This is a genomic window from Streptomyces sp. NPDC054783 (assembly GCF_053611725.1).
The window spans coordinates 172,185-227,578 of sequence record NZ_JBSHAY010000006.1 but is presented as its reverse complement, the minus strand read 5'-3'; the positions used below and the strand labels follow the sequence as shown (position 1 = coordinate 227,578).

Here is a 55,394-nt window from a genome sequence, read left to right as displayed (position 1 = left end):
CAAGGTCGACTTGGGCAAGACGTACACGACCGAGTTCGTCAACGCTGCCAAGTAGACCCTGTCGAGCAGAGACTCCGCTCAGCCGCGGGTCGCCCACACGTAACGGTGTTCCGGGCGGCCCGCGTCGCCGTACTTGAGGGTCAGCCGCGCCCGTCCCGTGCGCTCCAGGAGCTTCAGATACCGCTGGGCCGTCTGCCGACTCACCCCCGTCCGCTCGGCGATCTCCTGGGCGGACAGCGGGCCTTCGGCGTTCATCAGTGACTGGCGTACCAGCTCGGCCGTCGTCGGGGAGTGCCCCTTGGGCAGCCCCGGCTCCGACGGCGCGGAGAGGGCGCCGAAAATGCGGTCCACCTCCGCCTGCTCGGCCTCGCCGCCGCCGTCCAGCGTGCGCCGCAGCTGCGCGTACGCCTCCAGCTTGGCGCGCAGACCGGCGAAGGCGAACGGTTTCACCAGGTACTGCAGCGCCCCCTGCCGCATCGCGGCCTGGACGGTCGACACGTCCCGCGCCGCCGTCACCATGATCACGTCGGCCTGGTGGCCGCGCCGGCGCATCTCCCGGACGACCGCGAGACCGGTGTCGTCGGGCAGGTAGTGGTCCATGAGGACGAGGTCCAGCCGCGGCAGCGTCTCCACCTGCCGCAGCGCCTCGGCGGCGCTGTGCGCCTCGCCGGCCACGTGGAATCCCGGCACCTTCGCCACGTAGGCGGCGTTGACCGGGGCGACGCGCGTGTCGTCGTCCACGACCAGGACCTCGATCATCGGGTCACCTCCTCGGTGACGGCAGCGGGCTCGAGGGACTTCTCGCGCACCGCCGGTTCCAGCTCCGGCTCGGTCAGCGCCTCCGGCAGGACCACGGTGAACTCCGCGCCGCCGCCGTCCGCCGCGTCCACCGTCGCGCTGCCGCCCTGCCGTTCGGCGAGCCGGCGCACCAGCGAGAGCCCGAGGCCCCGTTTGCCGTGCGCGGGCGGCTTCTTGGTGGACCAGCCCTCCGTGAAGACCAGCTCCCGCTGGCCGGCCGGGATTCCGGGGCCCGTGTCGCGCACCCTGAGGACGACCGTACGGCCCTCCGTGCGCAACTCGACCTCCACGCGCGCGTGCGGCGTGCCGGCCACAGCGTCGAGGGCGTTGTCCACCAGGTTGCCCACGACCGTGACCAGACCCCGCGGATCGATCAGCCGGTCGGGCAGCCGTGTGTGCTCCGACACCCACAGCGCGACGCCCCGCTCGGCCGCCACGGTCGCCTTGCCGACCAGCAGCGCCGCGAGCAGGGGATCCTGGATCTTCTCGGTGACCTGCTCGGCGGTGACCCGGTGGTCGCCGACCACCTCGCCGACGAACTCCACGGCGTCGTCGTACATGTCCAGCTCCAGCAGCCCGAGCAGGGTGTGCATGCGGTTGGCGTGCTCGTGGTCCTGGGCGCGCAGGGCGTCGATCAGCCCGCGCGTGGAGTCGAGTTCGCGCCCCAGCTGCTCCAGTTCGGTGCGGTCCCGCAGGGTCGCGACGGCGCCGCCGTCGTCGGTCGGCATACGGTTGGCGACCAGCACGCGCTGGCCGCGCACGGTGAGCAGATCGGTGCCGGTCACCCGGCCGGCCAGGACGTCCGTCGTACGGCCCGCGCCGAGCGCGTCGTCCGGGGTCTGCCCGACCGCCTCGTCGCCGATGCCGAGCAGCCGCCGCGCCTCGTCGTTGAGCAGGCGGATACGACCGGCGCGGTCGAGCGCGACCACGCCCTCACGGATGCCGTGCAGCATCGCCTCGCGCTCCGCGAGCAGCGCCGAGATGTCGGAGAAGGCCAGGTCCCGGGTCTGCCGCTGGACCCGCCGGGAGATCAGCCAGGCGGCCAGCGCGCCCACCGCCAGAGCGCCTCCGGCGTACGCGAACAGACCCGGGATCGCGCTGATCAGCCGCGCCCGCACGCTGTCGTAGGCGATCCCGACCGAGACCGCCCCGATGATGCGGTCGTGCGCGTCGTACAGCGGCACCTTGCCGCGCGCGGAGCGGCCCAGGGTGCCGTTGTCGATCTCCATGACCTCATGACCGGCCAGGGCCTGCCTGGGGTCGGTGGAGACGTGCCCGCCGATCTCCGAGCGGGTGGTGTGCGACCAGCGCATGCCCCGCCGGTCCATCACCACGATGTACTCCGCGTGCGTGGCCCGTCGGATCCGCTCGGCCTCCTTCTGCACCGGACCGTTCGCGGTCGGCGGGGTGGTCAGGACGCCCTCGGCGATCTGCGGGTCCTGGGCCGTCGTCTGCGCGATGGCCAGCGCGCGGCGCTCCGCCTCCTGGTCCAGCTGCCTGCTCAGCGGCGCGAGGAACAGCCCGGTCGCGAGCACCGCGACGCCCGCGGCGATCGCCACCTGCATCAGCAGCACCTGGGAGAACACCCGCCGCGGCAGACCCAGGCGCAGACGGCGTGCGGGGGGAGTGGGGCTCATACCCACGACGGTACGTGGGGTGGCCCGACGCGCCCCAGAGGGTGTGGTGGGGATCTCTTGACCAGTTCTTGAAGGAAGCGGTCGCTGCGGGAGGGCTGTCGCTCAGCTCGCCAGCGCCGTCGGCCTCAGCTCGCGCACGGTCACGACATCCATCCGGGCCGGTGTGCCGAGCACCGACGCGCCGCAGCTCTCCGGGCGGGGCGGCAGCGACGCCCCCTGCGCCACGGTCACTCGCCAGCGGCGGCCGTCGGCGTGCCCGACGGTGACCTCCCAGCGCGGAGCCGCGCCCTCGGTCCGTACGACGCTCAGCAGCCCCGCCCGGTACTCGCCCGCCACCGACCGGACGGCCAGCTCGGCCGCCTGACCGGGCCGTTCCCAGGCGGAGCAGCCGCGGCACCCCTCGGCCACCACGCGCCCCTCCTGCGCGCCGTGCAGCGCCTCCTTGATGGTGTGCGCCTCTGCGCGGCCGTAGGAGTAGCCGTACGGCAGGACGAGCACGGTCGGCGAGAAGCGATGTCCACCCAGATGGGTGACCTCCCAGACGCCGCGCACCCCTGAGGCGGACAGTTCGGTGGCGAGGGGACGGCCCAGGAGGGCGCAGCAGCGGTCGCGTTTGCCGTTGGTGCACACGAACGCGAGCGGGTCGCCGCGATGCGGCCGCCCGCCGAGCGCGGCGCCGAAGGAACGGTGGTCCCCCGCTCCCAGGGCCGCGAAGTCCAGGCCGAGCAGGCGGCGCGGATCGCGGGTCGTGGCGCTGTGCAGCCATACGCGGCCCGGCACGGTGTGCGCGGCGTACACCTGCCGGACGGCGGGCCGGCCGGGGTCGGCGTGACGTCCGGGGCGCCGGATGAGCGCGACGCGTACGCCGGTTCCGTCGGCGGCCGGCTCCAGCGCCCGTCCGACAGCTGGGTCCAGGTGGCTCGACGTGAGCGCCTTGACGCCCCACGGGCCGGGCTGTTCCAGCAGCAGCCACGTCGTCGCCGTGGCCGCCGTACCGGAAACGGGCTCGTCGAGGCTCCGGGAGACGGTCGCGCACCTACTCACAGAGGTGAGCCTAACCTGACTCTCCCTGGGGCGACTTCCGGCCGCGGTTGTGTCCTACTCCGGGAGGGTTTCGGGGCCGAGCTGTTCCGGCAGTGGCTGCGGGGGCCGCGGACCGACGTACTGGCCCACCGGGCGCATGCGCAGCGGGCGCTCGCCGTACTCCTCCAAGGCGTGGGCGATCCAGCCCGCCGTCCGGGCGACGGCGAAGATCGTCTCGCCGGCCGTGGCGGGCATGCCGCTGGACGCGGTGAACACCGCGAGGGCGAGGTCGACGTTGGCGTGCAGCGGGGTGTGCCGGGCGGTGGTGGCGACGATGTCCCGGGCGGCGAGCAGGGCGGACTCCGCGCGCGGGACCTGCTCCAGGAGGCCGAACAGCACGCTCGCGCGCGGATCCTCGCCGGCGTAGAGACGGTGGCCGAGCCCCGGGACCCGGCGTCCCGCGCGCAGTTCGCCGGCGATCACCGGGACCGCCGTGCCCTGGTCGAGCACATCGAGGAGCATGCGGTGGGCGTCGCCGCTCGCGGCGCCGTGCAGCGGGCCCTCCAGGACGCCGAGCCCGGCCGAGACGGCCGCGTAGGCGTGCGCGCGGGCCGAGGCGGCGACGCGGACCGCGAGCGTGGAGGCGGCCAGATCGTGGTCCGCGAGCAGGGCGAGAGCGGTGTCCAGGACCCGCAGGGACGCCTCGTCGGCGGGACGGCCGGTCAGCCGGGCCCAGAGCCGGTGGGCGAGCGGAGCGTCGTCCTCGTGGCCGCGCCGGGCCGGTGGCAGCGCGGCGACGAGCGTGGGGATCAGGATCCGCGCGGTGTTCAGCACGGCGTCCTCGGACAGGTCGAAGCGCAGCGGGTCCTCTGCTGCCGCGGCGATGGCCGCCACGCGCAGCCGGTCGGTGGGGGAGGCGTGCTCGGACAGCGCGTTCACCGCGCGGCGCGCGATCTCGACGGTGGGGGCGGGGGCGGAGAAGGTCACGCCCGGGGTGAGCCGGCCCGTCCACAGCCACTCCGCGATCTCCTCGTAGGAGTGACGGAGCGCCAGCTCGACGGCGTCCACGCCCCGGAAGTAGTACCGGTCCTGCTCGATCAGTGTGATGCGGGTCCGGACGGACAGGTCGCCGCCGGAACCCGGGGTCCCGGCCGCCTCCCGGCGGTGACGCCGGGCGAGGGCCTCGACCTCCTTCGCCTCGAAGGTGCTGGCACGGCCGCCGGGCTCGCGCCTGCTGCTGAGCAGGCCGCGGCTCACGTACGCGTACACCGTCTCCGGCTTCACGCCGAGCAGTTCCGCGGTCTCCTTGGTGGTCAGGCTGCGCCCGGGACGGCCGGGAGCGGGTTCGTGATCGCGCATGGGGGTCACCGTAGCCGCCTCTGCACATGTTGATTGGAATGCATTGATTAAATCAATATTGACAAGGAATTAGTCAAGCATGGACAGTCGGATCAAGTCCAGGGAGGAGAACCATGGCCATCAACAGGACCGCGACCCCGCTCATCGAGGCACCGCGCGGACTCGCCGGCGTCGTCGTCACCGAGACCGGGATCGGTGACGTCCGGGGGCGCGAGGGCTTTTATCACTACCGCCAGTACTCAGCCGTCGAACTCGCGCGGACCCGCGGCTTCGAGGACGTCTGGCACCTTCTGGTCCACGGCACGCTCCCGGACGCGGAGCGCCGCGCCGCCTTCGCCGCCGAGACCGCGGCGCTGCGGCGGCTGCCCGAGGAGGTCCGCGCGGCACTGCCGGCGATCGCCGCGGCGAGCCGTGTCTCCGGGCCGCTGTCCGGGCTGCGCACGGCCCTGTCCCTGCTGGGTTCGGCGCGGGGCCTGCGTCCGGTGTACGACATCGACGCCGACCGGCGCCGCGCCGACACCCTGGTCGTCTGCGCCGCCGTACCCACCCTGCTCACCGCGCTGTACCGGCTGGGGCAGGGCCTGGAGCCGGTCGAGCCGCGCGACGAGCTCCCGTACGCGGCCAACTACCTGTACATGCTCACGGGTGAGGAGCCCGGGCCGCGCCAGGCACGTGCGGTCGAGCAATATCTGATCTCAACCATTGATCATGGGTTCAATGCATCAACTTTCACGGCCCGCGTCATCGCCTCCACCGGAGCCGACGTGGCCGCCTGCCTGACCGGAGCGGTGGGTGCCCTGTCCGGGCCGTTGCACGGAGGCGCTCCCAGCCGGGCCCTGGACACCCTGGACGCCATCGGCACGCCGGACCGGATCGACCCGTGGATCCGCGAGCGGGTGCTCGCCGGCGACCGGATCATGGGCTTCGGGCACGCCATCTACCGTACGGAGGACCCCCGTTCGCGGATGCTGCGGGAGATCGCCCTCGGCTTCGGCGGTCCGCGCGTCGACTTCGCGGTGGAGGTCGAGCGCCGCGTCGAGGCGATCCTCGCCGAGCTGAAGCCCGGCCGTGAACTCCACACCAACGTGGAGTTCTACGCCGGCGTGGTCATGGAGCTCTGCGGACTTCCCCGCGAGATGTTCACCCCCACCTTCGCGGCGGCACGCGTGGTCGGCTGGAGCGCCAACATTCTGGAACAGGCGGCCGATTCGAAGATCATCCGTCCGGTGGCGCGGTATGTGGGGCCGACGCCGCCGGTCGCGGTACCGGCCGCGCTCTGACCCGGCCGGCCGACGCCGACGCCCTCTTATCCTGGTCCGGCAGCCGGTCCACGGAAGAGAGGTCACCCGTTGGGGAACAGCAGCGGTCCGCAGATCCCGGTCGTCGTGCTCGCCGGATTCCTGGGCTCCGGGAAGACCACGCTCCTCAACCACCTCCTGCACCGCAGCGGAGGCAGCCGGATCGGGGCGATCGTCAACGACTTCGGGGCCATCGAGATCGACGCGATGGCAGTCGCGGGCGCCCTCGGCGACTCGACCGTCTCGCTCGGCAACGGCTGCCTGTGCTGTGCCGTCGACGCCGGCGAACTCGACCTCTACCTGGAGCGACTCGCCGACCCGGGCACCGGCATCGACGTGATCGTCATCGAGGCCAGCGGGCTCGCCGAGCCGCAGGAACTGGTGCGGATGGTGCTGGCCGGCGAGCATCCGAGGGTCGTCTACGGCGGTCTGGTCGAGGTCGTGGACGCTGCCGAGTTCGACGACACACGTGCGAGGCATCCGGAGATCGACCGGCATCTGGCCCTCGCCGACCTGGTCGTGGTCAACAAGCTCGACCGGGCCGCCGACGGTGACCGGGTGCTCGGTCTGGTGCGCTCCCTCGCCGACCGCGCCGCCGTGGTCCCCGCCACCTACGGCCGGATCGACCCGGAGTTCCTCTTCGACTGCAGGCCGAGCGAGGAGCGGATCGGGCAGCTGTCCTTCGACGACCTGCACGAGCACACCGAGGGCGACGGGCACCAGGAGCACGCCGGTCATCTGCACACCGGCTACGACAGCCTCTCCTTCACCTCCGAGGCGCCCCTGGAACCCCGCCGGCTCATGCGGTTCCTGGACAGCCGGCCCGAGGGGCTGTACCGGATCAAGGGGTACGTCGGCTTCGGGCCGCACGACCCCCTCAACCGGTATGCCGTGCACGCCGTCGGCCGGTTCCTGCGCTTCTACCCGGAGCCCTGGGGCGCTGCCGGCGACCGCCTCACCCAGCTCGTGCTGATCGGTTCCGGCATCGACACCGAGGCCCTCGGCCAGGAGCTCAAGGGGTGCGAGAACGACGCCCCACACGCCGACGAACACGGCATGTGGGGCGTCCTGCGCTATGTCCAGGGCTCCGAGGAGGAGCCCGGCGCGCAGCCCTACGAGGCCTCGTACGAGGCCTAGAGCACCGGTCCCGCGACCACCGCCACCGTCTTCGGCAGCGACGTGCCCGAGCCGTCCCGGCGCGGGTCCAGCTCCGGCAGCTCCACCGGGGTGCCGTTCTTCTGCGCCGCGTGCGCAGGAGTCGGGCCCGCCCAGGCCAGCGACAGGCAGTCCTCGCCCTTCAGGAACCGCTGGCAGCGCACGCCGCCCGTGGCCCGGCCCTTGCGCGGGTACTGGTCGAACGGGGTCAGCTTGGCCGTTGTCTGCACCGAGTCGTCCAGCGTGCCGCGCGAGCCCGCCACCGTGAACACCACCGCGTCCACCGCCGGGTCGACCGCGGTGAACGAGATCACCTTGGCGCCCTCGGTGAGCTTGATGCCCGCCATACCGCCCGCGGGACGGCCCTGCGGACGCACGATGGCCGCCTGGAAGCGCAGCAGCTGCGCGTCGTCCGTGATGAAGACCAGGTCCTCCTCGCCGGTGCGCAGCTCCACCGCGCCGACGATCCGGTCACCGTCCTTCAGCGTGATGACCTCCAACTCGTCCCTGCTGGACGGGTAGTCGGGCACCACACGCTTGACGACACCCTGCTCGGTGCCGAGCGCCAGGCCCGGGGACGACTCGTCCAGCGTGGTCAGGCAGACCACCGTCTCGTCGTCCTCCAGGGAGACGAACTCCGCCAGCGGCGCCCCACCGGAGAGATTCGGCGCGGTCGCCGTCTCCGGCAGCTGAGGCAGGTCGACGACGTTGATCCGCAGCAGCCGGCCCGCCGAGGTCACCGCGCCGACCTCGCCGCGCGCGGTCGCCGGCACCGCCGAGACGATCACGTCGTGCTTGGCGCGCCTGGCGCCGGCCTGCTCCGGGAACGGCTCGGCGGTCGCCGTACGGGCCAGCAGACCCGTCGACGACAGCAGCACCCGGCACGGGGCGTCGGCGACCTGCAGCGGCACCGTGGCCACCGGGGCGCCCGCGGACTCCAGCAGGACCGTACGCCGGTCGGTACCGAACTGCTTGGCCACGGCGGCCAGTTCGGCCGAGACCAGCTTGCGCAGCTCCGCGTCGGAGTCCAGGATCCGGGTCAGCTCCGCGATCTCCGCGGTGAGCTTGTCCTTCTCCGCCTCCAGCTCGATGCGGTCGTACTTGGTGAGCCGGCGCAGCGGCGTGTCGAGGATGTACTGCGTCTGCACCTCGCTCAGCGAGAATCGCTGCATCAGGCGCTCCTTGGCCTGCGCGGAGTTGTCGCTGGACCGGATCAGCCGGATGACCTCGTCGATGTCGACCAGCGCGGTCAGCAGACCCTCGACCAAGTGCAGCCGGTCGCGCTTCTTGCCGCGGCGGAACTCGCTGCGGCGCCGGACCACGTCGAAGCGGTGGTCGAGATAGACCTCCAGCAGCTCCTTCAGGCCCAGCGTGAGCGGCTGGCCGTCCACCAGTGCGACGTTGTTGATGCCGAAGGACTCCTCCATCGGGGTCAGCTTGTACAGCTGCTCCAGGATCGCCTCCGGCACGAAGCCGTTCTTGATCTCGATGACCAGGCGCAGGCCGTGCTCACGGTCGGTGAGATCCTTGACGTCGGCGATGCCCTGGACCTTCTTGGCGTTGACCAGGTCCTTGATCTTCGCGATGACCTTCTCGGGGCCGACCGTGAAGGGCAGTTCGGTGACCACCAGGCCCTTGCGGCGCGCCGTCACCGTCTCGATCGAGACCGTCGCGCGCATCTTGAAGGTGCCACGGCCCGTCGCGTACGCGTCACGGATGCCGTCCAGGCCGACGATCCGTCCGCCGGTGGGCAGGTCCGGGCCCGGGACGTGCTTCATCAGCGCGTCCAGGTCCGCGTTCGGGTGCTTGATCAGATGACGGGCGGCCGCGATGACCTCGCGCAGGTTGTGCGGCGCCATGTTCGTCGCCATGCCGACCGCGATGCCCGAGGAGCCGTTGACCAGCAGGTTCGGGAAGGCGGCGGGCAGTGCCACCGGCTCGCGCTCCTGGCCGTCGTAGTTCGGCGCGAAGTCGACCGTGTCCTCGTCGATCGACTCCGTCATCAGGCTCGTCGCCTCGGCCTGGCGGCACTCGGTGTACCGCATGGCGGCCGGCGGGTCGTCGTTGCCCAGCGAGCCGAAGTTGCCGTGGCCGTCGACCAGCGGCACCCGCATGGAGAAGGGCTGGGCCATGCGCACCAGCGCGTCGTAGATCGACGCGTCGCCGTGCGGGTGCAGCTTGCCCATGACCTCGCCGACGACGCGCGCGCACTTCACATAGCCGCGGTCGGGGCGCAGGCCCATCTCATTCATCTGGTAGACGATCCGGCGGTGCACCGGCTTGAGGCCGTCACGGGCGTCCGGCAGGGCGCGCGAGTAGATGACCGAGTAGGCGTACTCGAGGTAGGAGCCACGCATCTCGTCCACGACGTCGATGTCGAGGATCCTCTCCTCGAACGAGTCGTCGGGCGGCGGGGTCTTCGTGCTGCGGCGGGCCATCGCTGCCGGCTCCTTGCTGAAGCGATTGACTGATCTGACGCGGACCATTGTGGACCGCGGCACTGACAACCCGTGCCACGACCCCGGTCCCCGGAGGTTTCCCAGCATCCCCGGGCGGGTCCGGAGCGGGCCGCGGGATCCGCTGTGGGCGTACGTCCCGCCGGAACTTCGCCGAGGTCCCGCACGGTTTGCATACAGTGGCAGGAACGGCAGGAAAACCGCGGTTTCCACAACCGCCTCCGCTCGCGAAGGGATGTACATGCCCATGGGTCACACGACCACAGCCGAGGCAGGCTCCGGGGGCCTGACAGCGACCGAGCATCGCCTGGCCAACGGTCTGCGCGTGGTGCTCTCCGAGGACCACCTGACCCCGGTCGCGGCGGTCTGCCTCTGGTACGACGTCGGCTCCCGCCACGAAGTCAAGGGCCGTACCGGCCTGGCTCACCTTTTCGAGCACCTGATGTTCCAGGGCTCGGCGCAGGTCCAGGGCAACGGTCACTTCGAGCTCGTCCAGGGCGCCGGCGGCTCGCTGAACGGCACCACCAGCTTCGAGCGCACCAACTACTTCGAGACCATGCCCGCCCACCAGCTGGAGCTCGCCCTCTGGCTGGAGGCCGACCGCATGGGCTCGCTGCTCGCCGCCCTGGACGACGAGTCCATGGAGAACCAGCGGGACGTCGTCAAGAACGAGCGCCGCCAGCGCTACGACAACGTGCCCTACGGCACCGCCTTCGAGAAGCTGACCGGCCTGTCCTACCCGGAGGGCCACCCCTACCACCACACGCCGATCGGCTCGATGGCGGACCTGGACGCGGCCACCCTGGAGGACGCCCGCCAGTTCTTCCGTACCTACTACGCGCCGAACAACGCGGTACTCTCCGTGGTCGGCGACATCGATCCTCACCAGACCCTCGCCTGGATCGAGAAATACTTCGGGTCGATCCTGTCCCACGACGGCAAGCCCGCCCCCCGCGACGGTTCCCTGCCGGAGGTCATCGGCGAGCAGAAGCGCGAGGTTGTCGTCGAGGAGGTCCCGGCGCGCGCCCTGATGGCCGCCTACCGCCTCCCGCACGACGGCACGCGCGCGTGCGACGCCGCCGACATCGCCCTGACCGTCCTCGGCGGCGGCGAGTCCTCCCGCCTCTACAACCGGCTGGTGCGACGCGACCGCACGGCCGTCGCGGCCGGATTCGGCCTGCTGCGGCTCGCCGGCGCGCCCTCCATGGGCTGGCTGGACGTGAAGACCTCCGGTGACGTCGAGGTGCCGGTCATCGAGACCGCCATCGACGAGGAGCTGGCCCGGTTCGCCGAGGAGGGCCCCACGCCCGAGGAAATGGAGCGCGCCCAGGCCCAGTTGGAGCGCGAGTGGCTGGACCGGCTGGGCACGGTCGCAGGGCGTGCCGACGAACTGTGCCGGTTCGCCGTCCTGTTCGGCGATCCGCAGCTCGCCCTCACCGCCGTCAAGCGCGTCCTGGAGGTGACCCCCGAGGAGGTCCGGGAGGTCGCCAAGGCCCGCCTGCGGCCCGACAACCGAGCGGTCCTCGTCTACGAGCCGCTGTCCGCCGATTCCGCCGAGCACACCGAGGAAGCGGGGCGCGGTGAGGACCCGGAGCAGGAAGCGACCGTAGAGGCCGGTAACGAGAACGAGGAGACGGCCAAGTGACCGAGCTCGCCACCATGGACTTCCACCCCCAGCCGCAGCCCGGCGAGGCCAAGCCGTGGGCGTTCCCGGCCCCCGAGCGGGGCACGCTCGACAACGGCCTGACCGTGCTGCGCTGCCACCGCCCCGGCCAGCAGGTCGTCGCCGTCGAGGTGCTGCTGGACGCGCCCCTGGACGCCGAGCCGGCCGGCCTGGACGGCGTCGCCACGATCATGGCGCGGGCCTTCTCCGAGGGCACCGACAAGCACTCCGCCGAGGAGTTCGCCGCCGAACTGGAGCGCGCGGGCGCCACGCTGGACTCGCACGCCGACCACCCCGGCGTCCGGATCAGCCTGGAGGTGCCGGCCTCCCGCCTGGCCAAGGGGCTCGGTCTGCTCGCCGACGCGCTGCGCGCGCCCGCGTTCGCCGACAGCGAGGTGGAGCGGCTGGTCCGCAACCGCCTGGACGAGATCCCGCACGAGCTGGCCAACCCCTCGCGCCGGGCCGCGAAGGAGCTCTCCAAGGAGCTGTTCCCGGTGGCCTCGCGCATGTCGCGCCCGCGCCAGGGCACCGAGGAGACGGTCGAGAAGATCGACGCCGCCGCCGTACGCGCCTTCTACAGCCGGCACGTACGCCCCGCCACGGCCACCGCGGTCGTCGTCGGCGACCTCACCGGCGTCGACCTGGACGCGCTGCTCGGCGACACCCTGGGCGCCTGGACGGGCACCCCGGGCGAGCCGCGGCCCGTGCCGTCGGTGACCGCGGACGACACCGGACGCGTGGTCATCGTGGACCGGCCCGGCGCCGTCCAGACGCAGTTGCTCATCGGCCGCGTCGGCCCCGACCGGCACGACCGCGTGTGGCCCGCACAGGTGCTCGGCACCTACTGCCTCGGCGGCACCCTCACCTCCCGCCTGGACCGCGTCCTGCGCGAGGAGAAGGGCTACACCTACGGTGTGCGCGCGTTCGGCCAGGTCCTTCGTTCCGCGCCGGACGGTACGGGCGCGTCGATGCTCGCCATCAGCGGCTCCGTGGACACCCCCAACACCGGCCCGGCGCTGGAGGACCTGTGGAAGGTGCTGCGCACCCTCGCCGCGGACGGCCTGACCGACGTCGAGCGGGACGTGGCCGTGCAGAACCTCGTCGGGGTGGCGCCGCTGAAGTACGAGACCGCGGCCGCCGTCGCGAGCACGCTGGCCGACCAGGTCGAGCAGCACCTGCCCGACGACTTCCAGGCGACGCTCTATCAGCAGCTCGCGGCGACGGGCACGGTGGAGGCCACGGCGGCCGCCGTGAACGCCTTCCCGGTGGACCGCCTGGTGACCGTCCTCGTCGGTGACGCCGCTCAGATCAAGGCGCCGGTGGAGGCGCTCGGCATCGGTGAAGTGACCGTGGTGGCGGCCGAGTAGTGCCCGCATGGACGGCTGAGTGACGGCACACGCGCGTGGGGCCCTGACGACCAACTCGTCGTCAGGGCCCCCGGTGTTCCACTCCCTTCCCCAGATGCCCGATTTGAGGCGGAGGTTGCCTGTCTGCCCTGTGGGATGCGCTACAAAAGCCCGGATCGGTTTGGGGTTCGAAAGCAGGCTTTCGTAGCGTCGTCCGGGCTGTTCGTCAGTAGGCAGTGCGCCGCACCCGCGGCACCGGACAGCCATCGCCGAGTCCCCGTACGGCGCGAGCCAGGGGAGCCGGGGACCCACGCAGTCCCTGGGGTGAATCGGGCGCCCGCGCGAGCGCGAGGGAGTCCGTAGGAGACCTTCCTGCTCCGAACCCGTCAGCTAACCCGGTAGGCGAGAGGGAAGGAAAGGACCAGCCACTTCATGGCGTTCATGTGCGCCACCGGGAAGCACCGCAAGCCCGGCCGGGTCAAGCGCACCACCGCTCAGGCGGCAGGCGTCGCGGCCCTCACCACCACCGGTGTCATCGGCACCCTCGCCGCCTCTCCGGCACTCGCCGCCGAGAACACGGTGGAGCAGACCGGGCTCACGCCGGTCCTCGCCGTGAGCGACGGCGTCGCCGAGCACATCGACGCACAGGCCGACGCGCAGCAGCAGGCCGCGGAGCAGAAGGCGGCCGAGGAGGCCGCGGCCAGGAAGGCGAAGGAGGAGCGCGAGGCCAGGGCCCGTGCCGCCCGGGAGGCCGAGCGCAAGCGCCTGAACGCCTTCGTCGCCCCGATAACCGACTCCTACGTCTCCACCGGCTACCAGGCCAGCAGTTCCCTGTGGTCCTCCGGCCACCACACGGGCATCGACTTCCACGCCGCCAGCGGCACCCCCGTCCACGCGGTCGGCTCCGGCACGGTCGTCTCCACCGGCTGGGGCGGCGCGTACGGCAACCAGATCGTGATCCGGATGGCCGACGGCATGTACACCCAGTACGGCCACCTGTCGTCCATCGGCGTCTCGGTCGGTCAGCAGGTCAGCTCCGGGCAGCAGATCGGCCTGGCCGGCGCGACCGGCAACACCACCGGCCCGCACCTGCACTTCGAGGCCCGTACGACCCCCGACTACGGCTCGGACGTCGACCCCGTCGCCTACCTCCGCAAGCACGGCGTGAACGTCTGACGCCCCGTCGCGCGGCACGCGAAGCCCCGGCTCACGAGCCGGGGCTTTCGCCGTTTTTCACGGGCCCCTCCCGACCCGCTGACCAAAAAATATCCATGGATTCCGGACCGCCGTCGGAAATTCCGGCTCATTGGAATAGAGTCACGGAACACGCGTCCATCGTCGACGTTTCACGGGGATTAAGGCGGAGGTCGGTCATGCGTATTCCGGCGCACTCTGTGTGCACGGCCATCCGGGACGACATCGTCGCGGGTGTCTACGAGCGCGGCGGCCGGCTGACCGAGGAAGTCCTGGCCCGCCGCTACGGCGTCTCGCGCGTCCCTGTCCGCGAGGCCCTGCGCACCCTGGAGGCCGAGGGCTTCGTGGTGACCCGCCGGCACGCGGGCGCGTGCGTGGCCGAGCCGACCGAGCAGGAGGCCGCCGACCTGCTGGAGATGCGCCTGCTGCTGGAGCCGCTCGGGGCGGCCCGGGCCGCCCAGCGGCGCACCGAGGCCCATCTGAAGGTGCTGCGCGGCCTCGTCAGGCTGGGCCAGGAGCGGGCCCGCAGTGGCAACAGCGGCGATCTGCGCTCGCTGGGCGGCTGGTTCCACGAGACGCTCGCCCAGGCCTCGGGCAGCTCCTCGCTGACCACGATGCTCGGCCAGCTGCGGCACAAGATCGCCTGGATGTACGCGGTGGAGGCGCCGTCGAGTCCGGTGGATCACTGGGCCGAGCACGGCGCCATCGTCGACGCGGTGGCGCGCGGCGACGGCGAGCGCGCGCGGGCCGTCACGGCGCTGCACACCGAGCGCGCGACGGCCGCGCACCGGCTGCGTTTTTCCGGAAGCCCCGAACGTGTGAGGACTTCGCAACACGCCGTAAACATGTCGGGCCTTCGGCATTAACACGGGCGCCGTATACAAAGAAGAGGTATTCGGCCGCGGACTATTTCCGCGCCCCAATTCCGGTGTGCGCGCAATGAGCCCGGAAACAGCGGAGCCGCGCCGCCCGAAAAGGGCGACGCGGCTCCGCCGTATCAATGCGCTGGTGTTCAGACCGTCTCGGGCAGTTCCTCGAGGCCCTCGGAGACCAGCTTGGCCAGACGGTCCAGGGCGGCGTCGGCGCCCTCGGCGTCGGAGGCGAGGACGATCTCCTCGCCGCCCTGGGCGCCCAGGCCCAGGACAGCCAGCATGGAGGCCGCGTTGACGGGGTTGCCGTCAGCCTTGGCGATCGTCACCGGGACGCCTGCGGCCGTGGCGGCTCGGACGAAGATGGAGGCGGGGCGGGCGTGGAGGCCCTCGGCCCAGCCGACGTTGACGCGGCGCTCAGCCATGTGTTGCTGCCCTTCAGTCTTCAGGGTTGTCTAGACCAGTTTCCCATATCGCGAAGCATGCCCGGAGCGGACCTTCGTCCGCTCCGGCGTGGCGTCGGAACCGCGGCCTCGGTTCCGGCTTCCGTCCTCCACAGACTGCCCCGCGCCGTTGTCGGACGCGAGCCGTACTCTGGGGCCCATGCAGACCTCGGCGGACCGGCAGGACCGGCACCAATACCCCGCCCACTGGGAGGCGGACGTGGTGCTGCGCGACGGGGGTACCGCGCGCATCAGGCCCATCACCGTTGATGACGCCGACCGCCTGGTCAGCTTCTACGAGCAGGTCTCGGACGAGTCGAAGTACTACCGCTTCTTCGCGCCGTACCCCAGGCTCTCCGCCAAGGACGTCCACCGCTTCACGCACCACGACTTTGTGGACCGGGTGGGACTCGCGGCCACCATCGGCGGCGAGTTCATCGCCACCGTACGCTATGACCGCATCGGCCCGGACGGCATGCCCGCGTCCGTACCCGCCGACGAGGCCGAGGTGGCCTTCCTGGTGCAGGACGCCCACCAGGGCCGCGGGGTCGCCTCCGCCCTGCTGGAGCACATCGCGGCGGTCGCCCGCGAGCGCGGCATCCGCCGCTTCGCCGCCGAGGTGCTGCCCGCCAACACCAAGATGATCAAGGTGTTCACGGACGCCGGCTACACCCAGCAGCGCAGCTTCGAGGACGGCGTCGTCCGCCTGGAGTTCGACCTCGAACCCACCGACCGCTCCCTCGCCGTGCAGCGCGCGCGGGAACAGCGCGCCGAGGCCCGCTCGGTACGGCGGCTGCTGATGCCCGGCTCGGTCGCGGTCGTCGGCGTCGGCCGCGCCCCCGGCGGCGTCGGCCGCAGCGTCCTCGGCAACATCCGGGACGCCGGCTACGGCGGCCGACTGCACGCGGTGAACAAGGCCTTCCCCGAGGACCTGCAGGAGGTCGACGGGGTGCCGGCACACCGGCGCGTGCGGGACATCGGCGGCCCGGTGGACCTCGCCGTGGTCGCCGTGCCGGCCGAGTACGTGCCTGCCGTGGTCGCCGAGTGCGGTGAACACGGGGTGCAGGGGCTCGTCGTACTCTCCGCCGGGTACGCCGAGAGCGGGCCCGAGGGGCGCGAGCGGCAGCGGGCTCTCGTCCAGCAGGCACGCGCGTACGGCATGCGGCTCATCGGCCCGAACGCCTTCGGGATCATCAACACCGCGCCGGACGTGCGCCTCAACGCCTCCCTCGCCCCGGAGATGCCCCGCCCCGGCCGCATCGGCATGTTCGCCCAGTCCGGCGCCATCGGCATCGCCCTGCTGTCCCGACTGCACCGGCGCGGGGGAGGGGTCACCGGGGTCACCGGCGTGTCCACCTTCGTGTCCGCCGGCAACCGCGCGGACGTCTCCGGCAACGACGTCCTCCAGTACTGGTACGACGACCCCGAGACCGACGTCGTCCTCATGTACCTGGAGTCCATCGGCAACCCGCGCAAGTTCACGCGCCTCGCGCGCCGGACGGCGGCGGCCAAGCCGCTGGTCGTGGTGCAGGGGGTCGGCTCCGCGCCGCAGGGGCACGCGGTCCGGGCCACCCGGCTGCCGCACGCCACCGTCTCCGCACTGCTGCGGCAGGCCGGGGTGATCCGGGTCGACACGATCACCGAGCTGGTCGACGCGGGGCTGCTGCTCGCCCGGCAGCCGCTGCCGGCGGGGCCGAGGGTGGCGATCCTGGGGAACTCCGAGTCGCTGGGGGTGCTGACGTACGACCGGTGTGTGGCGGAGGGCCTGCGGCCCTCGCGCCCGCTGGACCTGACGACAGGAGCCACGGCGGAGGACTTCCACCGGGCGCTGGGTGCCGCGCTGGCCGACGAGACGTGCGACTCCGTCGTGGTGACGGCGATCCCGGCGATCGGGGAAGCCTCCCCGGGGGATGCGGAGCTGGCCGAGGCGTTGCGCTCGGCTGCGGCTGCCGTTCCGGGGAAGCCGGTGCTGGTGGTGCATGTGGAGCTCGGGGGGCTTGCGGAGGCGTTGTCCGCTGCGGCGAGCACTGCACCACAGGCCGTTTCCGGGGCGGCCGGTACCGAGGCCGGTGCCCACCCTCCCCCGCTCTCGGCTTCGCTCGAGCGGGGGGACCCCCATCGCCTTGTGGAACGGCCGCCCGCCGCGATGGCGGAGACCGGCGCGCCCACCGCGGTAGCGGATGCGACCAGTCCGCCGGAAGGCATGCACCTCATCCCCGCCTACCCCGCCGCCGAGCGCGCCGTGCGGGCGTTGGCCGAAGCCGTCAGGTACGGGCAGTGGCGGAGGGAGGCGATGGATCCGGGGAAGGTGCCCGAGTACGAGGACATCGACGAGAAGGGGGCCGCGCGGCTGATCGGTGAGCTGCTCGCGCGCGGGGAAGGCCTCACCATCTCCGAAAGGGAGACCTGCGAGCTGCTCGGCCAGTACGGCATCCCCGTGCGGCGCGCGCTGCCCGCGCCCACCCCGGACGCCGCCGCCGAAGCCGCCCGCGCCCTCGGCTACCCGGTCGCCCTCAAGGCCACCGCCCCGCATCTGCGGCACCGCGCCGACCTGGGCGGCGTACGCCTCGACCTGGCGGACGAGGAGCAACTGCGCCGGGCGTACGCCGAGTTGACCGAGCTGTTCGGCAAGCCGGAGGAGCTGCGGCCGGTGGTGCAGGGCATGGCACCGCGCGGCGTCGACACCGTCGTACGGGCCGTGATCGACCCGGCGGCCGGGGCCGTGCTGTCGTTCGGGCTGGCCGGGGCCGCCTCCCAGCTGCTCGGGGACATGGCCCACCGGCTGGTCCCGGTCACCGACCGGGAGGCGACCTCGCTGGTGCGGTCGATCCGTACGGCACCGCTGCTGTTCGGCTGGCGCGGCTCCACACCCGTCGACACCCCGGCGCTGGAGGCGCTGCTGCTGCGGGTGTCCCGGCTGGTCGACGACCATCCCGAGGTGGTCGCCGTCACCCTGGAACCGGTCGTCGTCGCCCCGCACGGCGTGAGCGTCCTCGGCGCCACGGTACGGCTCGCACCCCCGCCCGTCCGGGACGACCTCGGCCCGCGCACGATGCCGGCCTACTGATCAGGGAGGGGGCGGGGGCCGCATGGAGATCGCCGGGCCCGGCGGTTGCCCGAAGGCGGCTGCGCGTGTCGGCTCGGGCTTCCGGTGCGTGCGCGGGTGCGGGAACGTGAGGGTTCTCGCACCCACGTGGCGGAGCCCATATCGAGCGCGGCCGCGTGCCCCTGAGGCCGGCGGCCTCCGCCTCGGCTCCCAGTGGCCGCGGCCCGCCCCCGGTCTCCGCGACTGGCCCGGACCCCCCGTGCCCACGGATTAGGATGGACGCCATGGCCAAGACCAGTACGACGACCCAGGGGCTGCGCGCGGCGATCGAGCGCAGCGGCTACTACCCGGCCCTCGTGGCCGAGGCGGTGGAGGCCGCTCTGGGCGGCGAGCCCATCCGGTCGTACCTGGTCCACCAGGAGACCACCTTCGACCAGAACGAGGTACGGCGGCATGTGACCGTGCTCGTTCTCACCGGCAACCGCTTCATCGTCAGCCACACCGACGAGCAGGCCGCCGACAGCACCTCCCCGACGCCGTACGCCACCACCTCCACCGAGTCCGTGAAGCTCGGCCGGATCTCGTCGGTCGTGGTCAGCCGGGTGGTCGCCAATCCCGAGCAGTACGCGCCGGGCACCCTGCCCCGCGAGGTCGTGCTGACCATCGGCTGGGGCGCGGTCAGCCGCATCGACCTGGAGCCCGCGGCCTGCGGCGACCCCAACTGCGACGCCGACCACGGCTACACCGGCAGCTCCACGGCGGACGACCTCAGCCTGCGCGTCAGCGAGGCCGGGGACGGCCCGGATACGGTGCGGCAGGCACTCGCCTTCGCACAGGCCATCTCGGAGGCGACCGCGGACATCGCCCGCTGATGTCCCAGCTCTCCGCCTGGGACCACCCGGAACCCCTCGCCCTGGACACCGCGCCGCTGCCCGAGTACGGCGCCGGCTCCCTCGCCGACCTGCTGCCCACCCTGGCCGCCGGCATGGGCGTCCCCGGCATGACCGCCACGATCCGGGAACTGACCGCGGCCGACCGGGTCTGCGTCCTCCTGATCGACGGGCTCGGCTGGGAGCAGCTGCTGGCCCACCGGGACGAGGCGCCCTTCCTGAACTCGCTGCTCGGCACCTCGCGCGGTGGCACCGGCCGACCGCTCACCGCCGGCTACCCGGCGACCACCGCCGTCTCCCTCGCCTCCGTCGGCACCGGCCTGCCGCCCGGCGTGCACGGCCTGCCCGGCTACACCGTGCGCAACCCGGCGACCGGCGAGCTGATGAACCAGCTCCGCTGGCAGCCGTACACCGATCCGCGCGCCTGGCAGCCGTACCCCACCGTCTTCCAGCTGGCGCAGGACGCAGGGGTGCACGCCGCCCAGGTGACCTCGCCCGTCTTCGAGCACACCCCGCTCACCAGGATCGCGCTCAGCGGCGGCAGCTTCCACGGCCGGCTGAGCGGCGAGGAGCGCATGGACCTCGCGGCCGAGCAACTGGCCGCCGGGGACCGCTCGCTGGTCTACACGTACTACTCCGAGCTGGACGGCGCCGGACACCGCTACGGTGTCGCCTCCGACACCTGGCGCGGCCAGCTGATGTACGTCGACCGGCTCGCCCAGCGCCTCGCCGAGCAACTGCCGCCGCGCAGCGCGCTCTACGTCACCGCCGACCACGGCATGGTCGACGTCCCGTTCGACGACGAGCACCGCATCGACTTCGACACGGACTGGGAACTGCGCGCCGGGGTGGCCCTGCTGGGCGGCGAGGGCCGGGCGCGGCACGTGTACGCGGTGCCGGGCGCCGAGAACGACGTACTGACCGTCTGGCGCGAGGTGCTCGGCGAGCAGTTCTGGGTGGCCTCGCGGGACGAGGCGATCGCGGCGGGCTGGTTCGGGCCGCACATCGACGAGCGGGTGTACCCACGGCTCGGGGACGTGGTCGCGGCCGCGCACGACGACGTGCTGATCATCGCGTCCGAGCGCGAGCCGAAGGAGTCGGCGCTGGTCGGCAACCACGGTTCGATGACGTCCGCCGAGCAGCTGGTCCCCCTGCTCGAAGTACGCTCCTGACGCTCGACTCCCTGTGACTACTCGTGTGACTACTCGCCGAAAGGTGCTCAACTCCTCATGCCCGAGCTGGTGTTCTTCTCCGGAACGATGGACTGCGGGAAGTCGACCCTGGCTCTGCAGATCGAGCACAACCGCTCCGCGCGCGGTCTCGTCGGCATGATCTTCACCCGGAACGACCGCGCGGGCGAGGGCAAGCTGTCCTCCCGGCTCGGCCTGGTCACCGACGCGGTGGAGGTCGCCGCCGACCAGGACCTGTACGCCTCTCTCGTGGAGCACCTCTCGCAGGGTCGCCGGGCCGACTACGTGATCGCGGACGAGGCACAGTTCCTCGCGCCCGAGCAGATCGACCAGCTCGCGCGCGTGGTGGACGATCTCGGCCTTGACGTGTACGCCTTCGGGATCACCACCGACTTCCGCTCCAAGCTCTTCCCCGGCTCGCAGCGGCTGGTGGAGCTGGCCGACCGCATCGAGGTGCTCCAGGTGGAGGCGCTGTGCTGGTGCGGCGCCCGCGCCACGCACAACGCCCGCACGATAGGCGGCGAGATGGTGGTCGAGGGCGCCCAGGTGGTCGTCGGCGACGTCAACCAGGCGGCCGACGAGGTCGGCTACGAGGTGCTGTGCCGCCGTCACCACCGCCGTCGGATGACCGCGGCGACGGCACGGGCGGCCGCCCTCTCCCCGGACGTCCTGCCGGTCTCGTCCGGCTGAATCAGACGCGGGGGACCGACTGGTCCCACCCCGGGTGCTCAGTGCGGGTTCTGGATCACCGAGAACTCCGCGCCCTCCGGGTCCGCCACCGTCGCCACCCGGCCGTGCGGGCTGTCGTGCGGCTGTCTGATGACACGGCCGCCGAGGTCCGCCACGTGCCGCACCGTCGCGTCGGCGTCGGCGACCTCGAAGTACGTCTGCCAGTGCGGTCCGCGATCCCGGGGCAGCGCGTGGCCGACTCCGTGCAGCCCGGCCACCGGGCGGCCGGCGAGATGAAGGGTCACGTAGTCGAAGTCGGCGGAGATCATCGGCTCCCGCTCGTAACCGAACACGGTCGCGTAGAACTTGGAGACGCTCTCCGTCTCGAAGGTCACCAGTTCGTTCCACGCGGGCGTGCCGGGCACCCCGGTGATCGCGGAGCCGAGGTGCGCGACGCCCTGCCAGATGCCGAAGACGGCCCCGGAGGGATCCGCGGCGATGGCGATCCGCCCGGCCTCGGCGGCGTCCAGCGGTCCGACCGCCACGGTGCCGCCGCACTCCCGTACCGTGTCGGCCGTCTGGTCCACGTCCTGCGAGGCGAGGTACGGCGTCCAGGCGATCGGCAGCCGGCGGTCCGGCGGCAGCTGGCCCATGCCGGCCACCTCGTGCCCGTCCAGCAGCGCCCGCACATACGGGCCGAGCTGCTGCGGGCCCGGCCGGAACTCCCAGCCGAACAGCTCACCGTAGAACTCCTCGGTGGCGGCCAGCCCGTGTGCCATCAGGCTCACCCAGCAGGGCGTGCCGGGCGAACGCCGCGCGTGCGGGCCGGCCGGCTCCCGTGCCTCGGTCATCGATCACTCTCTCCCCGGCCCCTCGCGGTGGCCGTGTCGCTTCCGCTCCCCGGAAGGGGTGTCCACGCCGGCGGCGGGTACGCCCGCGCCGGTGCCCGCATCCTCCACGCCGCGACGGGACTTACCGCGCCGACGCTCGGCTGTACCTCCGGGAGGATGCCCGGTCTGCCGTCTTTCGCCGCTTCCTGACGATGGCCGGCGGGTGTCCGCCGGTTGTACAACACGTGCTCGACCCCGTACGCCCGGTGATCGAGCCTGTCCGGCCGAGCAGAGTAGCCGGACCTGGACGCCGCGGCCACCCCTGGCGTATGCATGGCGGCATGACAGCCATCATCACCGCATCCGATCTCGCACACGAGCTGACCGGAGACCGCCCTCCGGTGCTGCTGGACGTGCGCTGGCAGCTGAGCGTGGCGAAGGCGGCAGGCGCGCCGGCCTTCGACGGGCGGGCCGAGTACGCGGCCGGGCACATCCCCGGCGCAGCCTTCGTCGACCTGGACCGGGAACTGGCCGGAGAGCCCGGGGAGAACGGCCGGCATCCGCTGCCGGACCTCGCGGAGTTCGGCGCCGCGATGCGCCGCGCGGGCGTGTCGGCCGGCCGGCCGGTCGTCGTGTACGACGGGGGCCAGGGCTGGGCGGCGGCGCGCGCCTGGTGGCTGCTGCGCTGGACGGGTCACCCGGACGTGCGGGTCCTCGACGGCGGATTGCCCTCCTGGAAGGGCGAGCTGTCGAACGAGGTGCCGAATGTGGCCGAGGGCGACTTCCGGCCCGCGCCGGCCGCGTCGGGGCTGCTGGACGCGGACGGGGCCGCGGCCCTGGCCCGCGCGGGTGTGCTGCTGGACGCGCGGGCGGGGGAGCGGTACCGCGGTGAGGTGGAGCCGATCGACCGGGTCGGCGGCCACATCCCGGGCGCGGTGTCCGCGCCGACGACGGAGAACGTGGGCCCCGACGGCCGTTTCCTGCCCGCGGCGGAACTGCGGGACCGCTTCAAGGCCCTGGGCGTCTCCACGGACGCCGAGGTCGGTGTGTACTGCGGCTCGGGCGTCTCCGGCGCCCACGAGGTTCTCGCGCTCGCGGTGGCCGGCATCCCGGCGGCCCTGTACGTCGGTTCCTGGTCCGCATGGTCCTCGGACCCGTCCCGTCCGGTGGCAGTGGGCGCGGATCCGCAGTAGCGGCAGTCGGGAAGCGGGGCACGCGCGCGCGGCCGGAAAGCCGCGCACGCACGCGTGCAGCCGGAAGTGGGGGCACGCACGCGTGCCCCCACTGTGCGATTCCGTACGGCCGGCTACTCCTGCTTCTTGCGGCGCGTGCCGAACACGATCTCGTCCCAGCTCGGCACGGCGGCACGGCGGCCGGGGCGGACGCCGTCGGCCTCGGCCTGACGGTCGGTGGCGCCGATGAGCCGGTCGCGGTGGCTGCCGACGGAGCGGGGCATGAGGACGTCCGCGTAGGCCGAACCGGCCGAGGCGGCGGGGGCCGGCGGCTCCTCGGCGGCGGGCTCGCCGTCGGGCTCCTCCGGTGTCTCCGCCGGGCGCTCCGGGACCACCAGGTCACCCCGGAAGCTCGGCACGGCCTCCAGCAGGCTGGTCAGCGAGTCGCGTTCGCCCGTGCTCTCCTCGGCGGGCTCGGACGGCTGCGCGGGCAGGCTCGGCCGCTCCCGCTCGCCTCTGTCCAGCGCGCGGTCCATCGAACGCTCGCGTGGCAGGCGGGCGATGCGCGGGACGAACGGGAAGCTCGGCTCGGGCACGGCGAGGTCGTCGGACTCGCCGATCAGCGAGCGCGCCTCGTCGTCCACGGCCTGCACGAGCCGCCGGGGCGGGTCGTACGTCCAGCTCGCCGAGTGCGGTTCGCCCGCGACGCGGTAGACGAGGAGCACCTCCCAGGTGCCGTCGTCGCGGCGCCAGGAGTCCCACTGCACGGTGTCCTTCTCGGCGCCGCGCAGCAGCAGCCGCTCCTGCACCGCCTCGCCGAGCAGCGGCCCGGAGTTCTCGCCGGGCCGGCGGACCGGGGTCTTGCGGGCACGCTCGGCCATGAAGGCGCGCTCGGCCAGCACGGGACCCTCGAAGCGGCGGACCCGGTCGACGGGGATCCCGGCGAGCTGTGCCACCTCTTCCGCGGTGGCACCGGCACGTATACGCGCCTGGATGTCGCGGGGGCGGAGATGGCTCTCGACCTCGATCTCGATCTGGCCGAGGCGTGGCCGGTCGCCGCGTACGGCGGCGCGCAGCCGTTCGTCGATCGGAAGGGTGTACTCCGTTGCGTCGGCAGCCTTGAGCACCAGCCGTGTGCCGTCATTCGAGACGGCCACGACACGCAGTTCGGGCATGGGGACCTCCCGGGTGGTGCCTGCCGACGTCACGTGCGTCGCTGCTTCCGCTAGTCGAGTGTGGCCTGCCCGGGTGCAGCCTGCCACAACCTTGCCGAGTTGCCCGGCGTGTCGGGCACGGGCCCTGGGCCGCCGTTATGGCACGGTTACCTATTCGCAACGCTAAGTGACGAAATCTGTCACCCTGTGCAACTAGCCCCCTCCCGGCGGTCCTTCAAGGCCGCGGACACCCTGGTGGGAGACCGGACCCAGGGCTCGCAACAGTACTCCATTTGGACCATGTGCGTGGATGGGCGCGCCGCCCAACTTCAGGCAAGGCTTGCGACTTGGCCGTCGGCAACCGGTTTTGCGGCTCGCGAACGTGGCGAACTTCACGTAATCCCCAGAAACGGAACTAATGGTTTCTGTTGTACGTCCCTATCTCGTGCAGCTGGTGGGCCAATGTCGATCAAGTACGGGAAAGGCGGGCAAGTTCCGGGTATGCGTGAAACGCCCGATGCGGGTCGCAAACGGATCGACCTGACCGTCCCCCAGGTCGCGGGCAGTGCCCTCGCGGCCGTCGTGGCGGCCAAACTGGCGTCGTACTTCGGGGTGTACGGCACGATCCTCGGCGCGGGAGTCGTCAGTGCCGTCGCCACCTGCGGGGGCACCCTGTTCCAGCACTTCTTCAAGCGGACCGGGGAGCAGCTGAGGGACGCGACGGTCACGGCGCGTCCCAGAGGACAAGTGCCACCGGCTGCGGGTGAGTTCACCGAGGGCACCGTCTACCGCGCGCGGGTGAGGAGCCGACGGCGGCCGGTGGTCGCGGCCGCCGTCGTGTTCGGGGTGACCATGGTCGGCATCACGACGTACGAACTGGTGTCCGGCAACGCCTTCGGCGGCGGCAGGGGCACGACGGTCAGCGACGCCGTCACCGGCCGGAGCTCGTCCTCCTCGACGTCCGATGTGCCCGCCGGCTCCGAGGAGACACCGGTACCTTCGCGCACCCCGTCCCGCGAGTACGCACCCGGTACCGGCGGTGGTACGGCCCACAGCGCGACCCCGACGCCCGGCGACTCCCCGGGCGGGGAGGCGAGCGGCGGCCCGAGCCCGTCGCCGACCCCCACGCCCAGCGGGTCCGCCCAGGCGCCTACGCCCCCAGAACCCTCCGCAAGTAGTCGTTCTGGAACAGACGTTCCGGGTCAAGGCGGTCCCTCAGCGCAGTGAACTCGCCGAAGCGCGGGTAGACGCGAGCGAAGTACTCGGCGTCCCGGGTGTGCACCTTGCCCCAGTGCGGCCGGCCCTCGTGGGCCGTGAAGATCCGCTCGGCGGCGGTGAAGTAGGCCTGGTACGGCGTGCCCCGGAACATGTGGACGGCGATGTAGGCGCTGTCCCGCCCCGAGGCGGTGGAGAGGGTGATGTCGTCGGTCGGGGCGGTGCGCACCTCGACGGGGAAGCTGACGCGCAGCCCCGAGCGCTCGACCATGGACTTCAGCTCGCGCAGCGTCTCCGCCAGGGCCGCGCGGGGGACGGCGTACTCCATCTCCACGAAGCGCACCCTGCGCGGCGAGGTGAAGACCTTGTAAGGGATGTCCGTGTACGTCCGCGCGGACAGGGCCTTGCTGGAGATCTGCGCGACGGCGGGAATGCAGGCGGGGGCGGCGCGGCCGACCCACTGGGCCACCTGGAAGACGCCGTTGGAGAGGAACTCGTCCTCGAACCAGCCGGCCAGCTGCCCCACGGGCTGTTCGGGACCGGCGCTGCGGTTGTTCCGCTTGGTGTTGGTGTTGCCGGTGTGCGGGAACCAGTAGAACTCGAAGTGCTCGTTCTCCGCCCAGAGTTGATCGAACTCGGCGAGGACCCGGTCGAGGGGCATCGGCTCCTCGCGCGCGGTGAGCAGGAAGACCGGTTCCACGGCGAAGGTGATCGCGGTGACGATGCCGAGGGCGCCGAGGCCTGTTCGGGCAGCCGCGAAGATCTCGGGGTTCTCCTTCTCGGAGCAGGTCAGCACCGAGCCGTCGGCCGTGACGAGTTCGAGCCCTTTGATCTGGGCGGCGATCGAGGCGGACTCGCGGCCCGTGCCGTGCGTGCCGGTGCTGGTGGCCCCGGAGACCGTCTGTTCCATGATGTCGCCCATGTTGGTGAGCGACAGACCCTCGCGCGCCAGAGCCGTATTGAGTCTCTTGAGGGGGGTGCCGGCCTCCACCGTGACCGTCATGGCCGCACGGTCGATCTTGCGTATTCCGGTCAACAGTTGAGGGCGGATCAACACACCGTCGGTGGCCGCGATCGATGTGAAGGAGTGCCCGGTCCCGACCGCCTTCACCTTCAGGCCGTCCTCGGCGGCCCGGCGCACCGCTGCGGCCAGCTCCTCCACCGACGCCGGCGTGACCTGCCGGGCGGGCCGGGCGGAGACGTTGCCGCCCCAGTTACGCCAGGTGCCGTTCTTCCCGCTCGCTGTGCTGCTCAACGGTGCCTCCCCGACCCGCGGCCGGCCTGCGCAGCCGGCGGTACCCGAGAAAACCGACCGCGACCGCGACGGCCCCGGACACGGCCGGAACCCCGTACCCGGCCCGCGCCCCGGCGGTGTCGATCACCGAGCCGGCCACGGAGGAGCCGAGCGCGACACCGACCGCGAGGCCGGTGCTCACCCAGGTCATGCCCTCGGTGAGCCGCGCGCGAGGTACGTGCTCTTCGATGAGGGACATCGTCGTGATCATCGTCGGTGCGATGGACAGCCCCGCAACGAACAGCGCCACGGCCAGAAGCGGCAGGTTTCCGACCAGTAGGAGGGGGATCATACTCACGGCCATCGCCGCCACGCCCAGCAGCCAGCGGCGTTCCGGCGCTCCGGTGAACCGCAGCAGCCCGAAGACCACCCCGGCCGCGCAGGAACCGGCCGCGTACAGCGCCAGGACCACACTCGCGGCGCCCTTGTGGCCGCGCTCGTCGGCGAAGGCGACGGTGACCACGTCCACCGACCCGAAGATCGCGCCGGTCGCCACGAAGGTCGCCACCAGCACCTGGAGGCCGGGTGAGCGCAGGGCCGTACCGCCGCCGTGGCTCTCACGCGGGTGCGGCTCCGGCTCGGTGGCGCGCTGGGCGGTGAGCCAGAAGACGCCGGCCGCCAGGAAGCAGGCGGCGAGCAGCGGCCCGGCCTCCGGGAACCAGGCCGTGGACAGGCCGATGGAGATGATCGGGCCGAAGATGAAGCAGATCTCGTCGACGACCGACTCGAACGAGTACGCGGTGTGCAGTTTGCCGGTGCCCCGGTACAGCGCCGCCCAGCGGGCCCGGATCATCGCGCCCAGGCTCGGCACGGAGCCGATCCCGGCCGCGCACACGAACAGCAGCCAGTCCGGCCACTTCGCGTGCGCGGCGAGCAGCAGTCCGGCCGCCGCCGTGAGGGCCACCAGGGTCGCGGGGCGCAGCACCCGGCGCTGCCCGTGCTGGTCGACCAGCCGGGAGATCTGCGGCCCGATCACCGCGGCGGACAGTGCGATGGTGGCCGACAGCGCGCCCGCGAGCCGGTACCGCCCCGTCAGCTGGGAGACCATCGTGACCACGCCGATGCCCATCATCGACAACGGCATCCGGCCGAGGAATCCCGCGGCGGAGAACGCCTTGGTGCCGGGTTCGGTGAACAGGGCTCTGTAGGGGCTGGGCACGGGGTCTCCGAAGCGGCTCGGTAAGGCGCGAATGCGGCTGATACAGATTACGAGTTAGGTGACCCTAATCGCACCTGGTTCGGCGGTCGGAAAAACCGGCATAAACCGACTGGAACCCGACTCGTCACCCGGCTGTTTCCTGGCCGTCAGTACCGAGTGGCAGGATCGAGACATGCCAGACGCGCTCGATGCCACCCCTTACGACGCCCTGCTCCTGCTCTCCTTCGGCGGCCCCGAAGGCCCGGACGACGTGGTCCCGTTCCTGGAGAACGTCACGCGCGGGCGCGGCATCCCGAAGGAACGCCTGAAGGAAGTCGGCCGGCACTACTTCCTGTTCGGCGGGGTCAGCCCCATCAACGGCCAGAACCGCGCCCTGCTGGACGCCCTGCGCAAGGACTTCGCCGAGCACGGCCTGGACCTGCCCGTCTACTGGGGCAACCGCAACTGGGCGCCGTATCTGACGGACACCCTGCGCGAGATGGTCGCCGACGGCCGCCGCCGCATCCTCGTGCTCGCCACCAGCGCCTACGCCTCCTACTCGGGCTGCCGCCAGTACCGCGAGAACCTCGCCGAGGCGCTCGCCACGCTGGAGACGGAGGGCGTGGAGCTGCCGAAGATCGACAAGCTCCGGCACTACTTCAACCACCCGGGCTTCGTCGACCCCATGATCGACGGCGTGCTGCGCTCCCTCGAAGACCTCCCCGAGGACGTCCGCGCGGGCGCCCACATCGCCTTCACCACCCACTCCATTCCGACCTCCGCCGCCGACACCTCCGGCCCCGTGGAGGTCCACGGCGAGGGCGGCGCCTACGTCGAGCAGCACCTGGACGTGGCCCAGCTGATCGCCGACGCCGTACGCGAGCGCACCGGCGTCGACCACCCCTGGCGGCTGGTCTACCAGTCGCGTTCCGGCGCCCCGCACATCCCGTGGCTGGAGCCGGACATCTGCGACCACCTCGAGGAGCAGCACGCGGCGGGCGTCCCGGCCGTGGTCATGGCGCCCATCGGGTTCGTCTCGGACCACATGGAGGTGCTGTACGACCTCGACACCGAGGCCAGGGCCAAGGCCGAGGAGCTGGGCCTGCCGGTGCGCCGCTCGGCCACCGTGGGCGCCGACCCCCGGTTCGCCGCCGCCGTCCGCGACCTGATCGTGGAGCGCGCCGCCGTGGAGCGCGGCCAGGAGGTCACCCCGTGCGCCCTCGGCACGCTGGGCGCGAGCCACAACCTCTGCCCGGTCGGCTGCTGCCCCGCCCGCGCGCCCCACCCGGCCGCCGCCGGCGCCGACAGCCCCTACGCGTGAGGAGACCCGTGACCGACCCCCTGCACCGGGAACTGCTGGAACTGGCCCGGGAGGCCGCCCGCCGCGCCGGTGAGCTGCTGCGGGACGGCCGCCCGGCCGACCTGGCCGTGGCGAGGACCAAGTCCAGCCCGATCGACGTCGTCACCGAGATGGACATCGCTGCGGAGAAGCTGATCACCGACCTGATCTCCGGCCGGCGGCCCGACGACGGCTTCCTCGGCGAGGAGGGCGCCTCCGTGGCGGGCACCAGCGGTGTGCGCTGGGTGATCGACCCGCTCGACGGCACGGTGAACTACCTGTACGGGCTGCCGACCTGGGCGGTGTCCATCGCGGCCGAGCGGGACGGGGAGACGGTCGTCGGGGTCGTCGCGGCCCCGATGCGCGGCGAGACGTACCACGCGGTACGTGGCGGCGGCGCGTGGGCCACTGGCGCATGGGAGGGCGAGCGCGCGCTCGCCTGCCGGCCCGCGCCCCCTCTCGACCAGGCCCTGGTCTCCACCGGGTTCAACTACGTCGCGGAGGTCCGCACCCACCAGGCCGAGGTGGCCGGGCGGCTGATCCCGCTGCTGCGGGACATCCGGCGCAGCGGCTCGGCGGCGGTCGACCTGTGCGACGTGGCCTGCGGCCGGCTCGACGGGTACTACGAGCGGGGGCTCAACGCGTGGGACTTCGCGGCGGGTGACCTGATCGCCCGGGAGGCGGGCGCGCTGGTCGGCGGCAGGCCGGGAGAGCGCCTTTCGCGCGATCTGACCGTCGCCGGGTCACCAGGGGTGTTCGAGCCCCTGCAGGCGCTGCTGGAGGAGTTCGGGGCGTGGCACGACTGAGCGCGACCGTCCCCGGTCGCTGAACGCAAGCCGCTGAACGCAAGTCGCTGAACGCAAAGGGACCCCGGCGCTGGATTCGCCGGGGTCCCTTCTTGCGCTTTCGGGCCGATCAGACGCGTGACGCGCCGACCTCCACACCGTGTTCGGCGGCGAGGCGTCGCAGGTCGTCGAGCTCTGCCTGCTCCACTTCGACGAGGAAGTCGTCACCCTCGTCACGAGCCCGCGACAGGTCGGACTCGGTCGCCCTTATGCGCTGCAGAAGTCCTGCGGTGAAAGCGTCCATGCTGCGCCCCCTCGTCCTGGGTCGTGGGTCGGTGGCACGGGGGTGTGCCTGTTTGGGAAAGGGGCGATCACGTCTCTCACGGGTGCCCAGCGCTGCCCTGCCGGGCGGCGACGGTGCCGGACACCCGCGCCCACTCTGCGGAAGCGGATCGCGGAGTACCGCATGGTGCTGCGGCACATGCAGAGCGTGATCGCGGGGTGTAAAGCCGTCCTCCCCCCGCTCCCTCACCCGGAAACCTCAACCGGAGGAGAAAATCTCGTATTCCCGCCCCGGGGCACCGATCTGTGCGGTCCACAACCCGCCTTACAGCCGACTTACGGCCGAAAAGGGCAGGATGGAGGTCACACCCCACGAACACCCCTGCCCGCACGCGCCCACGGCGCGCTACGCGGGTGGACATGAGGAAGGACAAGCGACGTGCGCGTACTCGTCGTCGAGGACGAGCAGCTGCTCGCCGATGCGGTGGCCACCGGACTGCGCCGGGAGGCCATGGCCGTCGACGTCGTGTACGACGGTGCGGCCGCCCTGGAGCGCATCGGCGTCAACGACTACGACGTGGTCGTCCTCGACCGCGACCTCCCGCTGGTGCACGGCGACGACGTCTGCCGCAAGATCGTCGAGCTGGGCATGCCCACCCGGGTGCTCATGCTCACGGCGTCCGGCGACGTCAGCGACCGTGTCGAGGGCCTGGAGATCGGCGCCGACGACTATCTGCCCAAGCCCTTCGCGTTCAGCGAGCTGATCGCGCGCGTGCGCGCCCTCGGCCGTCGTACGAGTGTTCCCCTGCCGCCGGTCCTGGAGCGCGCCGGCATCAAGCTGGACCCGAACCGCCGCGAGGTGTTCCGCGAGGGCAAGGAGATCCAGCTCGCGCCCAAGGAGTTCGCGGTGCTGGAGGTGCTCATGCGCAGCGAGGGCGCGGTGGTCTCGGCCGAGCAGCTGCTGGAGAAGGCCTGGGACGAGAACACCGACCCGTTCACCAACGTCGTGCGGGTGACCGTGATGACCCTGCGGCGCAAGCTGGGCGAGCCGCCGGTCATCGTCACCGTCCCCGGCTCCGGCTACCGGATCTGATCGGCCATGGCCGCCACCCCCGCGCCGCCCCAGGCGCCACCGAAACCCACCTGGGACCCCAGAAGGCCGCAGGCCCCCTTCCCGTGGCTGCGCCCGACCATCCGGATACGGCTCACGCTGCTGTACGGCGGCATGTTCCTGATCGCCGGCATCCTGCTGCTGTCGATCATCTACCTGCTGGCCGCGCAGGCGATCAGTACCGGCAACCAGCCACTGTTCAAGATCGTCAGCGGCACGTCGATCCGGGTCTCCAGCGACAACTGCCCCGCGATCAACACCACCAGCCTGCCGCTGTCGGAGTTCAACGACGCGATCGCGCAGTGCGTGGACCACCAGCGACAGGCGGCCCTGGACGACCTGCTCAGCCGCTCGCTGCTGGCCCTGCTGGGCCTCGCCGTGATCGCCTTCGCGTTCGGTTACGCGATGGCCGGCCGGGTGCTGTCGCCGCTCGGCCGGATCACCCGTACCGCCCGCCAGGTGGCCGGTTCCGACCTGTCCCGCCGGATCGAGCTGGACGGCCCGGACGACGAGCTGAAGGAGCTGGCGGACACCTTCGACGACATGCTGGAGCGGCTGCAGCGGGCCTTCACCGCCCAGCAGCGCTTCGTCGGCAACGCGTCCCACGAGCTGCGCACCCCGCTCGCGATCAACCGCACGCTCCTCGAAGTGCATCTGTCGGATCCGAACGCGCCGGTGGAACTCCAACAGCTCGGCAAGACCCTGCTCGCCACCAACGAGCGCAGCGAGCAGCTGGTCGAGGGCCTGCTGCTGCTCGCCCGCAGCGACAACCAGATCGTCGAGCGCAAGCCGGTCGATCTGGCCGAGGTCGCCACCCAGGCCATCGACCAGGTGCACGGCGAGGCCGAGGCCAAGGGTGTGAAGATCCGCGGCGAGCGCAGGCCGGCGGTGGTGCAGGGCAACGGCGTGCTGCTGGAGCGGATCGCGCTGAACCTGGTGCAGAACGCGGTGCGGTACAACGTGGCCGAGGACGCCTGGGTCGAGGTGGACACGGAGGTCCAGCACGGCCAGGCGGTGCTGACCGTCGCGAACACCGGGCCGGTGGTGCCGGCGTACGAGATCGACAACCTCTTCGAGCCCTTCAGGCGGCTCCGTACGGAGCGCACGGGCAGCGACAAGGGTGTGGGCCTCGGCCTGTCCATCGTCCGGTCCGTGGCCCGCGCGCACGGCGGCCACATCGTGGCGCAGCCCCGCGAGGGAGGCGGCCTGGTGATGCGGGTCACCCTGCCGCTGTGATCCGTGACCGGGCCGTCCCGACCGGGCGGCCCGGGCCCGCGGCCGACACACGCGGAAGATGTTCGCTTGACGCGGAATTTTCCAGCCGCCGAATGAGCTTGCTGTTGTGTGATCGATCACATGGGCGGATTTTCAGCCATGTACGCTCCGTGATCATGAAACATGGCGGAAAGCCGGGAAAGTCCTGGTTTTCAGGGCACTTGATCACGGGAAGTACACGGTGAGGCGCCTTTGAGGTGCGGCATTGGAACCGTGTACGGTCCTCACCGCCATCCAAGCCGATCACTCTTGAGGGGTCGGATTGGGTGTCGATTGAGTAACAGACCTTGATGTGAGGCAAAATCTCCGCCTCAGGTCGGGCACAAGTCCGGCCTCTCACGCGTTACGTGCGCTGGAGACACCGCAGACACCCAGAGGGGGAGAGCGATATGGCAACCGATTACGACACTCCACGCAAGACCGACGACGACGTCGACTCGGACAGCCTTGAAGAGCTGAAGGCCCGGCGGAACGACAAGTCCACCTCGTCGGTGGACGTCGACGAGTTCGAGGCCGCAGAGGGCCTCGAACTGCCCGGCGCCGACCTCTCGAACGAGGAGCTGGCCGTCCGAGTGCTGCCGAAGCAGCAGGACGAGTTCACCTGCATGAGCTGCTTCCTGGTGCACCACCGCAGCCAGCTGGCCCGGGAGAAGAACGGTCAGCCGATCTGCCGCGACTGCGACTGAGGTCGGGTCGGCCGTGTCTGGCTCGACCCCTCCCCGGAAGCGCCGCTTTCCCCTGGGGAAAGCGGACGAAGGGCCGTCCGACGGCCCGCGCGGCGCGCGTGACGACGAGCGGGGTGCACCCGGAGTGGTGGCCCCGCTCGAACCGGCGACCGACCGGGCAGACCACCCGGCGCCGGTGCGGCAGCCCGTGCCCGTCGCCCGGCGGCGGGCGGCGGTGATGAGCGACAGGGCCCGCGCCATGGCCCGGGAAGGGGTCCGCAGGGGCGGCAGCCGTGCTCGCGCGGGCCTGGGCTACCTCGCGGACCGGATCATCGAGATCGCCCCGCGGGTCCCCGTGCGCGACCTCGCGGCCCTGCGCCGGCAGTTCCCGGGTCTCGGCCCCGAAAAGCTCGCCGACAAGCTGGTGGCGGGCGCGGCGGCCGGCACCTCGACGGTCGGAGCGGGGATCGGAGCGGCGGCGATGCTGCCGGTGCCGCCCGCGATGCCGACCGAACTGGCCGCGGAGATCACCGGGGTCGCCGCGATCGAGCTGAAGCTCATCGCCGAACTGCACGAGGTCTACGGCGTACGGCCGCCCGGGAACCTCAAGACCCGCAGTACCGCGTACCTGTCCTCCTGGTCGGGGGAGCGCGGGATCGACGTGATGAAGCCGACGACGTACGACGCCGCTCTCGGCGGCCGCATGAAACGCGAACTGCGCCAGCAGATCATGAAGCGGATGGTCCGGGACCTGCCCAACCTGATGCCGTTCATGGTCGGCGCGGCGGTGGGCGCCGTCATGAACCGCCGGGACACCAGAAGGCTCGCCGCCCATGTCCGGGCCGACCTGCGCAAGATCCAGGTGCCGTGGGACGAACTGCCCGAGCTTCCGCCGCTGGAGGAACCGGCCGAGCCCCTGAAGCTGCGCGACCTTCCCGAAGAGCTCTAGACGCTCGCCAAGGGTTTCCAGGCGCTCGCCTGGAGTTCTTGGGCGTTTGCCAGGAGCCCCTAGGCGTTCGCCTTGCGCGCGGCCTCGATCGCCGCCGCCAGCCGCTCCGGCTCCCGCGTCGACAGATACAGGTACGGCGTCGGGTCCTCCGGGTCGGTGACCTCAACCCGCAGCGCCGTGGGGATGTAGGCGCGCAGCAGCAGGAAGGCGCGGGTGTCGGCCTTGTACGTCCGCCAGGCGCGGGCCTCCTCCGCGTCCAGCACCTCGGACTCGCCCAGCGCCGACACCGGGATCTTCGCCTCGCCCGCGATCAGCGAGTCACCCACCACCCGGATGCGCTGGGAGCCGTACGCGCTGGCGACCACCGCCGCCGCGGCCGTACCGCCGACCAGGCCGCCGAGCAGCGGCAGGGTGCCGAAGGGAAGCAGGATCAGGGCGAAGGAGACGCCCACGAGAAAGCTGATCAGCCACCACGAGCGGGGGGCGGTGAGACGTTCTTCGTAGGGGGCGGCGGAGAGCTGCATGGGGCCAAGCTTGGCACGGGATCCGAAGTTGGCCACTATCAGGGGGAGTCAGCGCGGAGCACTGTCAGGCAGGGCGCTGGTGGGTGACGGGCGGGCGGGTAAGGTCTGCGCCTGTGAGTGGTAGTTCCGCAAGCCTTCAGCCTCCCGCCGACGCGGTGAAACCGGTACGGCACCCCGACGCGCCCGCGCCCGGGGAACTCCTCGGTGCGCACTACGAACACTGTTTCGGCTGTGGCCCCGGGCAGTCGCACGGACTGCACCTGGAGGCCCGGGCCGGCGAGGGCGTCTCGCTGACGGCCGAGTTCACGGTCCAGCCCGCCCACCAGGGCGCCCCGGGCCTCGCGCACGGCGGCGTGCTGGCCACGGCCCTCGACGAGACCCTCGGCTCGCTGAACTGGCTGCTGCGGACCATCGCCGTCACCGGCCGGCTGGAGACCGACTTCGTGCGGCCCGTGCCCCTTGGCACCACGCTCCACCTGGAGGCCGAGGTCACCGCCGTCGCCGGCCGGAAGATCTACTCCAAGGCCACCGGACGCATCGGCGGCCCCGACGGGCCCGTCGCCGTCCGCGCCGACGCCCTCTTCATCGAGGTCAAGGTCGACCACTTCATCGACCACGGCCGCACGGAGGAGATCCAGGCCGCCATGAGCGACCCGGACCAGGTCCGTCGTGCCCGCGCCTTCGAGGTGAACCCGTGAGCCGTGGGCCCCTGAACGTGTTGCTCCGCCGCGTCGACCCCGACGTACCCCTTCCGGCGTACGAGCATCCGGGGGATGCCGGAGCCGATCTGCGCACGACCGAGCCGTGCGAACTGGGTCCCGGGGAGCGGGCCGTGCTCCCCACGGGTGTGTCGATCGCCCTGCCCGAGGGGTACGCGGCCTTTGTGCACCCGCGCTCCGGGCTCGCCGCCCGCTGCGGCGTCGCCCTCGTGAATGCCCCGGGGACGGTTGATGCCGGGTACCGTGGGGAGATCAAGGTGATCGTGGTGAATCTGGATCCGCGCGAGTCCGTGCGGTTCGAGCGCTTCGACCGGATTGCCCAACTGGTCGTCCAGCAGGTCGAGAGGGTCCGCTTCCAGGAGGTCGCGGAGCTTCCCGACTCCACGCGGGCCGAAGGGGGCTTCGGGTCCACCGGCGGCCATGCCGCGGTGGGCGGCGATAGCGGCACAAGCGGTCAGGCCGCCGATGGCGGTCCGACGGGTGGGAATCGATACGCTTCGGTCGTATCCGACCGGGAAGGACAGTGACGTGTTCGGACGTCGCAAGAAGAAGGGTGCCGCCGAGGACGCGGCCGGCGAGGCCGAGCAGGTCGTCGACAGCGTCGACACCGAGGCGGACGAGGAAGAGGAAGAGGCCGGGCGCGAGCGCGTCCGGCTGGAGCCCGGGCCCCGGCCCGACGGGCCCTGGGACAGCAGCGAGGTGCGCGACCCGGCCGAGGGCCGTGTGGACCTCGGCGGACTGTTCGTACCGGGCGTCGACGGCATGGAGCTCAGGGTCGAGGTCGCCGGTGACGCGATCGTCGCCGCCACCGTCGTGCTGCGCGACAGCGCCATCCAGCTCCAGGCCTTCGCCGCGCCCAAGCGCGAGGGCATCTGGGGCGAGGTCCGCGAGGAGATCGGGTCCGGCATCACCCAGCAGGGTGGCATCGTCGACGAGGTCGAGGGCCCGCTCGGCTGGGAGCTGCGCGCGCAGGTGCCGGTACAGCTGCCGGACGGCACGGGTGGTTTCCAGGTCGTGCGCTTCGTGGGCGTGGACGGCCCGCGGTGGTTCCTGCGGGGAGTGATCTCCGGGCAGGGCGCGGTGCAGCCGCAGGCCGCGGGGCTGCTGGAGCAGATCTTCCGCGACACCGTCGTGGTGCGTGGTGAGGGGCCGATGGCGCCCCGCGACCCGATCGTCCTGAAGCTGCCGAACGACGCGCAGATGGTCCCCGAAGGGGTGCAGCAGGAGGAGTCCTCCCGCTTCTCCGGCGGCATGGGCCAGCTGCAGCGCGGGCCGGAGATCACAGAGGTCCGCTAGGCGCTCCGCTGGGTTCAGCAGGGATGTAGTACGGGCCGTGCCTTTGCGGGGTGCGGCCCGTTCTGCGGGGTCGCGCCGTCGACGAGTGCGGGTTCGTTGTGGTTGCTCGCGCAGTTCCCCGCGCCCCTTTGGGGCGCGATACTGGCGCCCCATCGATGGGGGAGGCGGTATGGGCGGACGGGTGGTCACCCGCACCATGGTGCGGGTCGAGGACGTCCACAAGTCGTACGGGCGTGGTGCCGCGGCCGCGCATGCCCTGCGCGGGGTCTCCCTCGAGGTGCGGCGGGGTGAACTCGTCGCTCTCAAGGGGCGTTCGGGGTCCGGGAAGACCACTCTGCTGAACATCGTCGGCGGGCTCGACACACCCGACCGGGGACGGGTCGAGGTCGACGGGCGGCAGCTGGGGGAGCTGGGCGAGAGCGAGCTGCTGCGGCTGCGCCGGGACCGGATCGGGTTCGTCTTCCAGTCCTTCGGGCTCATCCCGATCCTCACCGCGGCCGAGAACGTCGGCGTACCGCTCAGGCTGCGCCGTGCCGACCCGCGCGAGCGCGAGGAGCGGGTCGAGCTGCTGCTCTCCCTCGTCGGGCTGGCGGGGCACGCCGCCCAGCGGCCCGGCGAGCTGTCCGGCGGGCAGCAGCAGCGCGTGGCCGTCGCCCGCGCCCTCGCCAACCGGCCGGCCCTGCTCATCGCCGACGAACCGACCGGCCAGCTGGACGCCGAGACCGGGCACGCCGTCATGGAGCTGCTGCGGGCCGTCGTACGCAGCGAGGAGTCGGCCGACCGGGACGGAGCCCCGTCCGCGCTGGTCGCCACACACGACGCGACCCTCCTCGACCTGGCCGACCGGGTACTGGAACTGCGCGACGGCCAGATCGTCGAACACTGAACCGGCCGGCGGGTCAGCGGTCTCATCAGGGTTGCGTCAAAGTTGTCCGCCGCACGCCCCCTTGCCCCGTTTGCCGTAATTGTTGGCCGTAAGGTCGACGCTGCGTAGGCGGCAGTCACAGGAAGAGAATGGAGTCATGGCACGCGGCAAGCTTCGGATCTACCTCGGTGCGGCACCCGGCGTGGGCAAGACCTACGCCATGCTCTCCGAGGCACATCGCCGCGTGGAGCGGGGCACCGACTGTGTCGTGGCCTTCGTCGAGCACTACGGCCGGCCGCGCACCGAGGTGATGCTGCACGGCCTGGAGCAGGTGCCGCGCAAGCGGCTGGAGTACCGGGGCGCCACCTTCGGCGAGATGGACGTCGACGCCGTGCTGCGCCGGGCGCCTGCCGTCGCCCTGGTGGACGAACTCGCCCACACGAACATCCCCGGCTCGCGCAACGCCAAGCGCTGGCAGGACGTGGAGGAGCTGCTCGCCGCCGGGGTCGACGTGATCTCGACCGTCAACATCCAGCACCTGGAGTCACTGGGCGACGTGGTCGAGTCGATCACCGGGGTGCGGCAGCACGAGACCGTCCCGGACGAGGTCGTACGGCGGGCCGACCAGATCGAGCTGGTCGACATGTCCCCGCAGGCCCTGCGCCGCCGCATGGCGCACGGCAACATCTACCAGCCGGACAAGGTCGACGCGGCCCTGTCCAACTACTTCCGCCCCGGCAACCTGACCGCCCTGCGCGAGCTGGCGCTGCTGTGGGTGGCCGACCGGGTCGACGAGTACCTCAACGCCTACCGCAGCGAACACCGGGTCTCCAAGATCTGGGGCTCCCGCGAGCGGATCGTGGTCGGCCTGACCGGCGGTCCCGAGGGGCGCACCCTGATCCGCCGGGCCGCGCGGCTCGCCGAGAAGGGCGCCGGCGGCGAGGTGCTCGCCGTGTACATAGCCCGCAGCGACGGGCTGACCTCGGCCTCTCCGAAGGAACTGGCGGTCCAGCGCACTCTCGTGGAGGACCTGGGCGGCACCTTCCACCACGTCGTCGGCGACGACATACCGGCCGCCCTGCTGGACTTCGCGCGGGGCGTGAACGCCACCCAGATCGTGCTGGGCTCCTCGCGCCGCAAGGCCTGGCAGTACGTCTTCGGGCCCGGTGTAGGTGCCACGGTCGCCCGCGAGTCCGGTCCCGACCTCGACGTCCACATCGTCACCCACGAGGAGGTCGCCAAGGGCCGCGGACTGCCGGTGGCCCGGGGCGGCCGGCTCGGGCGGGCCCGGATCATCTGGGGCTGGGCGGTGGGCCTGGTGGGCCCGGCGGTCCTCGCGGTGCTGCTGAACACCGTCGGCCTCGGCCTCGCCAACGACATGCTGCTGTTCCTGTCCGTCACCGTCGCGGCGGCACTGCTCGGCGGCCTGCTGCCCGCGCTGGCCTCGGCGGCCTTCGGCTCGCTGCTGCTGAACTACTACTACACCCCGCCCCTGCACCGGCTGACCATCGCCGACCCCAAGAACATCGTCGCCATCGCGATCTTCTTCGGCGTCGGCATGTCGGTCGCCTCGGTGGTGGACCTCGCCGCCCGGCGCACCCACCAGGCGGCCCGGCTGCGCGCCGAGTCCGAGATCCTCTCCTTCCTCGCCGGGAACGTGCTGCGCGGCGAGACCAGCCTGGAGGAGCTGCTGGAGCGGGTCCGGGAGACCTTCGCGATGGAGTCGGCCGCGCTGCTGGAGCGGGCGGGCGACGTCGAGCCGTGGACCTGCGCCGGGCGGGCCGGATTCGGGCGCCCGCTGGAGCGGCCCGAGGACGCCGACGTCGACATGCCCGTCGGCGACCACATCGCGCTGGCGCTCACCGGCCGGGTGCTGCCCGCCGAGGACCGCCGGGTGCTCGCCGCCTTCGCCGCGCAGGCCGCCGTCGCCCTGGACCGCCGGCGCCTGCAGGAGGAGGCCGACCAGGCCCGGGCGCTCGCCGAGGGCAACCGCATCCGCACCGCGCTGCTCGCCGCCGTCAGCCACGACCTGCGCACGCCCCTCGCCGGCATCAAGGCGGCGGTGTCGAGCCTGCGCTCCGACGACGTGGACTGGTCCGAGGAGGACCGGGCGGAGCTGCTGCAGGGCATCGAGGAGGGCGCCGACCGGCTGGACCACCTCGTCGGCAACCTCCTCGACATGTCCCGCCTGCAGACCGGTACGGTCACCCCGCTGATCCGCGAGATCGACGTGGACGAGGTCGTACCGATGGCCCTCGGGGGCGTCCCCGAGGGCAGCGTCGAACTGGACGTGTCCGAGAGCCTGCCGATGGTCGCGGTCGACCCCGGGCTGCTGGAGCGGTCCGTGGCCAACCTGGTGGAGAACGCCGTCAAGTACAGCCCGAAGGGCCGGTCCGTGGTGGTCTCCGCCAGTGCCATGGCCGACCGCGTCGAGGTGCGGGTGGTGGACCGCGGGCCGGGCGTGCCGGACGCGGCCAAGGACCGGATATTCGAGCCGTTCCAGCGCTACGGTGACGCCCCGCGCGGCGCCGGGGTCGGGCTCGGCCTCGCCGTCGCCCGGGGCTTCGCCGAGGCCATGGGCGGCACCCTCAACGCCGAGGACACGCCGGGGGGCGGACTGACCATGGTCCTCAGCCTCCGCGCGGCAGGATCGCGTCCCGAGCCCCTCGAATCGGGCCGGGACCTCGCAGAACCAGAAAGGCAGACGACTCTATGACCCGGGTGCTCGTGGTCGACGACGAGCCGCAGATCGTGCGCGCCCTCGTGATCAACCTCAAAGCGCGCAAGTACGAGGTCGACGCGGCGCCCGACGGCCGTACCGCCCTGGAACTGGCCGCCTCCCGGCATCCCGACGTGGTCGTGCTCGACCTGGGTCTGCCCGACATGGACGGCGTCGAGGTGATCCGGGGCCTGCGCGGCTGGACCCGCGTGCCCATCCTGGTCCTGTCCGCCCGGCACTCCTCGGACGAGAAGGTCGAGGCGCTGGACGCGGGCGCCGACGACTACGTCACCAAGCCGTTCGGCATGGACGAGCTGCTGGCCCGGCTGCGGGCCGCCGTGCGCCGGGCCGAGCCGGTCGGGCCCGGCGAGGACGACCTGACGACCGTCGAGACCGAGGGCTTCACGGTCGACCTGGCCGCCAAGAAGGTCAACCGTGCCGGCAAGGACGTCCGCCTCACCCCGACCGAGTGGCACCTGCTGGAGGTGCTGGTGCGCAACACCGGCCGCCTGGTCAGCCAGAAGCAGCTGCTGCAGGAGGTGTGGGGGCCGTCGTACGGCACCGAGACCAACTACCTGCGCGTGTACATGGCCCAGCTGCGGCGGAAGCTGGAGACGGACCCCTCGCACCCGAAGCACTTCATCACCGAGCCGGGTATGGGATATCGCTTCGAGAAGTGAGCGGGCCGCGAAGTGGCCGCCGCGAAGTGAGCTGGGCTACGGCGGTGTCGGTGGGCCCCGGTACGCTTCACGTATGAGTGCTGTTCCTCGTTCCGAAAAGCCGGCGGGCCGGTTCCGGCGCATGCTCGACCGGCTCTCCTCGTCGCAGGAGGACCTGGAGTCCGAGGAACTGCGTGAGGACGCCGAGACCACGGGCTGTACGAAGATCGGCGACTGCCACGACCGGCAGATCGTCACCGTAACTGGTACCTTGCGCACGGTCACCCTGCGTCCGCGCGCCGGGGTCCCCGCCCTGGAGGCCGAGCTGTTCGACGGCTCCGCGGCGCTGGACGTGGTGTGGCTCGGCAGGCGTTCCATCGTGGGCATAGAACCGGGGCGCATGCTGATCGCATCGGGCCGGATCTCGATGAGCCGGGGCCGCCGGGTGCTGTTCAACCCGAAATACGAACTGCGACCCCTCGGACGGGAGTAGCCGGTGACGTCCCTCGACAAGCCGACCGAAGGCACCGACCAGAGTCCGCCCGACGGGACCGGCGATGCCCGTGCGGTGACCGAGGCCGCGCTCTTCGAGGCGTTCGGCGGTGTCCGCGGCATGGTCGAGACGGTCGTGCCGGGCCTGCTCTTCGTCGCGATCTTCACGGTGAACAAGAACCTGCACGTGTCGGCGATCGCCGCGCTGGCCGTGTCCCTGGTCCTGGTCGTGGTCCGGCTCGCGATGAAGGACACCGTCAAGCACGCCTTCAGCGGCGTCTTCGGGGTGGCCTTCGGCGTCGCCTTCGCGATGTTCACCGGCAACGCCAAGGACTTCTACCTCCCCGGCATGCTCTACACGCTGGGCCTGGCGCTGGCCTACATCGTCACGACGCTCGCCGGTGTTCCCCTGATCGGCCTCATCCTCGGCCCGGTCTTCAAGGAGAACCTCTCCTGGCGCACCCGCAACCCCGGCCGCAAGAAGGCCTACGCGAAGGCCAGTTGGGCCTGGGGCCTGATCCTGCTGGCCAAGTGCGCGATCCTCTTCCCGCTGTACTGGTGGTCCGACACCACCAAGCTCGGCTGGGTGCTGGTCATCCTGAAGATCCCGCCGTTCCTGCTGGCGGTCTGGCTCACCTGGGTCTTCCTCGCCAAGGCCCCCGCGCCCATCGACGTCTTCGCCGAGATGGAGGCCGAGGAACAGGCCGAGAAGGAGCGCAAGGAGGCGCTGGCGGCCGAGGGCGGCGAGACGAGCGGGGGACGGCACCGCCGGGAGGCCTAGGCCCTGCCGTCACATTCCCCTCTGCCCCGCGACGCCTGGCACGCTCCCTCAGAGGCGGTGCCCCCGGCTCTCCCCCAGCCTTCGGCCGGGGGACCCCCAGAGCACGCACCAGACGCCGCGGGGCCGCCCTTCGGGCGACGACGGGAACGTGGGACGGGAACGGGAATGTGACGACAGGCCCCGGCCACCGCGGCATCGCGGCTTCGCACCGGCCCGGGATCCACCGAGGTCCCGGGCCGTTCGCATGGCCTCCTGGCGGTGAAGGGGCGTGTGCTGCCGCGGCACCGGCGTGAGCGAGCGGCGCGCAGCCGACGGTCAGGGGCAGCGTTCGAGCGTCCGCACGCGAGGGGCCCGGTGGATCCGACGATCCCCGGGCCCTCGGCGCGGCAGCGCACGGGCTAGCTCGACGTGTCCTCGCGCCGCACCGACAGCAGCTCCTCCAGCTGTTCCTCGCGGGCCTGGGCGGCCACGAAGAGGAGTTCGTCGCCCGGCTCCAGGGAGTCCTCCTTGGACGGGGTCAGGACGCGGGTGCCGCGGATGATGGTGACCAGGGAGGTGTCCTCGGGCCACTCGACGTCTCCCACCTGGGTGCCGGCCAGGGCCGACTCCTCGGGCAGGGTCAGCTCGACGAGGTTGGCGTCGCCGTGGCTGAAGCGCAGCAGCCGGACCAGGTCGCCGACGCTCACCGCCTCCTCGACCAGGGCGGACATCAGGCGCGGGGTGGAGACAGCCACGTCCACGCCCCAGGCCTCGTTGAACAGCCACTCGTTCTTCGGGTTGTTGACGCGGGCGACGACGCGCGGGACGCCGTACTCCGTCTTGGCGAGCAGCGAGACGACCAGGTTGACCTTGTCGTCGCCGGTCGCGGCAATGACGACGTTGCAGCGCTGCAGCGCCGCCTCGTCCAGGGACGTGATCTCGCAGGCGTCGGCCAGCAGCCACTCCGCCTGGGGCACCCGCTCCACCGAGATGGCGGTCGGGGCCTTGTCGATGAGCAGAACCTCGTGGCCGTTCTCCAGCAGCTCGCCCGCGATCGAGCGGCCGACGGCACCGGCTCCGGCAATGGCGACCCTCATCAGTGACCGCTCTCCTCTTCCGGGCCCTGGACGAACGCCGCCTCGACCTTCTCGACGTCGTCCGACCGCATCATCACATGCACGAGGTCGCCCTCCTGCAGCACAGTCTGCGAGGTCGGCAGGATCGCTTCGCCGAGGCGGGTCAGGAACGCCACGCGGACGCCCGTCTCCTCCTGCAGCTTGCTGATCTTGTGCCCGACCCACTTCGGGGAGGCGTGCACCTCGGCGAGCTGCACCCCGCCGGTGGGGTCGCGCCACAGTGGCTCGGCACCGGAGGGCAGCAGCCGGCGCAGCATCTGGTCGGCGGTCCAGCGGACCGTCGCCACGGTGGGGATGCCGAGGCGCTGGTAGACCTCGGCGCGACGCGGGTCGTAGATACGGGCGGCCACGTTCTCCACGCCGAACATCTCGCGGGCCACGCGCGCGGAGATGATGTTGGAGTTGTCACCGCTGGAGACGGCGGCGAAGGCGCCGGCCTCCTCGATGCCGGCCTCGCGCAGGGTGTCCTGGTCGAAGCCGACACCGGTGACCCGGCGGCCCCCGAAGCCAGGGCCCAGCCGACGGAAGGCGGTCGGGTCCTGGTCGATCACGGCGACCGTATGGCCCTGTTGCTCCAAGGTCTGGGCGAGAGCGGAACCCACTCTCCCGCAGCCCATGATGACGATGTGCACGACCGTCCTTCCGATGTCAACAAGTTCTCTGAGGTTATTGACCTGGTCTTAACAGGTTCTCAGACCGAGGCCCAAAGCTACACATGGGCGCAGGGGGGTGGGCACCCCCCTGTGCGGGTTCCTCGTGATCAGGGTCGGCGATCATGCCCGTGGGCGGCGTCAGCGATCGGTGTCCGCGATCACCGGGGGCGGGGGCCGGCGAGTGATGCTGCGCACGCTGCACAGGGTCAGGATTCCGAGGCCGAGCAGGGCGAGCGTCGCCCCGATCAGCTCCGCGGTCGCGGGCATGGGACCTCCGAGGTGCGATGACATGCGGGATCTGCCATCTAGGCACGGTGAGCGCGCGGACCACGGAATCCGCAGTTCCGAGCGCCTCTGAATTCACTCGTGAGGCAGATCCGGGACACCGGGTGGGCGGGTGGCTGTTCGAAGGCCTACGATCCTCTCTCGTGTCCAAACTGACCGACGTGCCCAAACGGATCCTCATCGGGCGCGCACTGCGCAGTGACCGGCTGGGCGAAACGCTCCTGCCGAAGCGCATCGCACTCCCCGTCTTCGCCTCCGACCCGCTGTCCTCCGTCGCCTACGCGCCGGGGGAAGTTCTCCTGGTCCTGTCCATCGCGGGCGTGTCGGCGTACCACTTCAGCCCGTGGATCGCCGTCGCGGTCGTGGTGCTGATGTTCACCGTGGTCGCCTCCTACCGGCAGAACGTGCACGCGTACCCGAGCGGCGGCGGCGACTACGAGGTCGCCACCACGAACCTGGGCCCCAGAGCCGGCCTCACGGTTGCCAGCGCCCTGCTCGTGGACTACGTCATGACCGTCGCCGTCTCCATCGCCTCAGGCATCGAGAACCTCGGGTCGGCGGTCCCCTTCGTGGTCGAGCACAAGGTGCTGTGCGCGGTCGTCGTGATCGTGCTGCTGACCCTGATGAACCTTCGGGGCGTGAAGGAGTCCGGCAAGCTCTTCGCGATCCCGACGTACGTGTTCGTCGGCGGCGTCTTCGTCATGATCGCGTGGGGTGCCGTCCGGGGCCTGATCCTCGGGGACGCCATGCGCGCCCCGAGCGCCGGCTACCACATCAACGCCGAACACCAGGGCCTCGCCGGCTTCGCGCTGGTCTTCCTCCTGCTGCGCGCCTTCTCCTCCGGCTGTGCGGCACTGACCGGTGTGGAGGCCATCTCCAACGGCGTCCCGGCCTTCCGCAAGCCCAAGTCGAAGAACGCGGCGACCACCCTCGCGCTGATGGGCGTGCTGGCCGTCACCATGTTCTGCGGCATCATCGTGCTCGCCATGACGACCAAGGTCCGCATGGCCGAGAACCCGGCCACCGACCTGATCCGGGGCGGCCACCCGCTCGGCTCCGGCTACGTCCAGAACCCGGTGATCTCCCAGGTCGCCGAGGCCGTCTTCGGCAAGGGCAGCTTCCTGTTCGTCGTCCTCGCGGCGGCGACGGCCCTGGTCCTCTTCCTGGCGGCCAACACGGCGTACAACGGCTTCCCGCTGCTGGGCTCGATCCTCGCCCAGGACCGTTACCTGCCGCGCCAGCTGCACACCCGCGGCGACCGCCTCGCCTTCTCCAACGGCATCGTGCTGCTCGCGGGCGCCGCGGCCCTGCTGACCGTCATCTACGGCGCTGACTCCACGCGTCTGATCCAGCTGTACATCGTCGGCGTGTTCGTGTCCTTCACGCTCAGCCAGACCGGCATGGTCCGGCACTGGAACCGGCACCTCGCGGTCGAGCAGGACCCGGCCAGGCGCCGCCACATGATCCGTTCCCGCGCGATCAACGCGTTCGGTGCCTTCCTGACCGGCCTGGTGCTGGTCGTGGTGCTGGTCACCAAGTTCACGCACGGCGCCTGGGTGGCCGTCGTCGGCATGTGCATCTTCTACGCGACGATGACCGGCATCCGTAAGCACTACGACCGTGTCTCCGAGGAGCTCGCCGCCCCGGACGACCCGGACGACGAGATGGTCCGCCCGTCCCGGGTCCACTCGGTCGTCCTGATCTCCAAGATCCACCGCCCGACGCTCCGCGCCCTGGCCTACGCCAAGCTGATGCGCTCGGACACCCTGGAGGCGCTGACGGTCAACGTCGACCCGGCCGAGACCAAGGCGCTGCGCGAGGAGTGGGAGCGGCGCGGCATCGACGTACCGCTGAAGGTCCTGGACTCGCCGTACCGCGAGATCACCCGCCCGGTGATCGAGTACGTCAAGGGCCTGCGCAAGGAGTCGCCGCGCGACGCGGTCTCCGTGATCATCCCCGAGTACGTGGTCGGCCACTGGTACGAGCATCTGCTGCACAACCAGAGCGCCCTGCGCCTGAAGGGCCGCCTGCTGTTCACGCCCGGCGTGATGGTGACCTCGGTGCCGTATCAGCTGCAGTCCTCCGAAGCGGCCAAGCAGCGGGCCCGCAAGCGGCAGGAGTGGAGCGCGCCGGGTGCAGTGCGGCGCGGCCCGGCGGCGGACCGGCCCAAGCAGCCGTCGGCGACGAAGGACTGAGCCCGGGGCTCGGCCTGTGGTGAGCGGCCGGACGACAGCCACGTAGACTGGTGGGCTGTTGTCCGGCCGTTTCCCGTTCCTGATCTGGAGTCACCCCGCCATGCAGGCAGAACCGAAGAAGTCGCTGGTCGGGGAGGAGTACGAGGTCGAGATCGGCCCCGTCGCCCACGGCGGCCACTGCATCGCCCGCACGGCCGAGGGCCAGGTGCTGTTCGTCCGGCACGCGCTGCCCGGCGAGCGGGTGGTGGCGAGGGTGACCGAGGGCGAGGAGGAAGCCCGCTTCCTCCGCGCGGACGCCGTACGGATCCTGGAGGCGTCGAAGGACCGCATCGAGGCCCCCTGCCCGTTCGCCGGTCCCGGCCGCTGCGGCGGCTGCGACTGGCAGCACGCCAAGCCCGGCGCCCAGCGCCGCCTGAAGGGCGAGGTGATCGCCGAACAGCTCAAGCGGCTCGCGGGCCTCACGCCCGAGGAGGCCGGCTGGGACGGGACGGTGATGCCGGCCGAGGGCGACAAGCTGCCGTCGGGCCAGGTCCCGCAGTGGCGCACGCGCGTGCAGTACGCCGTCGACGCCGAGGGCCACGCGGGTCTGCGCCGCCACCGCTCCCACGAGGTCGAGCGCATCGACCACTGCATGATCGCGGCGGAGGGCGTCAGCGAGCTGGGCATCGAGCGGCGGGACTGGACCGGCATGGAGTCCGTCGAGGCGATCGCGGCGACGGGCTCGCAGGACCGCCAGGTGATCCTGACGCCGCGCCCGGGCGCCCGCCTCCCCCTGGTCGAACTGGACAAGCCGGTGTCGGTCCTCCGGGTCGACGAGAAGTCCGGCGGGGTGCACCGCGTCCACGGTCGCCCCTTCGTCCGCGAACGCGCCGACGGCCGTACCCACCGCGTGGGCAACGGCGGCTTCTGGCAGGTCCACCCGAAGGCGGCGGACACCCTGGTGACGGCGGTCATGCAGGGCCTCCTCCCGCGCAAGGGCGAGATGGCCCTGGACCTCTACTGCGGCGTGGGCTTGTTCGCGGGGGCACTGGCCGACCGGCTCGGCGAGAAGGGCGCGGTCCTCGGCATCGAGTCCGGCAAGCGCTCGGTGGAGGACGCGCGGCACAACCTGGCCGACTTCCCGCGGGTCCGCATCGAACAGGGCAAGGTCGAGTCGGTCCTGCCGCGCACGGGCATCACCGAGGTCGACCTGATCGTCCTGGACCCGCCCAGGGCGGGCGCGGGCCGCACGACGGTCGCCCACCTCTGCGCCCTCGACGCCCGCCGCATCGCCTACGTCGCCTGCGATCCCGCGGCGCTGGCCCGCGACCTGGCGTACTTCCGCGAGGGCGGATACCGGGTGCGGACGCTTCGGGCGTTCGACCTGTTTCCGATGACGCATCATGTGGAGTGCGTGGCGATTCTCGAGCCTGCCGAAAAGGGTCGCTGACCTGCTGTTTTAAGCAGTGTGCGTGATGTGGACCGTGGGCGTTGCGGGCGACGTACGTGACGCACGAACGACGTACGTGACGCATGTTTGACGCACGTTCGAGCACGTTCTGATGGGGCGTCAGGCCGGGTTTCGTGCAGGTGGCGCTTGACGGAGTGCCGGGTGCAGAAGGTTTGCCGGCCAACGCGATCGTCTTCCACAACGCGCTGGACATCGCCGAGATCGTCCGGCAGTTGCAGGACGAAGGAGAGAACACCCCGATCTGCGGCGACGACCCGCCGGCCGACGGATTCAGCCGGGCCGCGTGAGCCAACCAAGGGTCGGATCCCTGAGCCGGCGGGCGCGTGTCGGCGAGCACCTCACGGAGCCCTGGCACGGCGTCCGAGGGCCGGCACCTTCGTGCTCTGCTCCCGCGGACCAGGCTGAGGTCACAGCAATCGGTCGACCAGCCCGTCGACGTAGTCCGGGGTGAGCGGGCCCATGCCGAACAGGACGCGGATATACATCGGGGCCAGCACGTGGTCCAGCACGCCGAACGCGTCGGGTGCGTGCTCGCCGCGTTCGCGGGCGCGATCGAGCATGGACTGCAGTTGCCGGGCGCGTTCGGCGAGGAGGTCGTCACGCGCCTGCAGGCCCTGCTGACCGGTGCTCGACAGAGCGACGGACAGGCGCAGCAACGCCAGGCCGTCGGGTCCGGTGATCTCGCGGGCCACGTTGGCGGCGTAAGCGCGCAGGTCGCCGGCCAGACTCCCGGTGTCGGGCATCGGCGACCGCGCGTTGAGACGGGTGAGCGCCACGTCGGTGAGCAGGGTTTCCAGGCTGCCCCACCGGCGGTAGATGCTGCTGTCGGCCACGCCCGCGCGGGCTGCGACCTCGCCGACGGTGAACTTGCCGTAGCCGCGCTCGCTGATCAAGTTGGTGACGGCCTGGTGCACCGCCGCGCCGACGCGGGCGCCGCGCCCGCCGGGTCGCCGGGCTCGCTGTCGCTCGTCCATGCCCCCACCTTAACGCAGTCGGGACTTGCGTTTATGGGGCGAGCCTCCTTACAGTCGCCTAACGCAGTCAATGACTGCTTTAGAGCGCCCGGAGGCTGACCGCGTCGGCCGTGGAGAGGCGCAACTACCGATGGAGAGGAATCCCCATGGCTGCATCGCCTGCGGCTTTAGGCAGTCGACCAAACCGGGCCGTGTTGCTCACAGTGACCTGCCTGGGCCAATTCATGGTGCTGCTCGACAACACGATCGTTGGAGCGGCGCTGCCCGATATGCAGCACCGGCTGCACACTCAGCTGACCGGTCTGCAGTGGATCGTCGACGCATACGTGCTGCTGGTCGCCATGCTGCTGCTGTCCGGCGGCGTTTTCGCCGACCGGTTCGGCCGCAAGCGGGTGTACCTGGCCGGTGCGGTGGTGTTCACGGCCGCATCGGTGCTGTGCAGCCTCGCGCCCTCGGCCGGATGGCTTGTCGCCGGCCGGGTGCTGCAGGGCATCGGGGCCTCGGCGCTGAGCCCCGCCTCGCTGGCCCTGCTCGCCGCCGCCTATCCCGTTCCTCAGGAACGCATCAAGGCGATCGGGTTGTGGGCCGGATTCAGCGCAATCGGCCTGGTCGCCGGACCCGTGGCCGGCGGCGTGCTGACCGATGCCTTCGGCTGGCCCGCCATCTTCCTGGTCAATCTGCCCATCGGCGTGATCCTGCTGCTGGTCGGCTTGCGCCACCTTGACGAGTCCCGTAATCCGAGCGCCCCCGCGATCGACGTCCCGGGGACGGTGCTGTCCGTTCTGGCGGTGGGGGCACTGACCTACGGGCTGATCGAGGGCGGCGCCCGCGGCTGGACCTCACCGGTCATCCTGGGAAGCTTCGCCGCCGCGGCGATCCTCCTCGCCGGCTTCGTCGCCGTCGAAGCGCGTCGCTCCGCACCGATGCTGCCGCTGCGGCTGTTCCGGCAGCGGCTGTTCACCGTGTCCAACGCCGCCATGATCGTGGTGGGGTTCGCGCTCATGGGCTCGTCATTCTTCTTCTCCCAGTTCTTCGTGTACGTCCAGGGCAGCTCGATCCTGCGCGCCGGCCTGCAGACGCTCCCCGCCTCCCTCGCCATGGTGATCGTCAGCCCGTTCGGGGGCCGGCTCGCCGCCCGGTACGGCTTCCGAATCGTGGTCACCATCGGCCTGGCCCTGGCCGGAGGGGGGCTGCTGGCGCTGGGCAGGGTGCACGCCGACACCGGCTACGGGAACGTGTGGTGGCGGCTGGGAGTCGTCGGCATCGGCTTCGCCCTGACCATGTCCCCACTGACAGGCGCCGCCATCCAAGCGGTCAGCCCGCAAGAAGGCGGCCTCGCCTCTGGCATCAGCAGCACCACCCGGCAGATCGGCGCGGTGCTCGGCGTGGCGGTACTCGGAGCCGTCGTCCGCACCCGGCAATCCGGCGGCGCCTCCTTCGAGACCGGCCTCGACAGCGCCTTCGTCGCTGCCGGCACCGTCACTTTGGCCACCGCCGTGTTCACCGGCCTGTGGCTGGCGAGGTCCAAGCCCGTGGAAGGCTCGGCGGTGCCGCACCGTTCCACCGATCCAGATGCGGTCACCACGTCGAACGAGGTGTCCGCGAACAGCCGTTGAGGCGACACCGGCCTTGGCCGACACCGACGTGGACGACGTCGTCGACATGCTCTTCGGGCCACTCATCTTCCGCAGGCTCACAGGCCACTACGACCTCACGGACGAGCACGCCGAGAAGCTCGCGCGCACTGCGCTCGACGGGCTTGTGCGCTCCACCGTCTGACACTTCCGATTCCAACGGAGAGACACATGTCCCGCACGTTTCTCATCACCGGCGTGAGCAGCGGCCTCGGCCGCGCCTTCGCCACCGCCGCCCTCGAGGCCGGCCATACCGTCATCGGCACCGTTCGGAACCCGGACCAGATCGCCGCCTTCGAGCAGTTCGCTCCGGGCCGCGCTCACGCCCGCGTGCTGGACGTCACCGACACCGATGCCGTCGCGCAGACCGTCGCAGCGGTCGAGGGCAAGGTGGGCCCCATCGACGTACTCGTCAACAACGCCGGCTACGGCGTCGAGGGCACCTTCGAGGAAACCCCGCTCGACACCTTCCGCCACCAGTTCGATGTCAACGTCTTCGGCGTCATCGCGGTCACCCGAGCCGTCCTGCCCCGCATGCGCGAGCGCCGTGCCGGACACATCCTGTTCGTGACCTCCATGGGCGGTCTGCGCGCGTTCCCCGGCCTGGCCGCCTATCACGGCTCCAAGTTCGCCGTCGAGGGCATCGCGGCCACGCTCGCCCAGGAAGTCGCACCGTTCGGCATTCACGTCACAGCGATCGAGCCCGGCTCCTTCCGCACCGACTGGGCCGGCCGCTCCATGCACCGCGTAGAGAGCACCATCACCGACTACGACCCGATCCTCGCCCCGATCCGCGAACGCCGCCTCGACATGCGCGGTCAGCAGCTCGGCGATCCTGCCCGAGCCGGCCGCGCCCTGCTCGCCATCGTGGAGGCCGAAAAGCCGCCGACCCACCTCATCCTCGGCAGCGACGCCCTCCGCCTCGTCGCCGACGCCCGCTCCGCCTTTGATGCGGAGACAGCCGCCTGGAACGAGCTGTCGAAGTCCACCGACCACCCCGACGGAGAACAGATCGCGTGAGAGCCGCTGAGCGACTCTGACGCGTAAATGACTGCAGGTAGAGGCGGTTCCGGGCAACGTCACCTTCAACGAGGCTGGGCTGAATGGGCGACGGGACCGGCCTGCACGGAGCCGGGCGACGGCGGCGTCCAGGCACACCAACTTCCCGGGCCGCTACCTGTCCGGCATCAAAACCAGCGGCCCCGGCCAGGGCCTGCGCCCCTTCCGGGACCCGGACGCCGCCGAGGACGACGAGGACTGACGGCCGGCACACACGACCGCCCCGGCCACGCGTCGCGCCCCGCGGGGGCCTGGCACCCGACTTGTTGTGACGCCTTCGCGGCAGGCGTCACAACAAGTCGGGTGCACTCTCCTGGGCGGGATCCTTGGATGCCGGGTGATCCGGACCACCGGCCGGGGCAGTGGCACGCAGCGCCGCTTCGACCCGGCGGTTGCTGGTCATGGTTGCCGTGACGGCCGTCATCGCCAGGAGGAGGACGGCGGCGGCGTAGAGCGGGGTACGGATGTCGTAGGTGGTGGCCAGCCAGCCGCCGAGGAAGGCCCCGATGGGGGCGGCGCACATGGCCAGCATGCGGGAGGTGGAGGCGACCCGGCCCATGAGGTGGGCCGGGACGATCGCCTGCCGGAGGGAGGGCCCGAGCACCATCGTGGCGCCCATGCCGGCGCCGCAGACGGCGAGCGCCAGCCCGGCCACGTACGGGTTCGGGGCAGCGGCAAGGCCCAGGATGGCAAGCCCTTCGACTGCGGCCGTGCAGGTCAGTGCGGTGCCGGTGCCAAGTCGTCGGCCAAGGTGGGAGGCGATGCCTGCACCGAGCAGACCGCCGGTGGCCTCCGCCGTGAGGAGCAGACCGAAGCCGTAGGTGTCGATGCCGAGGCGGTCGTGCGCGAAGAGGGCGAGTACGGTCTCCACAGCGAGGAAGGCGATGTTCCCGACCGCCGGGCGGAGCGCGAGGCCGAGCAGCAACCGGTCCCGGAAGACGTACGAGGCCCCGGCCCGCGCCTGCCGAAGCAGCGACTCGCGGATCTCCGGCACGGGCCGGGGTATGGCGGGAAGCGACCGTACGAGCAGTGCGGAGAGCATGAACGACACCGCGTCGGCGAGCAGCGGAACCGCCCGCCCGAGCGCGAGCAGCGCACTGCCCGCAGGCGGCCCCGCGAAGCCGGACATGGCGGTCTGGGCTCCGCGCAGGCGAGAGTTGGCTCGCTCCAGGAGTGCGGCGTCGCGGCCGAGCAGATCCGGCAGATAGGCCGTGGCGGCCGTGTCGAAGAAGAGTCCACCGAGGCCGAGCAGGAAGGCGACGGCCGCGAGCAGCGGAATGCTCAGCACACCGAGCGCGGCCGCTGCCGCCGGTATCGCGAGCAGCACCGCACGCGCCGCGTCCATGACCCACATCGTGCGCCGACGGTCCCAGCGGTCCACCAGCGCACCGCCGAGCACCCCGAAGAGCAGCCACGGCAGCGTCCCGGCGGCCGTGACGACGGCGAGCGCCATCGGATCCCGCGTCAACGTCAACGCGAGCAGCGGCAGCGCGGCATGCGACACTCCGTCACCGAGCGAGGACACCGTCTGCGCAGTCCACAGCCGTCCGAACCCGGTCGGCAACTTCCGGTCGCCTGAGGTCACTTGGCGCCCCCCTCGGCCTGCTCGCGCGATGCCGGGTGGAACAGTGCGAAGACGAGTGACGCGTCCGGCAGCGACGGATCGGACAGCTCCCGGTACTCGTCCGCCAGTGCCTGCAGCCGCGCCCCCAGCTGCGCGAACTGCTCGTCGGTGAGCCGCAGATGCGCCATCCGTACGTGCCGCTCGCCATCCACCGGCGACGCCTCCAGGTCCGCCACCGCATGCCGCATCAGCACATCCGGCCCTCCCTCGCCCGGATCCGGCAGCACGATCGCCCGCGCGGCCATCGCGTAGTACCGCTCGGTGACACCCCGCACCTTCCGCGTCCGTACCACCTTCACCAGGCCGGCCCGCTCCAGCAGCCGCACGTGATAGCTGGAACTCCCCTTCGCAAGGCCCACCCGCTCGGCGATCTGCGTAATCGTCGCCGGCTCGAAGCGGAGCACGGCCATGATCCGGTGGCGCGTGAGGTTGGAGACGGCGCGCAGCTGCTCGTCCGTGGTGACGTGAAACGTCTCGGGAAGATCACCGGTAGGCATGCGAGCAATGGTCAACGATTCTTGACCATTGGGCAAGGGGATTTCGCGCGGACCTCCGGAATCTGCTGTCCCGCGCGAGACCTTCTGTCAAAGCCCCCCACCCGCCGCCGATCCGGGGAGCTGTCAAAAAACCTTCGCCTTCTGAAGATCTCTCCCGGTGGGGCGCCCAGCTCCCTCGGAGCCTTCGAAAAGCCCTTCACCCCTCGCTCGACCGCTACGGCCGCAGCCTCCAAGACCCCATCAACATGGTCGCCGAGCTGCGCGAGCGCGGCACCGGCGTCACCTCGCTCCACGAGAACCTGGACACCACCACCCCCGGCGGCCGACTCGTCTTCCACGTCTTCGCCGCGCTCGCGGTTATCCCAAGCTCGCCGAGCAAGCAGGGCTGCGACCTGGGCGGCCAGGTCAAGGACACTGTCTTCGACCTGGCCGCGTGACCCCCTGAAGGCCCGTTCAAACCGGGCCGATCGTTACTGAAGTGCGACGCAGTTCTCCTGCCTCATTGGATTTAGCTCTCCGATGAGATTGGTCGCGCGCGGTCAGAAATTCAGGTACCGCTCCAGCCGGATGGGCTCGGTGCTGCCCTTCACATAGACGTCGGCTGTCAAGTTGAACATCCCCCAGGCCGCCGTCGTGAGCTCGAAGCCGGTCGAGCGATTCGTGACGACGCGGTCGGGGTCCCGGAATGTCGGGTGCAGGTGGTAGACAACCCTGGTGACACGGTCGAGATCGGAGTCACTGTCGCCCTCAAGGGCGATGCGGAGCCGGAAGTACCTGTAGCCGTTGCGGTCGACTGCACTGTCGCGGTGCGCGCTGTGAACCAGATGAACTCTGGGGGCGGCATCGGTCGGGGCCTCGGTCAGTTCGGCCAGCGGCGGCGGCACTTCAAGAACGGGCTGCGCGCCCGGCTGGGGCTCGGCCCCGGCCGGTGTCTGCGGGGACGAGGGCCCGAGCTTTATCCCTGATGCCCCCGCCTCGAAGGAGTCGCCGCGCTCGACTCGGCTGTTGATCGCTTCGATGAGTCGCCCTAACCCGGCGCGGAACTTGAATGAGAGAGTCAGCACCACGATCGGCCAGATCAAAGTCTGCAGAAAAGGTATCCAGTCCTTCATTTGTCCCCCAGGTACCCCGCCAGGTCGGTGCCGACCGCCGACGCAGTCTCTCACCGGGCTTGTACGAGTCACAACACGATCTGCGCTGACCGAGAGTCCGAGCCAGGTGGGCCTGTGCGTGTGGACGCCTGCTGGTCACCGAGCGTGTGAGCGAGCTGCCGACGCAGACGCTGGTTCTCTTCTGCGAGTTGCCGGTTCCGTTCCAGGGCCACCTCCAGGCGCGCGTGCAGTGAGGCATCCGAGGAGCGCTCAGCCGCAGGGACCTGCGGCGAGGAGGAACGGCGACTCACGTCACGGAGCCGTTCGATCCCGGCGCGGACGTCAGGCTGTCCGTAGAGCCAGGAGCGTGAGATGCCCGCACGCTGGACGACGCCCTCGAAGGACACCGGGGCTCCGGTGCGGTCGAGTTCTCGCAGGGCCTGGATGGCCTTGGCGCGTGCCAGTTCGTGCCGCTTTCGGGCGGCAGCAACAAGCGGTGCGGTGTTGGGCTCAGGAG

55 protein-coding genes and 1 riboswitch (3 of these 56 running past the window's edge) are annotated in these 55,394 nt (G+C 71.4%); of the genes, 34 read left to right on the top strand and 21 right to left on the bottom strand.

Annotated elements, in window-relative coordinates; genetic code table 11:
* Positions 1–55, top strand: the final stretch of a protein-coding gene (locus tag ACWGJ5_RS14180; RefSeq protein ID WP_453310006.1) for an ABC transporter substrate-binding protein. Its footprint begins 1,004 nt before the window's first position; the window shows 55 of its 1,059 coding nt (coding positions 1,005–1,059); the start codon falls outside the window, past its left edge; it ends in the stop codon at positions 53–55.
* Positions 56–78: 23 nt separating this feature from the next.
* Here ACWGJ5_RS14180 and ACWGJ5_RS14175 read toward each other — a convergent pair whose 3' ends face one another.
* The 4 genes from ACWGJ5_RS14175 to ACWGJ5_RS14160 form a co-directional block, all read right to left on the bottom strand.
* On the bottom strand, positions 79–759 hold the full coding sequence (locus ACWGJ5_RS14175; protein WP_453310005.1) for a response regulator: 681 nt from the start codon (positions 757–759) through the stop codon (positions 79–81).
* A complete protein-coding gene (locus ACWGJ5_RS14170) occupies positions 756–2,435 on the bottom strand; it encodes an ATP-binding protein (RefSeq protein ID WP_453310004.1) in 1,680 nt (559 codons plus the stop codon). The genes ACWGJ5_RS14175 and ACWGJ5_RS14170 overlap by 4 nt, the downstream gene beginning before the upstream one ends.
* A 102-nt stretch (positions 2,436–2,537) precedes the next feature.
* A complete protein-coding gene (locus tag ACWGJ5_RS14165) occupies positions 2,538–3,479 on the bottom strand; it encodes a sucrase ferredoxin (RefSeq protein WP_453310003.1) in 942 nt (313 codons plus the stop codon).
* A 54-nt stretch (positions 3,480–3,533) separates the two neighbouring features.
* The gene (locus tag ACWGJ5_RS14160) at positions 3,534–4,817 is read right to left on the bottom strand and encodes a citrate synthase (RefSeq protein ID WP_453310002.1); all 1,284 of its coding nucleotides are present in this window, start codon (positions 4,815–4,817) and stop codon (positions 3,534–3,536) included.
* Between the two features lie 113 nt (positions 4,818–4,930).
* On the opposite strand from ACWGJ5_RS14160, the gene ACWGJ5_RS14155 reads away from it, so the two are divergent.
* Both ACWGJ5_RS14155 and ACWGJ5_RS14150 read left to right on the top strand, forming a co-directional pair.
* Positions 4,931–6,097: a citrate synthase/methylcitrate synthase gene (locus tag ACWGJ5_RS14155; protein WP_453310001.1), complete on the top strand. Its 1,167-nt coding sequence runs from the start codon at positions 4,931–4,933 to the stop codon at positions 6,095–6,097.
* 69 nt (positions 6,098–6,166) lie between these two features.
* The gene (locus tag ACWGJ5_RS14150; protein WP_453310000.1) at positions 6,167–7,252 is read left to right on the top strand and encodes a CobW family GTP-binding protein; all 1,086 of its coding nucleotides are present in this window, start codon (positions 6,167–6,169) and stop codon (positions 7,250–7,252) included.
* Here ACWGJ5_RS14150 and ACWGJ5_RS14145 read toward each other — a convergent pair.
* Positions 7,249–9,708, bottom strand: a complete 2,460-nt coding sequence (locus ACWGJ5_RS14145; protein ID WP_453309999.1) for a DNA gyrase/topoisomerase IV subunit A — start codon at positions 9,706–9,708, stop codon at positions 7,249–7,251. The genes ACWGJ5_RS14150 and ACWGJ5_RS14145 overlap by 4 nt on opposite strands.
* 259 nt (positions 9,709–9,967) lie before the next feature.
* On the opposite strand from ACWGJ5_RS14145, the gene ACWGJ5_RS14140 reads away from it, so the two are divergent.
* From ACWGJ5_RS14140 to ACWGJ5_RS14125, 4 genes are all read left to right on the top strand, one after another.
* Complete coding sequence (locus ACWGJ5_RS14140) at positions 9,968–11,371, top strand: M16 family metallopeptidase (RefSeq protein WP_453309998.1); 1,404 nt, start codon at positions 9,968–9,970, stop codon at positions 11,369–11,371.
* Complete coding sequence (locus tag ACWGJ5_RS14135) at positions 11,368–12,756, top strand: M16 family metallopeptidase (protein ID WP_453309997.1); 1,389 nt, start codon at positions 11,368–11,370, stop codon at positions 12,754–12,756. The genes ACWGJ5_RS14140 and ACWGJ5_RS14135 overlap by 4 nt, the downstream gene beginning before the upstream one ends.
* 236 nt (positions 12,757–12,992) lie before the next feature.
* A riboswitch (cyclic di-AMP (ydaO/yuaA leader) is annotated at positions 12,993–13,155 on the top strand.
* A 12-nt stretch (positions 13,156–13,167) separates the two neighbouring features.
* On the top strand, positions 13,168–13,911 hold the full coding sequence (locus ACWGJ5_RS14130; protein ID WP_453309996.1) for a M23 family metallopeptidase: 744 nt from the start codon (positions 13,168–13,170) through the stop codon (positions 13,909–13,911).
* A 197-nt stretch (positions 13,912–14,108) separates the two neighbouring features.
* Positions 14,109–14,795: a GntR family transcriptional regulator gene (locus ACWGJ5_RS14125; RefSeq protein WP_453309995.1), complete on the top strand. Its 687-nt coding sequence runs from the start codon at positions 14,109–14,111 to the stop codon at positions 14,793–14,795.
* A 146-nt stretch (positions 14,796–14,941) separates the two neighbouring features.
* Here ACWGJ5_RS14125 and ACWGJ5_RS14120 read toward each other — a convergent pair whose 3' ends face one another.
* Positions 14,942–15,223 (bottom strand): HPr family phosphocarrier protein, encoded by a 282-nt coding sequence (locus tag ACWGJ5_RS14120; protein WP_003993478.1) that lies wholly within the window; start codon positions 15,221–15,223, stop codon positions 14,942–14,944.
* Between the two features lie 178 nt (positions 15,224–15,401).
* Here ACWGJ5_RS14120 and ACWGJ5_RS14115 point away from each other — a divergent pair, with 178 nt between their 5' ends.
* The 4 genes from ACWGJ5_RS14115 (at position 15,402) to ACWGJ5_RS14100 (ending at position 21,057) form a co-directional block, all read left to right on the top strand.
* Positions 15,402–18,308 (top strand): bifunctional acetate--CoA ligase family protein/GNAT family N-acetyltransferase, encoded by a 2,907-nt coding sequence (locus ACWGJ5_RS14115; protein ID WP_453309994.1) that lies wholly within the window; start codon positions 15,402–15,404, stop codon positions 18,306–18,308.
* Positions 18,309–18,571: 263 nt separating this feature from the next.
* Positions 18,572–19,159 (top strand): DUF5998 family protein, encoded by a 588-nt coding sequence (locus ACWGJ5_RS14110; RefSeq protein ID WP_453309993.1) that lies wholly within the window; start codon positions 18,572–18,574, stop codon positions 19,157–19,159.
* Entirely contained in the window at positions 19,159–20,349 is a 1,191-nt protein-coding gene (locus tag ACWGJ5_RS14105; RefSeq protein WP_453309992.1) for an alkaline phosphatase family protein, read from the top strand. Before ACWGJ5_RS14110 ends, ACWGJ5_RS14105 begins: the two co-directional genes overlap by 1 nt.
* A gap of 57 nt (positions 20,350–20,406) precedes the next feature.
* Positions 20,407–21,057 carry a thymidine kinase gene (locus ACWGJ5_RS14100; protein WP_228616635.1) on the top strand — a complete coding sequence of 217 codons (651 nt, stop codon included), beginning with the start codon at positions 20,407–20,409 and terminating at the stop codon, positions 21,055–21,057.
* 38 nt (positions 21,058–21,095) lie between these two features.
* On the opposite strand, the gene ACWGJ5_RS14095 is transcribed toward ACWGJ5_RS14100, so the two are convergent.
* Positions 21,096–21,887, bottom strand: a complete 792-nt coding sequence (locus tag ACWGJ5_RS14095) for a VOC family protein (RefSeq protein WP_453309991.1) — start codon at positions 21,885–21,887, stop codon at positions 21,096–21,098.
* Between the two features lie 320 nt (positions 21,888–22,207).
* Between ACWGJ5_RS14095 and ACWGJ5_RS14090 the strand changes: the two genes are divergently transcribed.
* On the top strand, positions 22,208–23,059 hold the full coding sequence (locus ACWGJ5_RS14090) for a sulfurtransferase (protein WP_453309990.1): 852 nt from the start codon (positions 22,208–22,210) through the stop codon (positions 23,057–23,059).
* Between the two features lie 113 nt (positions 23,060–23,172).
* On the opposite strand, the gene sepH is transcribed toward ACWGJ5_RS14090, so the two are convergent.
* Positions 23,173–24,213: a septation protein SepH gene (gene sepH, locus ACWGJ5_RS14085; protein WP_228616629.1), complete on the bottom strand. Its 1,041-nt coding sequence runs from the start codon at positions 24,211–24,213 to the stop codon at positions 23,173–23,175.
* A 480-nt stretch (positions 24,214–24,693) separates the two neighbouring features.
* Between sepH and ACWGJ5_RS14080 the strand changes: the two genes are divergently transcribed.
* Entirely contained in the window at positions 24,694–25,419 is a 726-nt protein-coding gene (locus ACWGJ5_RS14080; protein ID WP_453309989.1) for a hypothetical protein, read from the top strand.
* Here ACWGJ5_RS14080 and ACWGJ5_RS14075 read toward each other — a convergent pair.
* A complete protein-coding gene (locus ACWGJ5_RS14075; protein WP_453309988.1) occupies positions 25,343–26,662 on the bottom strand; it encodes a D-arabinono-1,4-lactone oxidase in 1,320 nt (439 codons plus the stop codon). The genes ACWGJ5_RS14080 and ACWGJ5_RS14075 overlap by 77 nt on opposite strands.
* Positions 26,622–27,860 (bottom strand): MFS transporter, encoded by a 1,239-nt coding sequence (locus tag ACWGJ5_RS14070; RefSeq protein WP_453309987.1) that lies wholly within the window; start codon positions 27,858–27,860, stop codon positions 26,622–26,624. Before ACWGJ5_RS14070 ends, ACWGJ5_RS14075 begins: the two co-directional genes overlap by 41 nt.
* 172 nt (positions 27,861–28,032) lie before the next feature.
* On the opposite strand from ACWGJ5_RS14070, the gene ACWGJ5_RS14065 reads away from it, so the two are divergent.
* Both ACWGJ5_RS14065 and ACWGJ5_RS14060 read left to right on the top strand, forming a co-directional pair.
* Positions 28,033–29,160: a ferrochelatase gene (locus ACWGJ5_RS14065; RefSeq protein WP_453309986.1), complete on the top strand. Its 1,128-nt coding sequence runs from the start codon at positions 28,033–28,035 to the stop codon at positions 29,158–29,160.
* Between the two features lie 8 nt (positions 29,161–29,168).
* Positions 29,169–29,984 carry an inositol monophosphatase family protein gene (locus ACWGJ5_RS14060; RefSeq protein WP_453309985.1) on the top strand — a complete coding sequence of 272 codons (816 nt, stop codon included), beginning with the start codon at positions 29,169–29,171 and terminating at the stop codon, positions 29,982–29,984.
* 109 nt (positions 29,985–30,093) lie between these two features.
* On the opposite strand, the gene ACWGJ5_RS14055 is transcribed toward ACWGJ5_RS14060, so the two are convergent.
* Positions 30,094–30,267: a hypothetical protein gene (locus ACWGJ5_RS14055; RefSeq protein WP_023546087.1), complete on the bottom strand. Its 174-nt coding sequence runs from the start codon at positions 30,265–30,267 to the stop codon at positions 30,094–30,096.
* A gap of 417 nt (positions 30,268–30,684) precedes the next feature.
* On the opposite strand from ACWGJ5_RS14055, the gene ACWGJ5_RS14050 reads away from it, so the two are divergent.
* The 4 genes from ACWGJ5_RS14050 to ACWGJ5_RS14035 all read left to right on the top strand — a co-directional run bounded on the left by ACWGJ5_RS14050 (position 30,685) and on the right by ACWGJ5_RS14035 (position 34,245).
* A complete protein-coding gene (locus ACWGJ5_RS14050) occupies positions 30,685–31,338 on the top strand; it encodes a response regulator transcription factor (RefSeq protein ID WP_023546086.1) in 654 nt (217 codons plus the stop codon).
* Positions 31,339–31,344: 6 nt separating this feature from the next.
* Positions 31,345–32,592, top strand: coding sequence for a sensor histidine kinase (locus tag ACWGJ5_RS14045; RefSeq protein WP_453309984.1), 1,248 nt, complete (start codon positions 31,345–31,347; stop codon positions 32,590–32,592).
* 428 nt (positions 32,593–33,020) lie between these two features.
* Positions 33,021–33,317, top strand: coding sequence for a DUF4193 domain-containing protein (locus ACWGJ5_RS14040; RefSeq protein ID WP_003997302.1), 297 nt, complete (start codon positions 33,021–33,023; stop codon positions 33,315–33,317).
* Positions 33,318–33,330: 13 nt separating this feature from the next.
* Positions 33,331–34,245, top strand: a complete 915-nt coding sequence (locus ACWGJ5_RS14035) for a hypothetical protein (RefSeq protein ID WP_453309983.1) — start codon at positions 33,331–33,333, stop codon at positions 34,243–34,245.
* A gap of 59 nt (positions 34,246–34,304) precedes the next feature.
* On the opposite strand, the gene ACWGJ5_RS14030 is transcribed toward ACWGJ5_RS14035, so the two are convergent.
* Positions 34,305–34,769, bottom strand: a complete 465-nt coding sequence (locus ACWGJ5_RS14030; protein WP_228616614.1) for a DUF3093 domain-containing protein — start codon at positions 34,767–34,769, stop codon at positions 34,305–34,307.
* Positions 34,770–34,882: 113 nt separating this feature from the next.
* Between ACWGJ5_RS14030 and ACWGJ5_RS14025 the strand changes: the two genes are divergently transcribed.
* The 8 genes from ACWGJ5_RS14025 (at position 34,883) to ACWGJ5_RS13990 (ending at position 42,300) form a co-directional block, all read left to right on the top strand.
* Positions 34,883–35,467 (top strand): PaaI family thioesterase, encoded by a 585-nt coding sequence (locus ACWGJ5_RS14025; protein ID WP_228616612.1) that lies wholly within the window; start codon positions 34,883–34,885, stop codon positions 35,465–35,467.
* Positions 35,464–36,015 (top strand): dUTP diphosphatase, encoded by a 552-nt coding sequence (gene dut, locus ACWGJ5_RS14020; protein WP_228616610.1) that lies wholly within the window; start codon positions 35,464–35,466, stop codon positions 36,013–36,015. Before ACWGJ5_RS14025 ends, dut begins: the two co-directional genes overlap by 4 nt.
* A 1-nt stretch (position 36,016) precedes the next feature.
* Positions 36,017–36,784 (top strand): DUF3710 domain-containing protein, encoded by a 768-nt coding sequence (locus ACWGJ5_RS14015; RefSeq protein ID WP_228616608.1) that lies wholly within the window; start codon positions 36,017–36,019, stop codon positions 36,782–36,784.
* 169 nt (positions 36,785–36,953) lie between these two features.
* On the top strand, positions 36,954–37,670 hold the full coding sequence (locus ACWGJ5_RS14010) for an ABC transporter ATP-binding protein (RefSeq protein ID WP_453309982.1): 717 nt from the start codon (positions 36,954–36,956) through the stop codon (positions 37,668–37,670).
* A gap of 136 nt (positions 37,671–37,806) precedes the next feature.
* Entirely contained in the window at positions 37,807–40,365 is a 2,559-nt protein-coding gene (locus ACWGJ5_RS14005; RefSeq protein ID WP_453309981.1) for an ATP-binding protein, read from the top strand.
* Positions 40,362–41,048 carry a response regulator gene (locus tag ACWGJ5_RS14000; protein WP_351208935.1) on the top strand — a complete coding sequence of 229 codons (687 nt, stop codon included), beginning with the start codon at positions 40,362–40,364 and terminating at the stop codon, positions 41,046–41,048. The genes ACWGJ5_RS14005 and ACWGJ5_RS14000 overlap by 4 nt, the downstream gene beginning before the upstream one ends.
* A gap of 73 nt (positions 41,049–41,121) precedes the next feature.
* Positions 41,122–41,520, top strand: coding sequence for an OB-fold nucleic acid binding domain-containing protein (locus ACWGJ5_RS13995; RefSeq protein WP_228616601.1), 399 nt, complete (start codon positions 41,122–41,124; stop codon positions 41,518–41,520).
* A gap of 3 nt (positions 41,521–41,523) precedes the next feature.
* Positions 41,524–42,300, top strand: a complete 777-nt coding sequence (locus tag ACWGJ5_RS13990; RefSeq protein ID WP_453309980.1) for a DUF3159 domain-containing protein — start codon at positions 41,524–41,526, stop codon at positions 42,298–42,300.
* 398 nt (positions 42,301–42,698) lie between these two features.
* Here the strand turns inward: ACWGJ5_RS13990 and ACWGJ5_RS13985 are convergent, their stop codons facing one another.
* The 3 genes from ACWGJ5_RS13985 to ACWGJ5_RS13975 all read right to left on the bottom strand — a co-directional run bounded on the left by ACWGJ5_RS13985 (position 42,699) and on the right by ACWGJ5_RS13975 (position 44,335).
* Positions 42,699–43,376: a potassium channel family protein gene (locus tag ACWGJ5_RS13985; protein ID WP_351607630.1), complete on the bottom strand. Its 678-nt coding sequence runs from the start codon at positions 43,374–43,376 to the stop codon at positions 42,699–42,701.
* Entirely contained in the window at positions 43,376–44,047 is a 672-nt protein-coding gene (locus ACWGJ5_RS13980) for an NAD-binding protein (RefSeq protein WP_453309979.1), read from the bottom strand. The genes ACWGJ5_RS13985 and ACWGJ5_RS13980 overlap by 1 nt, the downstream gene beginning before the upstream one ends.
* Positions 44,048–44,206: 159 nt before the next feature.
* Positions 44,207–44,335, bottom strand: coding sequence for a hypothetical protein (locus tag ACWGJ5_RS13975; protein ID WP_283844071.1), 129 nt, complete (start codon positions 44,333–44,335; stop codon positions 44,207–44,209).
* A 161-nt stretch (positions 44,336–44,496) separates the two neighbouring features.
* Here ACWGJ5_RS13975 and ACWGJ5_RS13970 point away from each other — a divergent pair, with 161 nt between their 5' ends.
* The 3 genes from ACWGJ5_RS13970 (at position 44,497) to ACWGJ5_RS13960 (ending at position 48,285) form a co-directional block, all read left to right on the top strand.
* Entirely contained in the window at positions 44,497–46,548 is a 2,052-nt protein-coding gene (locus ACWGJ5_RS13970; RefSeq protein WP_453309978.1) for an APC family permease, read from the top strand.
* Between the two features lie 100 nt (positions 46,549–46,648).
* Positions 46,649–47,977, top strand: coding sequence for a class I SAM-dependent RNA methyltransferase (locus ACWGJ5_RS13965; protein WP_453309977.1), 1,329 nt, complete (start codon positions 46,649–46,651; stop codon positions 47,975–47,977).
* Between the two features lie 173 nt (positions 47,978–48,150).
* On the top strand, positions 48,151–48,285 hold the full coding sequence (locus ACWGJ5_RS13960) for a hypothetical protein (protein WP_453309976.1): 135 nt from the start codon (positions 48,151–48,153) through the stop codon (positions 48,283–48,285).
* Positions 48,286–48,405: 120 nt separating this feature from the next.
* Here ACWGJ5_RS13960 and ACWGJ5_RS13955 read toward each other — a convergent pair whose 3' ends face one another.
* Complete coding sequence (locus ACWGJ5_RS13955; protein ID WP_453309975.1) at positions 48,406–48,972, bottom strand: TetR/AcrR family transcriptional regulator; 567 nt, start codon at positions 48,970–48,972, stop codon at positions 48,406–48,408.
* Positions 48,973–49,118: 146 nt separating this feature from the next.
* Here ACWGJ5_RS13955 and ACWGJ5_RS13950 point away from each other — a divergent pair, with 146 nt between their 5' ends.
* The 3 genes from ACWGJ5_RS13950 to ACWGJ5_RS13940 are packed head-to-tail and all read left to right on the top strand — an operon-like array spanning position 49,119 to position 51,626.
* Positions 49,119–50,588 carry an MFS transporter gene (locus tag ACWGJ5_RS13950; protein WP_453309974.1) on the top strand — a complete coding sequence of 490 codons (1,470 nt, stop codon included), beginning with the start codon at positions 49,119–49,121 and terminating at the stop codon, positions 50,586–50,588.
* A 13-nt stretch (positions 50,589–50,601) separates the two neighbouring features.
* Positions 50,602–50,751, top strand: a complete 150-nt coding sequence (locus ACWGJ5_RS13945; protein WP_453309973.1) for a hypothetical protein — start codon at positions 50,602–50,604, stop codon at positions 50,749–50,751.
* Positions 50,752–50,777: 26 nt separating this feature from the next.
* Entirely contained in the window at positions 50,778–51,626 is an 849-nt protein-coding gene (locus ACWGJ5_RS13940; protein WP_453309972.1) for an oxidoreductase, read from the top strand.
* A gap of 328 nt (positions 51,627–51,954) precedes the next feature.
* Here the strand turns inward: ACWGJ5_RS13940 and ACWGJ5_RS13935 are convergent, their stop codons facing one another.
* Both ACWGJ5_RS13935 and ACWGJ5_RS13930 read right to left on the bottom strand, forming a co-directional pair.
* The gene (locus tag ACWGJ5_RS13935) at positions 51,955–53,250 is read right to left on the bottom strand and encodes an MFS transporter (RefSeq protein ID WP_453309971.1); all 1,296 of its coding nucleotides are present in this window, start codon (positions 53,248–53,250) and stop codon (positions 51,955–51,957) included.
* The gene (locus ACWGJ5_RS13930) at positions 53,247–53,786 is read right to left on the bottom strand and encodes an ArsR/SmtB family transcription factor (RefSeq protein ID WP_453309970.1); all 540 of its coding nucleotides are present in this window, start codon (positions 53,784–53,786) and stop codon (positions 53,247–53,249) included. Before ACWGJ5_RS13930 ends, ACWGJ5_RS13935 begins: the two co-directional genes overlap by 4 nt.
* Before the next feature lie 17 nt (positions 53,787–53,803).
* Here ACWGJ5_RS13930 and ACWGJ5_RS13925 point away from each other — a divergent pair, with 17 nt between their 5' ends.
* Complete coding sequence (locus ACWGJ5_RS13925; protein WP_453310089.1) at positions 53,804–54,223, top strand: recombinase family protein; 420 nt, start codon at positions 53,804–53,806, stop codon at positions 54,221–54,223.
* Positions 54,224–54,325: 102 nt separating this feature from the next.
* Here the strand turns inward: ACWGJ5_RS13925 and ACWGJ5_RS13920 are convergent, their stop codons facing one another.
* A complete protein-coding gene (locus ACWGJ5_RS13920) occupies positions 54,326–54,898 on the bottom strand; it encodes a pYEATS domain-containing protein (RefSeq protein WP_453309969.1) in 573 nt (190 codons plus the stop codon).
* 68 nt (positions 54,899–54,966) lie between these two features.
* A protein-coding gene (locus ACWGJ5_RS13915) for a DUF6262 family protein (RefSeq protein WP_453309968.1) crosses the window boundary here: on the bottom strand, positions 54,967–55,394 show its 3' portion. The gene runs 4 nt beyond the window's last position; 428 of the gene's 432 nt are visible here — the last part of the coding sequence; its start codon lies off the right edge, out of view; it ends in the stop codon at positions 54,967–54,969.
* A protein-coding gene (locus ACWGJ5_RS13910) for a tyrosine-type recombinase/integrase (RefSeq protein WP_453309967.1) crosses the window boundary here: on the bottom strand, positions 55,388–55,394 show its 3' end. 542 nt of this gene lie beyond the right edge of the window; the window shows 7 of its 549 coding nt (coding positions 543–549); its start codon lies off the right edge, out of view — the gene reads right to left on this strand; it ends in the stop codon at positions 55,388–55,390. The genes ACWGJ5_RS13915 and ACWGJ5_RS13910 overlap by 11 nt, the downstream gene beginning before the upstream one ends.

Excerpts from the sequence above, each read along its gene's own strand:
- ACWGJ5_RS14160 (WP_453310002.1), bottom strand. The coding sequence starts at position 4,817 with ATGCGCGATCACGAACCCGCTCCCGGCCGTCCCGGGCGCAGCCTGACC.
- ACWGJ5_RS14045 (WP_453309984.1), top strand. The coding sequence starts at position 31,345 with ATGGCCGCCACCCCCGCGCCGCCCCAGGCGCCACCGAAACCCACCTGG.
- ACWGJ5_RS13950 (WP_453309974.1), top strand. The coding sequence starts at position 49,119 with ATGGCTGCATCGCCTGCGGCTTTAGGCAGTCGACCAAACCGGGCCGTG.
- ACWGJ5_RS14110 (WP_453309993.1), top strand. The coding sequence starts at position 18,572 with ATGGCCAAGACCAGTACGACGACCCAGGGGCTGCGCGCGGCGATCGAG.
- ACWGJ5_RS13940 (WP_453309972.1), top strand. The coding sequence starts at position 50,778 with ATGTCCCGCACGTTTCTCATCACCGGCGTGAGCAGCGGCCTCGGCCGC.
- ACWGJ5_RS14055 (WP_023546087.1), bottom strand. The coding sequence starts at position 30,267 with ATGGACGCTTTCACCGCAGGACTTCTGCAGCGCATAAGGGCGACCGAG.
- ACWGJ5_RS13930 (WP_453309970.1), bottom strand. The coding sequence starts at position 53,786 with ATGCCTACCGGTGATCTTCCCGAGACGTTTCACGTCACCACGGACGAG.
- ACWGJ5_RS14170 (WP_453310004.1), bottom strand. The coding sequence starts at position 2,435 with ATGAGCCCCACTCCCCCCGCACGCCGTCTGCGCCTGGGTCTGCCGCGG.
- ACWGJ5_RS13995 (WP_228616601.1), top strand. The coding sequence starts at position 41,122 with ATGAGTGCTGTTCCTCGTTCCGAAAAGCCGGCGGGCCGGTTCCGGCGC.
- ACWGJ5_RS14080 (WP_453309989.1), top strand. The coding sequence starts at position 24,694 with ATGCGTGAAACGCCCGATGCGGGTCGCAAACGGATCGACCTGACCGTC.
- ACWGJ5_RS14175 (WP_453310005.1), bottom strand. The coding sequence starts at position 759 with ATGATCGAGGTCCTGGTCGTGGACGACGACACGCGCGTCGCCCCGGTC.
- ACWGJ5_RS14115 (WP_453309994.1), top strand. The coding sequence starts at position 15,402 with ATGCAGACCTCGGCGGACCGGCAGGACCGGCACCAATACCCCGCCCAC.
- ACWGJ5_RS13955 (WP_453309975.1), bottom strand. The coding sequence starts at position 48,972 with ATGGACGAGCGACAGCGAGCCCGGCGACCCGGCGGGCGCGGCGCCCGC.
- ACWGJ5_RS14005 (WP_453309981.1), top strand. The coding sequence starts at position 37,807 with ATGGCACGCGGCAAGCTTCGGATCTACCTCGGTGCGGCACCCGGCGTG.
- ACWGJ5_RS14155 (WP_453310001.1), top strand. The coding sequence starts at position 4,931 with ATGGCCATCAACAGGACCGCGACCCCGCTCATCGAGGCACCGCGCGGA.
- ACWGJ5_RS14100 (WP_228616635.1), top strand. The coding sequence starts at position 20,407 with ATGCCCGAGCTGGTGTTCTTCTCCGGAACGATGGACTGCGGGAAGTCG.
- ACWGJ5_RS13985 (WP_351607630.1), bottom strand. The coding sequence starts at position 43,376 with ATGAGGGTCGCCATTGCCGGAGCCGGTGCCGTCGGCCGCTCGATCGCG.
- ACWGJ5_RS14130 (WP_453309996.1), top strand. The coding sequence starts at position 13,168 with ATGGCGTTCATGTGCGCCACCGGGAAGCACCGCAAGCCCGGCCGGGTC.
- ACWGJ5_RS14095 (WP_453309991.1), bottom strand. The coding sequence starts at position 21,887 with ATGACCGAGGCACGGGAGCCGGCCGGCCCGCACGCGCGGCGTTCGCCC.
- ACWGJ5_RS14030 (WP_228616614.1), bottom strand. The coding sequence starts at position 34,769 with ATGCAGCTCTCCGCCGCCCCCTACGAAGAACGTCTCACCGCCCCCCGC.
- ACWGJ5_RS14065 (WP_453309986.1), top strand. The coding sequence starts at position 28,033 with ATGCCAGACGCGCTCGATGCCACCCCTTACGACGCCCTGCTCCTGCTC.
- ACWGJ5_RS13920 (WP_453309969.1), bottom strand. The coding sequence starts at position 54,898 with ATGAAGGACTGGATACCTTTTCTGCAGACTTTGATCTGGCCGATCGTG.
- ACWGJ5_RS14000 (WP_351208935.1), top strand. The coding sequence starts at position 40,362 with ATGACCCGGGTGCTCGTGGTCGACGACGAGCCGCAGATCGTGCGCGCC.
- sepH (WP_228616629.1), bottom strand. The coding sequence starts at position 24,213 with ATGCCCGAACTGCGTGTCGTGGCCGTCTCGAATGACGGCACACGGCTG.
- ACWGJ5_RS14125 (WP_453309995.1), top strand. The coding sequence starts at position 14,109 with ATGCGTATTCCGGCGCACTCTGTGTGCACGGCCATCCGGGACGACATC.
- ACWGJ5_RS14105 (WP_453309992.1), top strand. The coding sequence starts at position 19,159 with ATGTCCCAGCTCTCCGCCTGGGACCACCCGGAACCCCTCGCCCTGGAC.
- ACWGJ5_RS13965 (WP_453309977.1), top strand. The coding sequence starts at position 46,649 with ATGCAGGCAGAACCGAAGAAGTCGCTGGTCGGGGAGGAGTACGAGGTC.
- ACWGJ5_RS14010 (WP_453309982.1), top strand. The coding sequence starts at position 36,954 with ATGGGCGGACGGGTGGTCACCCGCACCATGGTGCGGGTCGAGGACGTC.
- ACWGJ5_RS13975 (WP_283844071.1), bottom strand. The coding sequence starts at position 44,335 with ATGCCCGCGACCGCGGAGCTGATCGGGGCGACGCTCGCCCTGCTCGGC.
- ACWGJ5_RS14120 (WP_003993478.1), bottom strand. The coding sequence starts at position 15,223 with ATGGCTGAGCGCCGCGTCAACGTCGGCTGGGCCGAGGGCCTCCACGCC.
- ACWGJ5_RS14040 (WP_003997302.1), top strand. The coding sequence starts at position 33,021 with ATGGCAACCGATTACGACACTCCACGCAAGACCGACGACGACGTCGAC.
- ACWGJ5_RS14140 (WP_453309998.1), top strand. The coding sequence starts at position 9,968 with ATGCCCATGGGTCACACGACCACAGCCGAGGCAGGCTCCGGGGGCCTG.
- ACWGJ5_RS14090 (WP_453309990.1), top strand. The coding sequence starts at position 22,208 with ATGACAGCCATCATCACCGCATCCGATCTCGCACACGAGCTGACCGGA.
- ACWGJ5_RS14145 (WP_453309999.1), bottom strand. The coding sequence starts at position 9,708 with ATGGCCCGCCGCAGCACGAAGACCCCGCCGCCCGACGACTCGTTCGAG.